The sequence below is a fragment of the Limnothrix sp. FACHB-881 genome, from assembly GCF_014698135.1.
In the GTDB taxonomy this organism is placed as follows: domain Bacteria; phylum Cyanobacteriota; class Cyanobacteriia; order CACIAM-69d; family CACIAM-69d; genus CACIAM-69d.
Window position 1 is genome coordinate 229,196 of sequence record NZ_JACJSN010000005.1, and the last position, 41,156, is coordinate 270,351.

Sequence of the window (41,156 nt, forward strand, 5' to 3'; positions counted from 1 at the left end):
ACTCCCGATAGCAACTGTCCCAGACTGGATAGTTTTTCCGCCCGTACCAAACTAAGGTGGGTGTCTTGCAAATCCGCCAAGGCTTTTTCCAGGGCCGCTGTGCGCTCAGCCACCCGAATTTCCAATTCTTGATTGCGATCGGCTAAGGCTTTGGTGAGGGATTGCAAACGCAAATGTAAGCGCACCCGCGCGAGGACTTCATCTTGTTGAAAGGGCTTGGTGATATAGTCCACAGCCCCTAAATTGAGACCACGCACCTTATCATCCACTTCCGAGAGGGCGGTCATGAAAATGATGGGAATGGCGGATGTTTGGCTATTGGCCTTCAAGCGGCGACAGGTTTCAAACCCGTCAATTCCTGGCATCATCACATCCAGCAAAATCAAATCTGGGGTTGCAAAATTGACCCGATCGAGCGCCACTTCTCCAGATTGGGCGATCCAAACTTCAAACCCCGCATCATCTAATAAATCAGACAGCAAACTAAGGTTAGCTGGCATATCGTCCACAATCAGAATCGTGGGACGATTTTCAGCGGCATCGAGGGACATGGCTCAAGGATGGAAGGTTTTGCAGTAAAAAGGGTGCTGGGAGAATTGAAGGATCGCCATTTAAGAATCGCCATTGAAGGATCACCAATCACTTGACCAATTGCTTGGCCAATGAAATGACTGGGCCCATGAAGCGCTGGATCGAAAGTGCTGAAAATCAGGTTAAGGCATCAACAATCATGAACTAATCATTAAGAACAAGCAAGACTTTTCCTGGGAAGATTCTGAATGGCTGGTCTTGCCGGTTTTTGTGATGAATTATGATCCAGGGGATCATAAATGCTTGATGATTTGAACGATTATTGCGCTCAACTTCATGATCCTCAGAAAGTTTCAGAAAGTTATTGAAGACCTTTGATGGTCTCTATTCTCTCGAAAAAAGCTATTTTCAGCAATTTTTCAGCCAATTAATTGACCGGAGATCCCGATCACCCGTTTCTGTTTGGTCTAACGCTTCCTTCCCCGTTAATTCGCGCTCGATCGCCCCGGCGCTTGACTTAAAAGTTCCAAAATCCCCTGATCGTTAAACGCCTGGGCCAGGCTCTTGAGCTGTTGGGCAAAGGGAGCAAGGGTTGGATCCTGTTCTGCCAGGGCCTTGGCTTGGCGCTTCAGGGCGTTGAAGTTGCCTTTGCGGGCCAGGGTTTCGAGCTGCTCCAACAACTCGGGGTCGATCGGGTAGTCAATCGGGTAAATGAGTGCATCCGGGGGCAGGTCGGGTTCCGCCGCCGACTGCGCCAAGGGTGACGGGGCGATTGCACTGGCTTCATAAACCCAAACCAATTGCAAGTGTTTTTGCAGCAGATGCAATAGCTCGTGGGTTTGCACCGGTTTGGGCAGAAAGTCGCTGCCACCCGCGTCCAGGCTTTGTTGTCGATCGCTCTCAAAAACGCTGGCAGAGGACACAATAATCGGCAATTGCTGCAACTCAGGATGGCGACGAATCAGATCAATCAGGGTGTAGCCATCCAAGTTGGGCATTAACAAATCCGTAATCACCACCTGTGGGCGATGGTGCTCCAAAAACTGCCAAGCCACAGCCCCATCTTCTGCTTCCTGAATCACAAACCCGATCGGCTCCAGCATCTCCCGCAGCACGGCCCGGTTTTCCCACTTGTCATCCACCACCAGCACTTGGGGCGCATCCCCTTGAATACCAACAATTTGCCCCTGCTGTGTCATGCGGGAATGGCGGCTCCACTCGGCCGCCACCGGCAAGGACACTTCAAACCGAAAGCTGCTGCCGACTTGGGGTTGGCTCTCGACGGTAATTTGGCCGCCCATCAGCTCCACAATTTGTTGGGAGATCGCCAGCCCCAGACCCGTGCCCTCCGTTTGGCGCTTGGTCTCGCCCACCTGCTCAAAGGGCAGAAAAATGCTGCTGAGTTGATCTGCTTCTAGGCCAACGCCCGTGTCTTGTACTTCAAATTGCACCCGATCGCCCCCCATGGCCAACACACGTAGGATGACCGTGCCGCTGTCCGTGAACTTGATCGCATTGCCCAGCAAGTTGAGCAACACTTGGCGGAGACGCTTTTCATCGGTGCGGATGCCTTCCGGTAAGTCATCGGCAATTTCTTCTGCGAATTGCAACCCCTTCAGTTCCGCTCGCAGACGGCACATTTCCGTTACGCCACGCAGAAAGGCCCGAAAGTGAAATTCCGTGGGGTGCAGTTCCATTTTGCGGGCTTCGATTTTGGCCAAATCCAGCACATCGTTGATCAGGGTCAGCAGATGAGTGCCACATTGGTGAATCACGCCAATTTTGGCCAGTTGCTCTTCGTGCAAATTGCTCGATCGCTGCAACACCTGGGCATAACCCAAAATGCCGTTCAAGGGGGTGCGCAACTCGTGGCTCATGTTGGCCAAAAATTCACTCTTGGCCAAATTGGCCACTTCCGCCGCTTCCTTGGCTTCCGCCAGGGCTAGTTCCGCCTGTTTGCGGGCGGTGATATCAAACAACACGCCGCTAAACACAACCGTGCCGTCATCGGTGCGCCGGGGGGTGGAAGCGCCTTGCCACCAACGGAGGGAACCATCGGGACGAATCAACCGAGCCTCATAGGCCCATTCCGTGGGGTTGTCCACCACGCGGCTCACAGATTCGATGTAGCCGTCCCGATCGTCCGGGTGGATGGCACTAATAAACCGGCCCAGGTCAGCCATGAATTCTTCGGCGCTGAATCCCGTTAGCTCGCTGACACGATCGCTCATGTAGTCGATCGTCCATTGGCCCTCGTGATTGCTGAACTGAAAAATGGCTCCCGGAATATTTTGGGCAATGCTGCGCAGACGGGCTTCGCTGGTTTGCAGGGAGGCTGTGCGCTCGGCCACCCGTTCTTCCAAAGCTTGGTTGCTGGCGGCCAATTCCTGAAAGGACTGTCGTAACTGCTGGGTCATGGTGTTGAAGGCCCGAGCCAGTTGATCCGTTTCGGCGGTTCCTTCCGTCATCACCACCTGATCGAGCTGATTGGCGGCCACGGCATCGGTGGCCGCACAGAGTTTCACCAAGGGCCGCGACACCTGCCGCCCAATCCACCAACCCAGCCCGATCGCCACAGCCAAGGCCAGCAACATGATGGTGAGGATGTCTCGACGCGCGGCCATCACCGGCCCCGCAAAGTCGGCTTCCGGAATCGCCGTCACCAACAACCAGTCCAAACCGTTGCGATCGCGCAGGGGCGACACTTGCACCAGCAACCGGGTTTGTTGGGTGGGGCCAATGAATTTGGTTGTGAGTTGGGTGGTTGGGGTGTTGGGCGGAATGGCGGCCCAAGTGCCAAAGCGCTGTTCAATGGTGGTAACGGCCGCTTGCAAAATTGAATTTTTGAGGTCTTTGGCCCGAATTCGTTTTCCTTCCGGGGAGATTGGGTCGTTGGTGGAGGTGGCAATCACCTGGCCCGATCGCTCCACAATGGCCGCCACCCCGCTGTGGCCAATATTTTGGGCCCGCAAAAAAGTGCTGATTCCTTCCAAGGCCAGGTCAGAGGCAAACACCCCCACCAGTTGTCCGGTGCGATCGTACAGGGGTTGCACCGCTGAAATGCCCAATTCCCCCGTTCCCGAAAAGGCAAACACCGAAGTCCATTGGGGTCTGCGGGCGGCAAGGGCCGTCTTGAACCAGGGGCGATTGCGCACATCATAGAGCTGGCTGTCTTTGAGGACGCGCCGCCCTTGGCGATCGACCTCGATGGTTCGCCGCAAGCCCGATCCCAATCGATCGCTCCGTTTAATTAGGGTGCTGCTGGGCAATTCCCGAACTTCCAAGGAGCCACCAACCGCTGTTCCAAATTCCGTGGTGGTGACCAGGGGAAACAGTTGCAACTTTCCGTGGAAATAGGTTTCCAGCGCTGAAAAATCCGTCAACTTCACCTGATCAGCCGCAAAAGCCTGCACATGGAGCTGATTGAGGCGCAACGGCTCGCTCAGGTATTGATGCACGTAGGTTTGAATTTGCCGATCGACCTCGGAGCCAAGGCGGTTCATCAGCGCATCCACGGCCCGTTGTCCTTGAACGAGCACCACTTGTCCCGTTAGCCCCACGGCCACCAACGCTTGCAAGGTCGTGACCAGGACAATTAATTTGCTCAGGGGCCAACGGGGCGATCGGGCAAATTCAGGTGCAGAACCAGATTCAGTCACAGTGAAGATACCGAGTCAGGGGGCAGCGGGCCAGCGGCGGGCCCATCCCCATCATCGCCGTCCCCTCCCCCCAACTGCCACCAACCGGCCCGATCGCCACAGCCCGATCGCCCAGTTCCTGATCAGGGCCCTACAGCGGAATCGTGACCGATCGAAACTGGTAACCCGCTGTTTTGAGTTTTTGATTGGAAACCCGCGCATTGTAAGGACGCTGGGCCGATTCCGCCGGATTCCAAGTCACCCCCGGCCACCCTCGGCGGCGAAAGGCCCGATCGAGCAATTCCGCTTGGGTCAAGGGTTCGTCATGCACCAGGTTATATAGCCCCGACAACCGCGCCGCTCGGGCAAAGGCGATCGCCCCCACAATGTCATCCAAATGGATCCAATTACTCCAATCTTGGCCACTGCCGGGCCGCCCTTGGCCACTGGCCGATCGAAAAATATCCGCCACCTCGCGCCCGGGCCCGCAAATGCCCCCCAGCCGAAACACACAAACAGCCAAACCGTCCCGCGCCGCACCCAACAACACCTGTTCGGTTTCCAGCAAGATTTGGCCATTGTCCGTGGTGGGCTGGGGCGGCGTGGTTTCATCCACCCAAGCCCCACCCCGATCGCCATAAACCCCATAGCTGCTGGTGTAGATCACCTGGCGCAGTTGGGGCAATTCAGGCAACAGTTGCACCAGGGTTTGGGCGCTGTGCAAATAGGTTTCCCGATAAATGCCCGATCGCCGGGGCCCTAAACAAACCAACAGCGTGGTTTGCCCAGCCAGGGCCGACCGCAACCCCGCTTCATCGTCCCCCCGCAAGCAGAGGGCCCGATCGCAACAATCCGCCAGCTCCGCCAAGCGATCGGGTGTGGTGGTCGTGCCGGTGACGGTCAATCCTTGCGATCGCCAATATTGCGCCATGGGCCGGCCCACATAGCCACAGCCCAAGATCATCACCGACTCCGACCCTGAGCGATTGATTGCAGCGTCCATCATGGAAAACACGGGAGATCAACAAAAAAATCCACAACAGGAAATCCACAACGGGAAATGAATCCCAAGCTCGAAACAGCAATCACCTAAAAAGTAACCACCCAAAAAGCCATTACTTACAAAGCAATTACCCAAAAAGTAATCACCCAAAAAGCAGTGAGCCTTTAACCGCGTCGTTCCTGAAGCTTGCGATAAACCGCTTTTAAATCCACCTGATGATGGGCGATCGCCACCAGGGTGTGATAAAACAAATCCGCCACTTCTGAGGCGATCGACTCCGGATCATCATCCTTACAAGCCATCACCACTTCGGCCGCTTCTTCGCCAATTTTTTTGAGGATTTTGTTATCCCCACCGGCCAACAATTTGCAGGTATAGGACTCAGGATTTGGGTTAGCCTTGCGCGATTCAATCACCTGAAAAACCTGCGACAACGTATCAGCAGGCGGCGGAACCACTTGCCCATCCACTTGGTGGAAACAACTGCGGGCCCCCGTGTGGCAAGCCACATCCCCAATCTGTTCAATAGTCATTAAAAGGGCATCGCTATCGCAGTCATAGCGAATGCTTTTGAGCTTTTGAATATGTCCGGAAGTTGCGCCCTTGTGCCACAGTTCTTGGCGCGATCGGCTCCAGTACCAAGCCTCGCCAGTTTCCAGGGTTTTTTGCAAGGATTCCGCATTCATCCAAGCCATCATCAACACTGTGCCATCCAGGTAGTCTTGGGCGATCGCCGCGACTAATCCTTGTTCGTTGTAGGCGATGCGATCGACTGGAACGGCACGGCGCAAAGCTTCAAGATCGGTGGCCATAGAATCGCTGCTGTGGGGGGGGTGAGGATTGGGCAAACCATTGGCCATCGGGCGCAATGTTGCAGCGCCAACCGGCCGCCAAATGGCAGGACAAATCATAGCAACTTTCCATCGCTTCCCCGCTGCGGGGCCGATCGAGTTCCGCCCGATCGCCCAACCAAAGGGCATATCAAGCGCCTCGATTAACCCAACCGATGATCTACCCACCCTTGCACCGTCCGTTAGGGCTGAATCGGTAGTCGATCGCCCGGTTGCGCCGGAGCCGGTGACTGGTTGGGTAACAAATACGGCTGATTCAAACCATTGCCGCCCAAACCGGGGTTATTCGGGCTGCTGGGATTGGAATTATTGGGATTGGAATTGCTGGGATTGGAATTATTAAAGCCAGGGCTATTGAAACCCGGATTCCCAAAATCGCCCCCCTGACTCGGATCGTTGGGCACGAGGGGCTGATTGCCGAATGGGTCGAAGTTGTCGGCCGGTCGCTGGGCTGGGTTTTGGCCGCTGGGCAAGGTGGCCAGAGCCACCCGATCACCCCCAACCGATCGCAGCAAGTCCAACACCGCCACCACATCGCTATAGAAAGCCGACTGGGAGGCATAGAGGACGATCGTCCCGTCGGGTTGGGCTTGCTTAAAGGCTTGCAGTTGGGTCAGCAGCGCCTCTTTGGTCACCGGGGCTTGCTGAAAATACAACTGACCGGCGGGGCTGAGGGCCACCATCGCCAACTTGCGCATCTGGGGCTGGCCTGTGCTGGCTTGGGGCAGGTCTACCCCAATGCCCTGTTGGCGCGTCAGCCCGATCGCCGCCAGGATAAAAAAGGTCAGAATGCAGAAAATCACATCGATCAGCGGCACGATCTCAATGCGAATTTCTTGATCGGACGAGTCGAGGTTGATTTTCATAAATTCATTCAGAAATTGATTCAGAAATTCATTCGATTATGCGAATTAATGGCACGATCGGCACTGCAAATCTGGGCATCGAAATTGATACGGCCTTGACCTAGCGCAATGGAATTGGGTCGCAGATGCCATGAAGTTATGGGTTGGTGGGCATTGCCCACCCTACAGGCTACTACTTCGCAACCATCTTTAAAACTGATAGCGATCCTGCTCAATCCAAAGGCTGTGGGCCACGGCCTGCCCATCAGCACCCACGCGAATTTCCACCACAAACGGCAAGGGGCGATTGGTGCGGGGACGTGCCCAATTCATGCGGTTCACGCCATTGATTTGGTCATTGATTTGATCCCGCTTGGATTCGTCCATGTAATAGGTTTCCAGGTTGTAGCGGGGCATGGCGGCCATGATTTCACCTCGCAGGGCCACTTGGTTGACGGGCAGTTGGCCCGGGCGATCGGGACGAATGGCGACCGGTTGCCAGGGCTTGGGTCGATCGGGCGGTTGATTGGGGTCTTCGGTGGCGGTGTTGGTCGGTTGTTGCAAAATCAGGTAAAACTCCCGCCGTTCATAGGGTAAGCGCGGTTTTTGTTTTTGATCTCGATCGGTGGCGATGGTTTCCCAGCCGGGCAGCTTTTCCAAAACGCTCACCTGGCTAATGTCGTAGCTGAGGGTTTGGGAATAGCCCCGCATCCAGTCGTAGGGATCCACCGGGCGGGTTTGCAACACCACAGCCCGCCCCCAGTAGTAGGTCATGGCCGATTGAGCTGGAACCCCGATCGCCAGGCCCAACTGCAACAACATCGGGATCCAAAATCGCCAGCCGGCCGCCTTCGGAGGGGGGCTATCTGGGGCAATTGGGGAAATCAGGTCTTGGGTCATGGTTCAGGTTTCCAAAATAAATGACAAGGAATTGATCAATGACAGGGAATTCACGGGAACGGGTTGTGATGAGCGCTGATTTGGCAGGGCGATCGGGGTGCATCACCAGCAATCGCAAGTCCCGATCGCTCACGATCGCGCCGTGGGGGAAGAATTCGACCCATTCAGCGTTTGCACCGATCGCTCAAACCACAAGCCCGCCGCAATTACCCCAACACCACAGAGCACAAACACCAGCGCCTTCAGCAGCAAATCTGTGTTGTACTCCAGCATCCGCGTCCAAATATCCAGCACCAACAGCAACAGACCGCTCCAAAAGGCCAAGCGCCGCCCGTCCGATAGCCCCTCGCGCACCAGACCCACCCCCAACAGGAACAGGCACACATTAGCCAGCAATGTTCCCAAATTGGGCAGAGCCGCCACGTTGTAGTGCCAACCCAAGGTCAACCCCAACAACAACACCAGGGCCCAAAGCACCGCGTCCGTGAGCCATTGATCGGCCCCCATGGCCACGCCGCGACCCCGCCGCGCCCACATCAGCACCGCCGCCACGGCCGCCACGGCCACATCCACCGCCAGCCAGGGGACGAATTGCGCTGGGTCATAGATATTGCCATCGGTGGAGGAACCGCTTTGGCGACCGGAACCTTCCCAGAAAAACCAGAAGCTGGTGAAGTAAAACGTGCCCATCAGCCACAGGATGGTCAAATTTTGGGTGATGTTTTGAAAATTCAGTGGCCTTGGGTCGATCGCCCCACCGGGCACGAGCCAATGGCGCAACGTCCGGGGCAACGGCAACCGCAGCCACCAACGTTGCACGGCCGGCCAAAGTCGATCGCGATATCCCCAACCCAAAGCGAAGGGCAGCGCCAAAGACAACACACTGGCAACCCAAGGGTGCATCAAGCTCCACCAAAAGTTGGTTTGCAAGGTTCCCAGCGTGAACAACCAAGCCAAGCCAAACAAAAAGCGCGATCGCGTCACATGGGCCAGGGGCAAAAAAGCCAGGGCACTCACCAAGGGCATATGCTCCGCCAACGCTCGCTGCCAACTGGGTTCCGGCTCCCACCAGTCATAGAGACCCGACCAGTAGCCCACGATCGTCAAAATCAACGCCAGCAACCCCAAAGGCATCAACCGCAGCCCGATCGCCATGGTCAACACACCGCCGCCCCAAATGAAGTAGAGGCTTGATAGGGGGCCGCCCTGGTGAAACATCTGAGCCGTCAAGGCCAAATTCGCCCCCAACAGCAGCCCACCCAACAACAGCAGGGCTTGGCCCAAGCGGCGTTGCCCAGCCAACCGAGGAGCGGGCGATCGCCACAAATAAAAACCCAAAGCTTGAACGCCCAACAGGGCACTCAACAACACCCCCACCCGAAACGCCCGGGGCCATTGCTGCCAGTTGGCGGCCACAAAGGTGATCACCCCCAACCCCAACAACACCCCTCCCAAACACAGCAGGATGGTCACGAAGCGGTTGCGGGCCCCCTGATCGAGGGTTCGGAACTGATAGCGATCGGCTAGGCGATCGAACTGTTCCGGTTGCAGCAAGCCATCGGTCACCCACTGGCGGGCCTCCTGGCGCAACTGATAACGAAAGCGCTCGGTAATCACGCGGTCAATCCTCCCCTAATTGCGGGCCAACGCGATCGACAGTCTCCCGGCCTGTCCGGGGGGCATGATTCAACAACCATGACCGAGGACAGTGGGACAATTCTTAGCAACAAACGGTTGATGAAACTTAGGGTTCAAGGGCTGGCAATCCCCGATGGGTCAATGTTCCCAGCCCGATCGCCCCGATGGCATCTAATCTGGCATTTCTCGGGTCGATCGATCCATCCCCTGTGCCACCTGCCCTACGGGCCGACTTCAGTTCTTGTCCCAAATCCGTGCCCAAACTCGTTGAGGGGCGATCGGGAAGCTACACCGATCAGGTTCGGTATACACGAAGGATTTTCAAAGTCAACTGATTGTAAATATTTTTTACGAAATGTTATTGTTATTAACAACAACGCAGCGCCCAACCGGCTCCCACCGCGCTGTTCTCCCCCATCTCTACCCCCCTCAAGGACTGTTATGAAGACCGATCTAGACTTCTCGAATCGTTACCTGTTGGATTCCGTCGTCTTCCGCCCCGACTTCAACTCAACGGGCGAAACCATCAACCTCAATCAAGCCTGGTCCCTGTTCTTCACAGCGGGGCGCGAAGATAAGGCCCTGGGTTTCAATGCCGAAACCGGACGCTTTTTCACCAACATTCTCTTCGCCTTGGCGGCCGCAGGGGCCCTGTGGGGTCTACTCTTCAGCAGCACCCTGTAAGTAATGGCTGTAGAGCTTTTCCCGCCTCGAATCCCCAGCAGCTAACCTGCAATGAGAATCGTTAAAACTGACAAGAGCCGGGCCACAGTGTGGCCCGGCTCTAAATCTATTGGGAGCGTCCTGTTGAGAGCGTCCTGTATCTCAGGAGTTCCCCCCTAGGGTTCCAGGGCGATCGCCGGAGCCACCAACGGTTTTGCGCCCGGCATCAGCCCGATCGACTGTGACTCCCGACTCACCAAGGTTGGCACCGCATCCCGCAGCCGTGCAGTTAGTTGCACCGTTGTTGAGTCATAAATCTGGGTCAGCAGCTTGGGATAGAAGCCAATGCCAATGATCGGAATCAGCAGACAAGCGATGATGAACACCTCGCGTGGTTCCGCATCGATCAGCACCTCGTGGGACACCAATTCCTGATTTTCCGGGCCGTAGAAGATTTCCCGCAGCATCGACAGCAGATAAACCGGCGTGAGAATCACCCCCACCGCTGCCAGGAAAACCACAATCACCTTAAAGGGCAACGAATAGGCATCACTGTTGGCAAAACCCAGAAACACCGTTAGTTCTGCCACAAAGCCGCTCATCCCCGGCAAGGCCAGCGATGCCAGCGAGCAAGCCGTGAACATCGAGAAAATCTTGGGCATCTTTTGGCCCACGCCGCCCATTTCATCCAGCATCAGGGTGTGGGTGCGATCGTACGTGGCCCCCACCAGGAAGAACAGGCTCGCCCCAATCAACCCGTGGGACACCATTTGCATCATCGCGCCGCTGATGCCCAAGTCCGTGAAGGAACCCAAGCCAATCAGCACAAAGCCCATGTGGGAAATCGAGGAATAGGCAATTTTGCGCTTCAGGTTCCGCTGGGCAAAGGAGGTGAGCGCCGCATAGACAATGTTCACCACCCCCAAAATCACCAACACGGGCGCAAAGGTGGCGTGCGCTTCCGGCAACATTCCGGCATTCATCCGCACCAGGGCATAGCCACCCATTTTCAGCAGGATGCCCGCCAGCAGCATGTGAACTGGAGCCGTGGCCTCCCCGTGGGCATCGGGCAACCAGGTATGCAGCGGGAAAATGGGTAGCTTGACGGCGTAGGCAATCAAAAATCCGCCGTAGAGCAACAGTTGCAGCGTGTGACCGTAGGGTTTGAGGGCCAGCTCCCGCATATCAAAGGTGACCGTATCGCCGTAGAAGGCCATGGCCAGGGCGGCAACCAAGATAAACAGCGAGCCACCAGCGGTGTAGAGGATGAATTTGGTGGCGGCGTAGAGGCGTTTTTTGCCACCCCAAATCGACAGCAGCAGGTACACCGGAATCAGTTCCAGTTCCCAGACCAGGAAGAACAAGAGCAAGTCCTGAACGGCAAAGACGGCGATTTGACCGCCATACATGGCCAGCAGCAGGAAGTAGAACAGTTTGGGCTTGAGAGTGACGGGCCAGGAGGCCAAGATGGCCAAGGTGGTGATGAAGCCCGTCAGCAGAATCAGGGGCATGGAGAGGCCGTCTGCGCCCACTGACCATTTCAGGCCGAGTTCGGGAACCCAGGTGTAGCTTTCCACCAGTTGCAGTTCGGGGTTGCCGAAGTCGTACTGGGTACAAAAGGCATACACCAACAGGATGAAGTCAATGAGTCCTACTCCCAACGAAAACCAGCGTACGGTTTTGCCGTCTTTGTCGGGCAACAGGGGCACGATCAGGGCGGCGACGATGGGGAGGAGAATGGAGGTCGTCAGCCAGGGAAAGTTCATAGGAAGTCTTGCGTCGCTAGGTGCGATCGCGACTTGGCAAAGCGTTAGTGGGTGCGTTACTCAAAGCGTTGAGTGGTGATGGTTTTAGCCTTCACTGCTGACAGTGTAAGCAATGGGATCGATCCCGTGGCGATCGCTTAATACTTTGGTTACAAAGCACTTTGAACTCTTTAAAGTTCCGTTGCAGTTTGTGGCTATTTCCTAATTTTTTGCTATGCAGCTTTTGGCAGGAATTCCCCTTGCGGGCGCGATCGCTTTTGGAATTTATTAATTCTTAAGAATTGATCAAGGTTAACGTTTGTTGATTAACGCTTGCTACTTAACCCTTGGATGTTAACCCTTGGATGCTTTCTTCCCCTGGGTTTTGAGTCTTCAGCTTGGAGTCTTGGACTTTGATTGTGGAGACTCTGGGAAAAATTGGGGGGATTTGGGATCTCGGGAAGCACTTAACGCTCAAGCTTCTGCGGTCGATCGCCCCAAGGCCCTAGCGATCGGGGCGGGCAGGGGGCCGGCAGTTGGGATTGGGCAGCAGAGCATCCCAAGTTTCGGCGGTCACTTCACCACTGGGATCCAGTTTTTGGGTTTCCTGAAAAAGACGAACAGCGTTGGCCAAGGCGGTGTCGTAGGTTCCGTCTGCGGGGCCTTGATAGAACCCCAGGAGCGCCAAAATGCCCTGAAGTCGGCGCACATCGCTGCCACTGTCACCGGGGCCCAAGTTGGGCAGGGGTTCCCGACGCGGCGGGCAGTTGGCCCAAGCGGGCCCCATGCCCAGGCTGAGACTGATGCCTAGGCCGATCGCCCCCAGGCTCAGGAGCATTCCCAGCCGGGTGAAGGCAATTACTTTTCGGGCCGATGCAGGATTTGGAGCCATGGCCAGCCTAGGACAATTGAAATGTTCGAGAATGGAAAGGAGGCGGTTCCAAGCCATAGGGCTAATTAACAGTTAGGCAATGGTTCAAGAACGAATTCTCAGCCGCACAGCGGAGCATCGGGAATCAAGGGTCAAGCTTGGACGGTTTTTTGCCATCCATCTTGAATTGGAGATCCCTTAGATTAGAGATTCGCTTGTCGCGCGATCGCGCTGGATTTGGCAAATCATGAGTTTTGGCGATTGGCCCGTCAGTTTACACGGTCGATTTGAAGGGGCCCTTGTGGGAGGTTTGGTGGCACTTCACCAGCTCGATCGAACCTGGGAGCGCGATCGACGCAATTTGGACGCGGCTTTGCAAGGGGCCCTCCAATTGTCAGAGATCGTTGGCGCACAGGCGGGCCCGGATCCGGGGCTGTTGGCCTTGGCCTCACTGGAGCCGCTGATGGCGGGGCCGGGCGATCAGTTGGGCTTGGCCCTGTTGCCTTTGCTGTTGCGCTGGTTCGATCGCCCTTTGGTGTTGCGCCAACTGTGGACTCAGGCGATGGATCAGCCTTTGCCCGAAGCGGTAATTTTGGGGGCGGAGGTGTTGGCTTGGGTGTTGGTGCATCCCAATGCTGCCACGCTGGAATTCTCCCAGGGCGATCGAGAGGAAACCGAGTTCGATCCTGCGGCCCATGCGACCCATTCCACTGCTCTCTCCAACACCCTCTCCAATACCCTGTGGCCGTCGGTGGTCAACATTCTCAGCGATTGGCAAACGTTGGATCGATTGGCCCTGGATTGGCCCCAACGGCTGCGGGCGGCCACGCCGGAAACCTTGCCTATTTTGGTGGCACTCCATAGCCTGCGATCGAGCGGTGGCCGCTGGGCCAGCAGTTTAGCCCGCTGCCAACAGCAGTCGGCCAGTGCGGTTTTGTGGTCGGGGGTGTTGGTGGGTGCGGTGGGGGGCTGCGCGGCCATTCCGGCCGATGTGGGGGCAATTGTGCCCGATCGGCTGCTGACCCGGGCCATTCAGGGATCGCAGATGTTGATCGATCGCTGGTCGGGTCGCTTGCCCCAATATCCCCTAACCGACTCGATCGCGGAGGGCGATCGCCTGATTACCCATTTCAGGGTGGGACGCTGAGTTGAACGCTGAGCGATTGCACCCCGCAAAATCCGCGACTGGGGACGATTCAGCCAAAATTACCGATAAAATGCCCTACGCTTCAATCAACTGAGATACTGCCAAGATGCCACCCCAATCCCGCCATGGGGCGATCGGGTGGTAGCTGGCCCCATCCTGCCATGGGGCCGGTGTTAACCCATTGCGCAATCTTTGCGAGAGCGCTACGACTGTTGAAATTGTCCAGCAACCGGTTGGCCAGAGTGATGAATGAATCCCATGGGATCATGGCCAATTCAGCCAACCGGTTGAAGTACCGACAGAGTCCCTGCAAGATGAACATGGAGACGAGACCCTTTTGGGATGACCTCCGATGGTTCTTCAGAATGGCATTTTTCAGCCCATTCTTTGGGTCAAATCAATTGGGTGGAACTGATTATGGTGACTTGGATTGCAATGGCTACTGGCGCAATCGGCGCAGGGTGTTAGGGGCAAAATGAGAGCCTCCCAGATGTTGACCCCCGCCAATTCGATGGGGCGTGATGGGCAACAGCCTGCCCCATCCCACACCGACTCCGAAGCCAGTGCGCAGGAACCGCCACCTCGCCAGGGTTCCCTAGAAGATGCGGAGGATCCGGTGGAGCCAGTGGGCGGCCGATCGCCCGAGCCATTTCGCGATCCATCCCCCGGACGATCGCCCTTGGGGCCCAATTCTTGCAGCGTTTCCCCGCCTGGTTCAGTACCGCCATTGCCGCCATTGCCCCCCAGCCCATCGACCCGGCACGGATTTGGGCAGCTTTGGCCCGAGCGACTTTGCTGGCTGAACCGTCGGCTGAGTTCACTGGTTCAACGAGTGACGATCAACGGAGGAGTTGGGGTGATTCGCGGCGCTTGCCATAGTCTCTGTTGCCAAACCATGGGCCAACCCTATGTGCGGCGGGCCCGATCAATCCGTCAGCGGGTGCAAACCATCCTGCTAGGGATTTTGGGAGCGGTTATTCTGACGGCCACCATGAGCCAGCCTTGGTTAAATCAACCGCGCTACGGCATTGGTTCGATCGCCCCCCAGGATATCGTTGCCCCCTACGATGCCCAAGTGGTGGATCAAGTCACCACGCGCAGCCGTCGAGAGGCAGCCCGCAACGGCATTGTGCCCGCCCTGAAAATGGACTCCGATGCCACCCAACAGTTGGCGGCCGAGTTGCAACGTCGGCTGGAACGGAGTGATGAACTGCGTCAGGTAGCTGGTCAGTTTCCCTATTGGCCGTCGGCAAACCTGTCCACTGACCTGCAACAAATTGCGCGATCGCTCAATGAAGCGGACTGGCAACAGGTGCTCCAGGCCCTGGGGCAAGCGTCCCCCCACCCCACTCCCCGACCCACGGGGCGATCGGATGGGTTTGACCCCTTCAAGCCCTCCCTGGCCTCCGGCAAAGTTCTGCCTATTTCAGCAGAACACCCCCTGGTGGTCGCCCTCAAAACCTACCGCATTCAGTCCGGTGAAACGGCGCTGCGGCAAGTGATCAGCGCCATTGAAAAGGCCCGCGAGCGCTATGCCATGGCCCAAGCCGTGATGCAAGACTTTGGGCAACAGGACTACACGGTGGATCTGTTCACCCTGACCGACACCCAATGGCAGTCCACCCGCGCTAAAACCTTGGTGGCCCTCGAAAACCTGTTGGTGCAGGGCCTCGCGCCCGGTTTACCGCCGGAACTCGTTGAACGGGCGGTGCAACTCCATGTGGCGTTGGTGGTTCCCCTGGAAGGTCGGGCCCTGGCTCAACAGCTTTTGCTGGGCACGATCGATCGCCCCACCCTCACGGAAGATCCAGACCGCACCCGCCGCTTGGCTGAACAGGCGGCGGAAGATGTGCCCCTTTCGATCGTGTCGCGGCGCACGGGCGAAACCATTGTTCGTCAGGGTGAACGCATTGATGCGGGCCAATTTGCCCTGCTCGATCGCTATGGTCTCAGTTCTCGGAATGTGAACTGGGGGGCAATTCTGCGGCTGTTCCTGTTGGTCTCGGGGGCGATCATGGCCTTTTGGCAAATTGAGCGCCGGGTTTATCACCGACTGCGCCAGCGAGACTGCTTCCTGTTGCTGCTGCTGGCCACCAGCACCCCCCTGTTGATCAGCATGGGAGCCACCTGGCCTTGGGCCAGCCCCACCATGCTGGCCAATTTGTCTGCCATTGGCCTGCTCAGTGGCAGTTTTTACGGCTCCCTGGTGGGCATGTCTTTGGTGGGGCTGTTGGCGCTGCTGTTGCCCCCCGGTTTGGAGGTGAGTTGGGTTGATGCCTTGATCGTGGCGGCGGGGGGCTTGGTGGCTGCGGCCTGGGCCGGCCGGGCCCGATCGCGCGAAGACTTGGCCCTGTTGGGCGGGGGCGTGGCGATCGCCCAAGGGGGGCTATACCTGGTCATGAACCTAATCAACAGCGCCGCGGCCGAATTTGTTTGGCTGACGGTTCTTGGTTCAGCGGCCCTATGCGGGTTTGCGGGGCTGATTTGGGTGATCATCGCCATTGGCCTCAGTCCCTACCTGGAACATCTGTTTGATTTGGTCACCCCGATTCGCCTGGCGGAGTTGGCGAATCCCAACCGCCCCTTGCTGAAGCAACTGGCGGCGGAAGCGCCGGGCACGTTTCAGCACACCCTGTTTGTGGCGAGTTTGGCGGAGGCGGCGGCTCGATCGCTCGGCTGCAATGTGGAACTGGTGCGGGCCGGCACGCTCTATCACGACATCGGCAAGCTCCATAACCCCCGCGCCTTCATCGAAAACCAAATGGGCGGCCCCAATCTGCACGATCAGCTGGCCGATCCTTGGCTGAGTACGGAAATTGTCCGCAAGCATGTGAGCGAAGGCTTGGTGATGGCGCGGCGGGCCCGGTTGCCCAAGGCCATCCAAGCTTTTATTCCGGAACACCAAGGCACGATGCTGATTGCCTATTTCTATTACCAAGCCAAGCAACAACAGGAACAGCGAGAGCAGCGGGCCAAGACAGCCCATTTCGGGTTAGAGCAAACTTCTGTGGAGCGATCGAGCCGATTCGATCGCGTAGATCGCTTAGACCAAGCCGATCGAGCAGGTCAAGCAAATCCAGCCCACCAGCCCGATCGCGCCACAACCACCCTCGAAACAACCCAACAGGACAAAGCCCCCCAAGGGCGATCGCCCTACCAAGCTTGCAATTTAGATCAGCGTCCGGTGCTGGAAAGCCATTTTCGGTATCCGGGCCCCATTCCCCAATCGCGGGAAACAGGAATTGTCATGTTGGCGGACTCCTGCGAAGCGGCCCTGCGATCGCTGGAAAATGCCACCTATGAGGAAGCCTTGGCACTGGTGAATCGAATGTTGCGGGCCCGCTGGCAAGACAATCAGCTCGTTTGCTCGGGTCTGAGTCGGGAAGACCTGCGGGTAATTGCGGAAGTGTTCGTTACGGTTTGGCAGCAGTTTAACCACAAACGAATTGCCTATCCCAAGGCCGCTTTAAACGTGCCCGATCGGCCAGCAGCAGAACCGACAGCCAACTCCTGCGCCAAATAGTGCAACTTCAAAATGCAGCAATGCAGAAATGCAGAATTGATTCAACCACCGAACGATCGGGGTTGGCTCGCCTGTTTGCAAAAATGTCAGTAACCCACAGCAAATTAATCACGGTTGATTAACCCCAAGGCGATCTCAACATTCGGACTTCGCGCGCGATCGGTTCCCCTGCGGTGGCTGCTGGTGATGCCCGTGGCGATCCAGTTGGTGGGGGCGATTGGGCTAACCAGTTGGCTCGCCTGGCGACATGCCAACCACCTGCTAACCGCCAACAGCACCCGCCTGCGCCAGGAAACCAGCCTGCGGATTGGGCAATTTTTGCAGGGCAGTTTGCAAGCCCCAGTCCAGGTGGTGCAACTGATGGCCCAGGATTCGGAAACGGGGCGGGTGAATTTTTTGGATCCGAGCGATCGGGAACAACGCCTGATTGAATATTTCCAAATCTTCAAGGGCACGGTGGACAACGTGGCCTATGGCGGCCAGGATGGGGAGTTTGCCGCCGTGCAGTTCACCGACGATCGCAGCGCTCGCCAATTGCAGGTGGCCGGGCGAGCCACGGACGGCAAAATGCTGGGGTTTGATTTAGACCAAAACCGCAAGCTGACCTCCGTGGCCCAAGTGTTTGACCCGCGCCGCCGGAGTTGGTACAGCAACACCTTCAAAGCCGAGCGTTTGGTTTGGAATTCGGTCTTTCAGCTCCACAGCAACCCGCAAATTTTGGCGCTGCCGGTGAGCCAGCCCGTGCGCGATCGCAATGGGCGAGTCATTGGGGTGGTCACGTCGCGGCTGTATCTGTCGGCGGTGAGCCGGTTTCTGAAAAACCTGCCGATCGGGCGATCGGGCTTGGCTTTTGTGATGGAAACCGATGGGCAGCTCATCGCCACCTCCACCGACACGCCGTTAGTTTGGCCCAACCAACCCCAACCCAGCCGCATTAAGGCCAATCAATCCCTGCATCCGGTGATTCGAGCCACGGCCCAACATCTAGCAGCCGATCGGATCATCACCGCCCCAACGAATTCCGCAGGCCCGCCCGCCGGAGTTCAACCCCCCGCCGCTGCCAATCCCCAATCCTTTACCCTGACCGTGAACCATCGCGCCTATTTGGGCCAGGCCACTCGGTTCCAAAACGCGATCGGCCTGCGATGGTGGGTGGTGATTGTGGTGCCGGAAAGTGATTTTTACGCCCCGATCGCCGCTCAGTTACAAACAACCGTGGTGGCTTGTTTGGTGATGTTGCTGGTGGTAGCGGCGGTGGGGGGATGGCTGACCCAATGGCTGACTCGGCCGCTTCAGCACCTGGTCTTGGCGGCGGAGGGTTTGGCCAAAGGGAACTGGCTCGATCGCGCACCCCGATCGCCCATTGCCGAAATCGATCGCCTGGCGAGCACCTTCAACGCCATGACGGAGCAGCTCGCCCAATCTTTTCAAACCCTGGCCCACCAAGCCGCCCACGATCCGCTTACGGATTTGCCCAATCGCCACACCCTGCTGCAAGCCATTGACCATCGCCTAGAGCAAATGGAGCAGCAAATAGAACAGCAAATGGCGCAAAACATGGCCCAAAACATGACTCACCCCATGGGCCCACCGGGGGAACCGCCCTTGGCAACCGGCCTCAACCCTCAGCCCTGGCCAGGGTTAATTGATGCCGGGCCCGGTCACTATAGCGCCATTCTGCATTTGGACTTGGATGATTTCAAGCTGGTGAACGATTCTTTGGGCCATTGGGTGGGCGATCAGTTGCTGACCCTATTGGCCCAGCGGCTGCAAGCCCATTTGCAACCTAATGAGGTGCTGGCTCGGTTTGGGGGCGATGAATTTACGCTGTTTTTGGAAGGATTAGCCAGCTATGACCAAGGAATCGATCGCGCCATTCAACTGCAAACCCTCATTGCCCAACCCTTTGACCTGGGGAGTTTGGAAATTTTTGCGCGCGTCAGCATCGGCATCACCTGGGTAAATCCTCAGTTGGATGCGGAAACCCTGCTGCGTCAGGCAGAAATTGCCCTTTATGCGGCTAAACAGCGGGGCAAAGGCACTTGCGTCGTCTTCCGGCGGGAAATGCATGCCCAGGTGCTCAGTCGGTTCCAGATGGCTTCGGATTTGCAGTGGGCGCTGCCTCGACGAGAACTGGTGCTGCACTATCAACCGGTGGTGGCGTTGGAGACCCAAGCGATCCAGGGATTTGAGGCCCTGATGCGCTGGCACCATCCCCAACGTGGGTCGATCGCCCCCACGGAGTTCATCCCGATCGCGGAAGAAACCGGCATCATTGTAGAGTTGGGGCTGTGGGCCCTGCGGGAAGCCTGCCAGCAACTACAGCATTGGCGATCGGCCTATCCCTGGTGTCAAGAGTTGCCCATTTCCGTCAACTGCTCCATTCGTCAACTGACGGGGGCGGACTTTGTGGGGCAAGTGGAGGCCATTTTGCAAGAAACGGGGCTGCCCCCCAATCTCCTGGCTTTGGAAATTACGGAAAGCCTGTTGATGCACCTCTCCCCGGAGTTGCGGGCCACGCTCGATCGTCTGGCGATCCTGGGGGTGCGCTGGGTGATTGATGACTTTGGCACGGGCTACTCGTCCCTCAGCTATTTGCACCAATTGCCACTGTCGGGGCTGAAAATTGATCAGTCATTTATCCACAACCTCGATCGCCAAGAACGACCTCGGGCGATCGTGGCTGCCATTTTGAACCTGGCCGAGCAGTTAGAGTTAACCGTTACCGCCGAAGGAGCCGAAACCATCTCCAGCATCAGCACCTTGCAGGGGTTGGGCTGTCGGCAAGTGCAAGGGTTCTTTTTCTGTCCAGCCAGCACCCCCCGCACCTTGGAAGCTTGGATGACGAATTGGCAAAGGCGTGTGCGACCGCCCCGGCCGCGGTTAACCATTGTTCGATCGCCCCAGGAGCGATCGGCTCCGGCCACCAACCGCGCCCTGATCGACACCATCGATCGCACCCTAAACTACGCCGCCGAACGCCTTGATCCCCAGGAATTGGATCCCCAAAACCCCTGAGCAAGGGCCAGAGCGATTCAAGCCTAGGTGGTCACCCTCCGGCATTCAGACCCACAATCCTGATCTGATCGGGACTGGCACCGCGCACTAGCCCCAGAGCCAGGCCAGTGCTGCTATCCGTAATCAGCGTGGCCGCGATCGCCTCCACCCGAAAATCCGCCGTCCGAATCATCGATCCTGGCGGAAACGGCCCCTCAGGCGCATGGTCGCGCGAATCGCCAATCACCAAGTAGCGCTGGCTGAGGCGCACATTAGCCGGCAACACACCATCCGCCAACTGGATGCGATCGCCCTCGGCTGCGTTGTAGTCCAGGATGATATCCACCACCAGCTCATCCACGTTGAAAATTGGGTCGGTGGTACGGGGTTGCTCACTCCCGATCGCGCTGTTGGCCGGGGCATCGCCCGGCCGGAGGATGAAGGTATCCGCGCCGCGACCTCCCCAGAGCCGATCCCGCCCCAAGTCTCCCGCGAGGGTATCGTTGCCGGCCTCACCGGTCAGGATGTCGGCCCCCTGACCACCCAGCAGCAGATCATCCCCTTCACCGCCATAGAGATAGTCGGCTTGTAAATTGCCAAATAGGGTGTCGTTGCCGGCCCCGCCGCTGAGGTAATCCATCCCTCGCCCACCGATCAGGCGATCGGCCCCGCCGTTGCCTTCCAGATAGTCGCCGCCCCCGTTGCCATAGATGATGTCCGCGGCCTCGCTGCCCTGCACCAAATCATCGCCATTCAGGGCCCGCACACCCCCTGGATAGGCCGTCAGCAGGGACGGAATCCGCACCCGATCGCCCTGTTGCCCATTGGCACTCAGATCAAAAAAACGCGGTCGGGTTCCATCATCGGGCGACAGCGGATCGCGAATCAAGCGAGTATCCGGTAATCCATCGGCAGCAAACAGGCTAAAGAAACTGCCGAATTCGTAATCATTGTCGGCCATGGTCAATGGGGACCAATTCAATGGGGACAAATTACAGGCGCAACAAATCCGCACCGCTACCGGGTCGAGGTTGCACCGGAGTGGGACGCGGGGTATTGGTGGGGCCGGGGGTAGCGGTGGGCAGCTCACCCCGATTGCCGTTGGGGTCAAACAAAATCACCAGGGTGTTCACCAACCGATCGCGCTGGGCCCGGTTCAAGCGTCGAACGGCCGCCTGGTCCCCATCCAAGGGATTTTCCGTGAGGCGTTCATTGCCGGGATAGCTGGTTTCGGGAATGTATTGATGCAGGCCCAAATAGTCCGCGAGGGTCAGTTTCCAATCCAATCGCGAAAAGGGCGATCGCCCCACTTGGTAAACGTGGTAGCGAATCATGCGGGCTAATAAACTGCTGCCGCGATCGACCTCTCGGGACTCGCGGTTGATGTAGTGATCTTCCCGGGGAATATCCGGCAGCACTTGATAAACCTGCCGCCAAACATCATTGGTGGAAGGAGGCAGTTGGGCGATCGCGGGGCCCCGAAGCATCAGGGCGATCGCCAAGCCCAAGGCCACCCAAACGCCCCACAGACCAGGCCAACGCCCCGATCGCCGCCCGTTTCCGCTCAACAGAGTCATAAACTGCCGTGCTCGCTTCATGGATTCTGAATCTTGGTTGATCCGGGCGGTCGAGATGACCGCGCTCCGGACGGGCGGGCCGAACCCCCAATTAACGCTCAAAAATAACGTTCAGAACAGAACCAACGTTCAGAAGCGTCATTAGGAGACTGACGAAACTGAGAAACAAACTAAGAAACAAAACAAACTAAGAAACAATGATGTCCGGCTGGGTCAGCTCATCGGACATTTCAATGATGGCGCGAATCACCGGCTTCATGGCAGATTCTTCGCCTGTGTCAAATTCTTCGTAGCGGCGACGCTTCGCCCGGTTGGCCACCTGCACCGTGATTTTGTAGCGATTGGACGATTCGGAAATCAGCGAGGCAGCACGATACATCAAATCCGACGTGTCAAAGGGCTTGTCGAGTTTAGACATGGTTGGCTAGTGAATGGGGCAAATTCAACGAGACGAGGTTGCTGTGAGTTGCGGAAGGAGCAGGGCCGTTGGCAACGGGCCCAACAGGAGCCGCTCAACCGTGGTTGCAGGCAAGCGCCGCAAAATCACGGAGCGGCCGATCGCCTGTACCCAGCCTGTTTAGATTACCAGTTCCCGGGAGGGCGATCGGGGATAGGCCCAGGTGGGCCGGCTCACTGGCCCACCTCCGATTCAGTCCCGTGCCAGTCCGGCTTTAGTCCGTTGCGTCATGGCTCCACCCGCACGGGCATCCCTTCTGTAACCCGATCGAATAAATCCACAATGTCCTCATTGCGCATCCGCACACAACCGTGGGAAACCGCTTGACCGATCAGCTCCGGATTAGGTGTGCCATGGAAGCCGATCGAGTTGTCACCATTGGTCCAAAACCCAATCCAACGAACCCCCAAGGGATTATCTTTTCCCGCCGGGATGATCGTGCCGTTGAAGGGATGCTGCCAAACGGGATCCACTGTTTTTTGAATGACCTGAAAATGGCCCGTGGGTGTTTCCCAACCATCCCGCCCGATCGCCACGGGATAGCTGCGCACCATCACCGTACCGCGATAGAGATAAACCCGCCGCTCCCCAAGCCGTAACACCAGGGCACTGGAAACGACTGGGACATGGGCTTGATATTGGCCCAAACCGGGCAACGGCGGTTGGGCCGTTTGTACGATCGGGGGCCACAGGCCTGGCCGCTCCAGGGGCGACTCATTGGCGGCTGGGTTAACGGCCTGGACGGGGCGGGGTTGCGGATTGGGAAGCGGTTGGGGCCCCTCTGCCCAGGCCGGGCCCCCGGACAGTAAGCCCAGACCCAGGATCGCCAGAAGGGTCAAGGGGCGAGAAGAGTCCCCAAAATGCGGCGGTTGCTGGAACTGCATAGGTTGGGTGTGGATTCAAGGCAGAGGGGCCTAGGGTTCAACCACAACGGTGGTTCCCATTTGCACTTTTTCAAATAGTTCTACAACATGCTCGTTGCGCATCCGCACACAGCCATTGGAGGCGGCCCGCCCGATCGAGTTAACCGTGGGCGTGCCATGAAACCCAATGATGCCGTTGGAGCGCTCCATAAACCCAATCCAGCGTAACCCCAGGGCGCTGTTGGGGCCGGGGTTGGTGACCTGGCCTGTCCAGGGATTGCGCCAGATGGGATTTTTCACCATTTGGAACACGCGATAAGTGCCGGTGGGGGTGGGGGTGGAAGGTTTCCCGATCGCCACCGGGTAGCTGACTTCTACCCGATCGCCCCGATAGACATAAACCCGCCGTTCCCGCAGTCGCAACACCAGTTTCACGGGCAGTTCCGCTGGCGCTGCTGTGGGGCTGGGGGACAAATTGGGGGCTTGGGCTGGGGGTTGAGCCGGAGTTGAGCCGGGAGTTGCGTTCGGGTTGGCTGAGTCGGTGGGGATGTTGGCGGGAACCACCGTTGGAGCGGGTGAGGCGGCTTCCGGGGCCCGCCCGATCGAGTCGTTCAACCCATGGCCCTCAGCAGCGATGGTTGACGGAACAGGATTGGCCAAAACCGGCAGCGGCCCAGCGCTTGCCCAGGAGGCGGCCATCGCCAGGCCCAAGGCCAATCCTCGACGGGTGCGTCGTTGCACCAATTGCCAAGCCCAAGGCAGAGTAGATCGAGTGTGCATAATGCGTTCCTAACACCAAATTTGACCCAATCCGGAAGGGGGTAGGCAGGCTTGCGGTGGATGAACCGAGGCTTGCAAAATCGCTCGCCATTTTAGCGCGGCCTTGGGAGCGGCCTGATCCCGATCGAATCTTGTTGCACCTGCGCTCTCCAATCCTGAAGTGATCGGAAGCGATTTATGTCAATGCTGAATTTTTCCCCCTATGGTCATTAACCGAACAATTTGAGCCACATCGGGATGGCCAGCAAAACCAGCACGGTGGTGAGGGCGATGCTGGTGGCAATCATGGAGCGATCGAGGTCGTATTCTTCCGCCAAAATCAGGCAAGCAAAGGCCGTGGGCATTCCAGACATCAACACCAGCCCCAAGCGTAATTGCGGATCAATCCCAACCACGATCGCCCCCAGTCCCAACAGGGCCGGCACGGCGATGGTTTTGAGCAGGGCCGGCACGGCCGCCACCCGCAAACAGTCCCACCCTTTCAGTTGACTGAGCCGAATACCCATCAACACAAACGCCGTGGGAATCACCAGCCCCACGGAGCCATGGGACAGGGCTTCGATCCAGGAGGGCAGGGCGATCGGTTGGCTGGCCACCCCAAACCCAAATCCCCAAAGAGAGGGCACGGCGGCCATGGTTTTGACTTGGCCCCAAAGGCTGCGATCGGCCCCTGTGGAACCAAAGGTGCTGGCCACCCACACCCCGAGTCCATAGGTTCCCATCACGTTTTGGGACACTGCGTAAAACGCTGGAAATCCCGCTGAGCTGGCATCCAAAAACAAAGGGGCGATCGCCAAACCCACAAAACCCGTGTTCCCCAGCATGGCGGAGAGGATATAGCTCCCTCGGGCGGCGGGTTCTGTCCACCAAGGGGCTGTTTCCGGAGCCTTGGCCGGATCGATCGGATCGATCGCGAGGTCTACCCCACAATCTGCCCCGAAATTTGTCTCCAAATTCGTCACCATCGGGGCCAGGGCGGGCGAGGTGCTGAGGGCGATCGCCGTTGCGAATTTCCCAGAGCCATGCCGCCCCCAAAGGCCCCCCGTCGGGCGATCGGGCGGCATGTCAACGCGCAGATCGCGCCTCATCAGGTAATGCAGCGAAGCCAGGCTCAGCAAGGCTCCCAACACCACCGCGAGAGCCGCACCGGCCGGAGCCAGACCCATTTGGCCTGAAAAGTTGGTGTGGCGGGCGAGGGAAAAGACTTCGAGGGGCACGCCGACCCAATAGAGCGATCGCCCGACCAGTCGCGGCCAAGAACGGGGTAACCAGGGCCCCAACAAAAGTCCCAACCCTGTCCAAATCAACAGTGGTGTGTAGGCATGTAGCAGTACTTCGGCCATACGGGACTGCGCGATCGCCGTAGGCCAGCCCGGTGCAGGGACGGTGATTTGGGTTTAGGGCCCAAGGCCGATCGACCCGCTCAGCAAGCTGGCGTTTAACCATGGGTTAACCCAATCATCGGATCACTTTAACATCACGTAGATACCAGCGCCCGTCCTTGCGTTGGGCTTCGTAGCGCACTCGCAGCACTTCGTTGTAGGAACCGGCGCGATCGGGCTTGCCATTTTTGAACAGTTTGGCCACTTCCCGCACCTCAGCGGTAATTTGACCGCGATCGGGCTGGTCTGGCGTGGCTTTCACATCCTCCAGCTTCACCTGATGTTCGTATTCCCAGTGCAGTTTTTGGTTGAGGGCATCGCGCGATCGGGCCCGCCAGGTGCGCAACATTGGGTCTGCCAAAATTTCCGTGAGGCGTTCTCCCTGGTGCTCGCGGCCCATGGCGGCGGCCTTGGCGCTCAGCCAGGTTTGCACCAGTTGCTGGGCGGTTTCCGGGTTGAGGCCAGGGGCCGTGAGGGCGGTTTCCGGGTTGGGAACTGCGGGCGGCGGCGGAATTTCAATCACGGGCCGATCGAGCTGGACGATCGGTTGTTCTCCCTCCAGGTTGGGCCCCCCTTGGAAGGTTTCGCCCAAAGCTTGGAACACGCGCCAAATGAGGAACGAACCAAGACCAATCACCATAATCCCAACCCCGATCGCGATCGGGAGTCGATCGCCGCCTCCACCCCGAGTCCGGGCGGGGCGATCGGAACGCTGACGGCTGCGACTGGGGCGATCGGCCCCACCAGGGGGTAACGGAGGCGCGGCTCCCACGGTCGATCGCCCGCTGCTGCCCATGTTGCTGGTTCCTGTGCTGGCTCCCGTGGCCCGGCTGAGGGGAATCACGTTGTTGGGTGGCGGCACGGAACCCGGAGCCGCAAAGTCCGAAAAGGCCCGGGCAACCGCGCCGGAGTCCTGGGCCGTTGGATCATGCTGGGTGGCTTGGGTTCCCAACTGTTCCGGCAAGGGCAGCGGTCGAATGGTGCTGGCAGTGGGTTCGATCGGGTTGGCGGCCGATGGCACAGGGGTAGGGCGTTGCCAGGGAAACTGGGGCATGTCGATCGACCGGCGATCGCCCAATTCGGCCAGGGCCGCCAAGGTGCGGTTCGATCCCCGGTTTGCTGTCATCGGTGTGGCCGCTTTCACGGAAGCGCGATCGGGAACCACTGTCCATTCATTCTCCGGTGGCTCCCCTTCCGGCAAGGCTTCCAGATAGCTTTGCACCGAAGCATCCGCGAAATATTCCTTGAGGGAAACACCCCCTTGCACCAAATCCCGGAAATGGGGAAACACCTCATGGCGTAACCAATGTTCCGTATAGGCACAGAGGCCCGGCAACAAATCCGGCGCACCGGCCGACTGCTGACGAATCAGGGCGATCGCTTCCTGTTCTTGGCTTTGGCTCAAGTAGCGCGTGGCTTCTTCGGGTCGTCCCAACAGCAATGCACAAACCGCCTGCTCCAAGAACACGTCCTGACGATTGCCCAACCGACGCAACAGCAAGCTCGCTTGCCGCACAAAGGCCGGCTGTCGTTGCCCAAATCCCCGGGCGATCGCCGCATAGGCCGTCAGGAAGGTGGCCACCGCTGAGGGGCGCTTGGCCTCCGCTTCAAACAGGGCGAGCTGTTCTTCCGTGGTCAAATACACCCGCAGTTGTTGCACAAAACGCAGAAAGTCCTCAACGCCCAAGCCCGATCGGTCATCCCCTTGACCATCAATGCCTTCGCGTTCTTTCAACATGCTGCGCAACAACTGCAAGCCCTGGCGATGTTGCACGCTGTTCTCGTCCGGATGGGCCAACAGCTCCAAAATGCGATAGGGCCGCAGTTTGTACAAATCCGCCTGAATTTCGCCCCGCAAGCTGGCAAACAGCCCATGGTGCAACAGCAACTCTTGGGCAATCTTGAGGGAGGTGGCGGCCGGTTCCGCCTGGCCTTGGTGCCACTGTTCGCGGCCCAGTTCTAGGTAGGCCAGCACCACGGTCAGCAGAATGTCTGCTAAGGCCAATTGCGGTTCGCCAAATCGGCCCGCCTCGATCGTGCCCGGATTGCTCAGGTGGGGATAGCCCAGCTCCAGCACCAGTTCATATTCCCCCAGCTCCTGAAGCAGCAGCAGTGCCCCCACAAACTGGCGCTCATCAAGATCCAGCATGGGGGTTTCGGCGCGATCGGCCGGCGGCTTCGCCCGGCGACGGCCTTGAGCATCCAGCAGCGGCGGAGCCGAACCACCCCCACCGGCCAAAAAGGTTTCATCATAGGCCTGCCGACTGGCGGCCTGACTCAGTTGCCGATAGGCCTCATCGATCAACTGCTGCCGCAGGGTAATGGCGGCCTGGGAATATTCCGGGCGCGGCAGTTGGTCACTCCGCTGGCGATAGGCCTGTTGCAGTTGCGGGGTGGTGGCTTGGATCGGCAAGCCCAAGATTCGGTAATAGTCTAGGGGGATCAGCACAACTGCCACCCTCGCGGTCTAACAACAACAATCAATCGATACCACATTATTTTGCGAACTGACGGCTTTTTGGGGTCTAGATGGAACGGACAAAGGGAGGTTGAACGGTTCTGGTTTGATGGTTTCAGCACAATCGCCTTCAACGCCGGCCCAATCTCGATCGAGCCTCGCAAGATGATCACGATCATTCCCGAGGATTCAGAGCAGCTAGGCGCTATTTGGGCTATTCAAGTGGCTGGTCAATCGGCGATCGCTCAGACGATTCAGGCGAGCCATCGGTCATCAATCAGGCGATCGACCTTGGACAACAAAACCCTGCATTTCGCTTTTCAATAGTCTAGACAGCGTAAGTCTAGACAGCGTAGCCGTTGATGCCCGTTTCGGGGATATTCTGTTAATTCAAGGCTTCCGGATTCGCTATGGGCAAACGGCACTCGTATGCTAGCCTTTGCGACAAGTATGGGAGATGTAATGGGACCCGTGGACTCGCCACCGTTAAATCTTGCACCGGAGGCCCTCGATAGTTGGGTGATGCGGGTTTTGAACTGGCCAGGCCTGCAAGTGCAAGTGCGCCTAGCGGGAACCCATTTGCACGTGCTTTGCGAAGGGTTGACCTGTCCCGATGCGGCAGTTTTGGAAGCCCGGTTTCGCCAAGGCTTGACCCGATCGCCCCTGCATCAGTTGTCTTGGGAAACCTTGCCCCGGCTGGTGTTGCTCTATGGTCGGCAACTGGGCCAAACCAAGCCGGCCTGGACGCGCTACGTGGTGCTGGAGCCTTCCATGATGGCCACCGCTCCCACCGCAACCCCAATGCCGACGGTTGCCGATGTGATGCAGGCGGCGGATGCTTCGGAGGAATTTGCGGCCCTGCCGCTGCCAGCGACCTCAACACCCGACGCGCCGCCCATCCAGGCCGCTTGGGCCGGTTTGGCCCAGCGGGCCGCCCAGCAGGTGGGTGAAACCCTGAAGCGATCGGGCATTCAAGCCAAGGTGACGGTCAAAATCACCCCCAGCCCCCGGGTGATTCAGGGAGAGCCGAACGGGGCTACGGGCCATCGCCTTTGGGCCATTTGCCAAGTGGCGGAACCGGTGGATTGGGTTGCCCAGGGGCCGGCCATGGCCCTGGCCTTGCGGGAACTGAACCTAGACGGCTTCCGGGATGGCTATGTGTTGGGCCAGGCCGTTGCGGAACCGGAACCGAATTGGATTTTGCGGGTGAACCTGACGGCTCCTCGCCAAATGTTGTTTGATTGGGCCCGTTGGGGGGATGTGCAGGCCCTCTCGCACTTGCTCGATCGCACCTTGGGCAGTCGTTTGGCCCAATCTGTTTCGGCGGTGTTGGAAGAATCCACGCTCCATGTGTTCGCGAAACTTCAGGAATCGGCCCTGGCCACGCCCTTGGAGGTGATTAGCACCGTTTCCACCCTGGTGCGGGCGATCGCCCCGCAGGGCATCCATTCCTTGGTGCTCTATGGCTGTCCCGATCGCCCGGAGGCCACGCCCCATTGGGTGGAATGGATGGATTTGCCAGCGGCCAGCCGATCGGACTTGGCCGAGTCCACCCTCACCCTGGCCCAAAGTGATGATCATGCGGCCCAGGTGTTCTTGCTGGAGCGGTTGATTAATCCGCATTTGGATCAATGGATGGCTTCCGGAGGGCTGCGGGTGCAGCTCTGTCGGCGGGGCGATTTGCTGCATGTGATGTTGGATGGGCCCCGTTGCCCCGAGCAGGCCGCCGTAACGACCGCCGTGGCCAAGCTGATCCATGATCTGCAAGTGCCGGGCCTATCTGGGGTGCGGATCTATGGCCGGGCCGCCGGCAGCAAACAGCCCCAATGGCAATTTGCCGAAGATTTCACCGCCCGCTCTGGTCGTCTCAGCTCCCATGATGCGGTTCCGGATTTTGTGGGCGCGGAGGCAGCCGTGGCCCGGGCGGCCGAAGCCTCCGCCACCGAATCCCATTCCCCCCAAGGCTCCGATCGGGCCCGTTCCCCAGCGGATTCCCCAGCGTTCGATCCAGAGCTGGATCAGCCCATTGAGCGGGGATCGTTGCAACCCCTGTCGTTGCCCGGTGCGGGGCGATCGGGCTGGTCTTGGTCTCAGTTTCGGGAACGGGCTTGGTTGGAAGCGCGATCGACCCTCACGGCCACGGGCATTTGGACCACGGACGCGGAACCGGCCGAGTCAGCCACCGCCCATGCCAATACCCGCACTCGGGTTTGGTATTCCGATCGCCCGGAACCGGCCCCATGGCTCCCTCTCCTCAGCGCCGGGGCGATCGGGTGCAGCCTCGTTGTGGGATTGGATTGGATCGCAGCCCGGCCCGAATGGGCCCTGTCTTCGGCCGCCCAAGCCCGCCGTTCCGCCTCGGCCCTGCTGAATCTTTCCAGCGGCCCGGCCGAAGCGGCGGAGGTGCTCCCGGAACCGCCCCAGTTTCCCAGTTTCAATAGCCCCCAGTTTGATCGGCAACTTCTGCTCTATCAGCAGTTTGTGCTGCGGGAAGGTGTGCCCGATGTCTTGGTGGTGGGCAGTTCCCGGGCCCTGCGCGGCATCGATCCCGCCCGCCTGCGCGATCAGTTGGCTCGTCATGGCCATCCCAAGCTCAAAATCTTTAACTTTGGGATCAATGGGGCCACGGCCAAGGTGGTGCAGGCGATCGTGCAGGGAATTTTGCCGCCGGAGCAATTGCCCAAGCTCATTCTCTGGGCCGATGGCACTCGCGCCTTTAACAGTGGGCGGGCCGATGCCACCTACCAAGCCATGGCCGCCTCACCCGCTTACCGGGCCCTTCAGCAGGGAAAATTTCCGCGCCCTGTCAGCCCGCTGGTCAGTGCTCCGAGCGGGGCCACAGCGCCACCACCGGAACCGCCCGATCGCCCCGGTAGCCTCACCAGCACCCGCGAAGCTCCGGCCCTGCTGCGTCAATCTTGGTTAGGCTCCACCGTCGAAACCATCCCCACCCCCGAAGATGTGGAAGCTTGGTTGCAGGAGCGCACCACGGGACTATCCCAGGTGCATAGCCGCCGTGATAGTCTCAAGGCCACCCTGCGCGATCGGTGGCAAGGGTGGGATCTATTTGCGTTATTGGGTGCTCGCGAGACCCTCCGTCGGGGTCTCAGTCCTGCCCTGCCCGATTTGGTGCAGGGGGCCCGGGCCCACTTGGGGAAAGTGGCAGCCACGGCCGGTGCAGGGCGTGATGGGGTAGTGGATTTACACGGCTTCTTACCCCTGTCTGTCAAGTTTGATCCTGCTACGTACTATCAAACCTACCCACGGGTTCCGGGGGATTTTGATAGCGATTACCGTAGTTTTTCCTTGGGGGGCGAGCAGTTTGATGCGCTAGCGGGAATTCTGCAATATGCCCAACAGCGAGGAGTAAAGGTAGCTTTTGTGAATGTGCCCTTGACGGATGATTATTTAGATCCACCCCGATCGGCCTATGAGCAAAAGTTTCACCAATTCATGAACTCACAGCCGTTGTTGTACCTCAATCTTTCGCGGCTTTGGGTGAATAAGTATGATCGATTTTCGGATCCAAGCCACCTCAATCGCTACGGGGCCCAGGCCCTAACAGATGCGATCGCCCAGCAGAAAACCATCCCTTGGCCAAGCCCCTAGAGGGTGAAACCTCAGGGACTAGAGAGAACTCTCCGGGGTACGATCGCAAATGTTTGTATAACCAATCAATCTCTCCCATGGGAAAAGACCGGTTGGGTGGATGCCCCCAAGCACGATCAAAGCTCCGTTACGGTTGCGCTAGGGTTGGATCCCTTGCGCTTGATTGGCTGAATTCACCGAATTAGCTAAATTAACTAAATTGCTTTGACTGAATTGCTTTGACTGACGGAAAACCGGCGGTGGGGCAATTTCAACCCATCGGTGGCGAATTATTCCTCCTCGGTCTAACAATAAAGTGGGTTGCAAAGGGGCGTTGGGTGGGGAGCTGGCCCTTTGCGGTTAGGCTGAATTCTTGATTTGATTGGTTCCGTTTTGTGTTTGCGCCTCTGCTCCTTTGGGTTGCGCCATCGTCATGACTTTTGCTGGCACTGGCAGTTTTTTGGCATCGTTAACGCGACCCGATCGGGTGGGCTTGCTCACCCAACGGGTTCAGGATCTTCCGGTTGCGGAATTTGTTTGCCTCCTGGACTTCATCACAGCGGAGTTTCAGCAGTTTTTGCGCGCCTTTGATTTGGTCAATAATGCGGCGCTCGAAAGCATCTTGGAGCAAATTCTCGATGCCTTGACCCTCAAAATTGGGCTGATTTTGCAGGCGGAACGTACCACCATTTTTTTGTTGGATCCCGATCGCGCGGAACTGTGGGCCCGGCCCAATGGCGATCAAGTGCCTGAGTCCGATGAAATTCGGATTCCGCTGAATGTGGGCATTACGGGCCGATCGGCTGCCACGGGTGAAGTGGTGAACATGGCCAACGTGCAGCAGGCGGCGGGGTTTGAGCTGGCCTTTGATGGCCTGGGCGATCGCCCCACAGAGGCCTTGCTTTGTATGCCCATCCGCAGCACCGATGGGGCCGTGGTGGCCGTGGTGCAACTGCTGAACAAAACCACCGCGCCGGCCTTTGACCGCGAAGATGAGGCCCGCTTTCGAGAATTTGCGGAATCGATCGGGATCATTCTGGAAAGTTGCCAATCTTTTTATCAGGCGGCCCGCAATCAACGTGGGGTGGCGGCGCTGCTGAAGGTCACTACCCTATTTGCCCAAACGGGCCTGGAACTGGATCGGGTTTTGCAGGCGGTGATGGCGGAAGCCCGCGACTTTATGCAGGCGGAATATGGCACGCTGTACCGGCTCGATCGGGACACGGGCCGGCTGCGCACCACCTTTGAAGACGGGCGATCGTTGGAGGTGTCGAGCGATCGGGGTTTGGTGGGCCATGTGGTTCGCAAGGGACAGCCCCTGAACCTGAGCTATGCCCCTTCCCACGAGGATTTTGATGCCCTGCTCGATCGCCCCCATGGCCTGAACACTCGCAATGCCCTCTGCTTGCCGATCTTTGACCCCTCGGGGCAACTAATTGGCGTGAGTCAACTGCTCAACCGCAAACAGGGCAACTTCACCGCTTCCGATGAAGCCTTCATGCGGGCCTTTAACACCCAGGCCGGTATTGCCCTGGAAAACGCCCGTCTCTTTGACAGCGTACTCACGGAACAGCAGTACCAAAAAGACATCCTGCGCAGCCTATCCAATGGCGTGATTTCCACCGACCTGCAAGGGCGAGTGGTGACGATCAACGAAGCCGCCTTGGAACTGCTGGGTTGTCCGGTGCGGCGGGATGGGATGGCGGGCCGCCGCAGCATCCAAACCATTTGGGAACAGCAACTCCTGAAACGGCCCGTGTGGGAAATTATCCCGATCGAGTCCTTGGAAACACGCTTGAAAGACAGCCTCAGCACTGGCGCACGCCATCGGGTTCCTGAGCAGGCCCTGCGGGTCGGGCGCTACTTCAGCCCCCAAGAGGGAACCGTTTGGGTTGTGCCCCAGGGCAACAATCAAGTGCGGCTGTGGAACGATCCGGCCCGCCCGCTGGAGTATCTGAATCCCGATGATATGCAACTGTTCGATCGCAACGTCAACCTAGCCGTGAATCCCCTGACGGATTTGGATGGCAAAGTGCGAGGCGGTTTGGTGGTGTTAGAAGACATCAGCCGCGAACAACGACTCAAAGCCACCATGTCTCGCTACATGACCCCTGAAGTGGCCGAACGGGCCGTGGAACTGGGGGCAGACATGCTGACCGGTGAGCGCAAGGATGTGACGATCCTGTTTTGCGATATTCGGGGCTACACCAGCTTGGCTGAGGCTCTGGATGCCACGGAGGTGGTGGCCCTGCTGAATCAATATTTTGAAACCATGGTGGAGGCCATTTTCGATCGCAAGGGAACGCTCGATAAGTTCATTGGCGATGCGCTGATGGCGGTCTTTGGTGCGCCGTTGCCCCTCGAAGAGGATCACGCCTGGCTAGCGGTACTGACAGCTTTGGATATGCGCGATCGCCTGAAAGTGTTTAACCGAGCCTTGGTGGCTACCGATCGACCGCCCCTTCGGGTTGGCATCGGCATCAGCTCCGGCGAAGTGATTGTGGGCAACATCGGTTCCCGACGGCGCATGGACTACACCGCGATCGGGGATGCCGTAAACGTCAGCTCCCGCCTGGAAGGGCTGACCAAAGAATATGGCTGTGACATCATCCTCAGCGAAGCCACCTACGAGCGCTGTGCCGATCGGCTCTGGGTGCGCGAACTCGATCGGGTACGGGTGAAAGGCCGCACCAAACCAATTCGCATCTTTGAACTGATTGGCGATCGCGCCCGTCCCCTATCCTTTGAAGATGAAACCTTCCTGGAGCAGTACGAACTGGGCAAAGAAGCCTTTAACCGCTTCCATTTCCACAAAGCCATGGTGCATTTTGCCGCTGCCCAACAACTGCGGCCCCATGATCATTCCGTGAAACTCCATATAGAACGGGCAACCCAGTATCTGGATTGCCCGCCCCCGGAATATTGGGATGGGGTGTTTAATACCCCCAACATGTAGTCCACAAGACCGCTACGGTGGCATCAGGGTTTTGGGCGATTGAACGACCAGCCCTCAACACCTCGCCCCCAACGATCTCGTTACACCGATAGCACCCTCGGGTTAACCCACCCCAAGAACCGGTCGTGAGTAACCCGAATAACCGTCGCGCGACCAGTGCTATTCGGCGTAGCGTTCCTACTAAATGCGGTTGTCCAACAGTTTCTTCGTGGCTTCCACAATTTGGGCCGGCTGCACGATCGTCAGATTCTCCAGCATCCCGTTATAGGGCGTGGGAATATCTTGCGAAGACAACCGTACCGGCGGCGCATCCAAATCATCAAAGCATTGTTCAATGATTTGGGCCGTCAATTCTGCTGCAATGCCGCCCGTCTTCATGCATTCCTCCACAATCAGCACCCGATGGGTCTTGCGCACCGAAGCGGAGATCGTGGCCATATCCAACGGCTTCAGGGAAATCAGGTCAATCACTTCCGGATCGATCCCTTCCTTCTCCAGGGTTTTCACCGCCTGCATCACGTGGTGGCGCATCCGGGAGTAGGTGACGATCGTGATGTCTTCGCCCGATCGCACCATTTCCGCCTTGTCCAGCGGCAACAGATATTCTTCGTCCGGCAGATCTTCCTTCAGGTTGTAGAGCAGCACATGCTCAAAGAACAGCACCGGGTTATTGTCACGAATTGCCGACTTCAACAGACCCTTAGCGTTGTAGGGCGTGGAGCAAGCCACAATCTTCAACCCCGGAACCGCCTGGAAATAGGCCTCTAGGCGCTGGGAATGTTCTGCCCCCAACTGGCGACCCACCCCGCCGGGGCCCCGGATCACCATCGGAATCGTGAAATTACCGCCAGAGGTGTAGCGCAGCATCCCAGCGTTGTTGGAAATTTGGTTAAAGGCCAGCAACAAGAAGCCCATGTTCATGCCTTCCACGATCGGGCGAAGACCCGTCATGGCCGCACCCACAGCCATTCCCGTAAAGCTGTTTTCCGCGATCGGGGTATCCAGCAACCGCAGATCGCCGTATTTCTTATACAAATCCTTGGTGACCTTGTAGGAGCCGCCATAGTGACCCACATCTTCTCCCATCACCAACACCCGAGGGTCACGGGCCATTTCTTCGTCGGTTGCTTCACGAAGGGCGTTGAAGAAAATCGTTTCTGCCATCGGTTTGTTGTGGAATTCGTTGTGGAAGTTGAATCAAGGTTGGCTCAGCGGGGTTTATTGTACCGCCAAGGTTGCGCCCGATCGCGCCTAACTCCGGCCGTGGGGCCCCAAATCCCGTCACGGTTTGTTCAAAAATCAACCTTAACGATCGCCCCCAACCCACAGAAACCAAGCCACAATACGAGGCAACGCGCACTGCAAGCCGCGCCACCGTAGATCGCGAAATCGCGCCACCGCAAACCGCACCCCAAACCCCGCGCTCGCTAGGGTTTTGATTTTTAGGGTTTTGACTTTTTAAGGACGGATTCACTATGGGCCTACTCGACAGCGTGTTTCGGAAAGCAACTCCCGACGGGACGATCACCCTGTCTTCGCCCGAGGCGTTTGCGGCGATTTTGGTGATTGCCATGGCCGCCGACGGTTACGCCACCGATGAAGAAGTGCGCACCCTCCGCGACAGCCTCTATCGAATGCAACTGTTCAAGCGCTTTGACGAAGAACACATGGCCAAAATGATCGACAAACTCTTGGGCATCATGCAATCCCAAGGGCCCGATGCGCTGTTTCAAGGGGCCCAAGTGGCCTTGCCCGAAGACCTGCGCGAAACCGCCTACGCCGTAGCCGCTGACATGACCCTCACCGACGGAACCTTGGACGCTTCCGAGCAAGAATTTCTCACGGAATTGGCCAGCGCCCTCGCCATTTCCCCCCAAACCGCTGAATTGTTGATCACCGCCATGACCATCAAAAATCGCGGCTAAGTAAAAATCGCGGCTAAGCAAACATCGCGGCCAAGGCTGAGGCCAACAGGTCAGCAGCCCAAGAATCGCGATCGGGGATAGGCCACCCTAGAAGCGCAGCCGTTTTTGAGGGCGAATCCGAGGGCTAATCAACGGAGCAATTGACCACCGCCCCAGAAAGATTCCCCCAAAAGCTCGTTTGGGGAGCACCGTTTGCTAGGCTGGCTTTGCACCGAAATGCAATCTCCAACGTTCCTCAATGGGCGCGACTTTAGAACAAATTGCCAGCTACCTCGATCACCGGGGTTGGACTTACGACATTGACCACGAGCGATCGTGGATTGTCACCGCCGTTCAGGCCGACAACCTCGATGACTTTCAATTGGTGGTGCAGCTCGAAGAAGAAGGGCGTTTTTTCAAGCTGTTTGCGCCCCAGGTCATCAGCGGCATTCAAAACCACCCCCACAAAGCCGCCATTTTGCAAACCATGCTGAGCATTTCCTGGGAAACCAAAATGCTCCAGTGGGAATATGACCCCTCCGATGGAGAAATTCGAGCCATCATTGAATTTCCCCTGGAAGATGCTCCCCTCACGGAAAAACAATTTAACCGCTGTTTGGTGGGGCTGATTCAAATTGTTGATGATTTCGCCATGCCGCGCCTGATGGCCGTTATGGAAACAGGGCTAGACCCAAACGATGAGGAGGCTGGGGAGCGGCTGTTGTTGGCCCTTCAGGAAGAGGCCCCCGGCCTGCTGGGCATGTTGGAACGGGCCATGGAGGCTCGCAAACGGCGCGGCTTGTTCCCTTGAAGAACCAACGGCGCGATCGGGCAATACTTTGAGTCGCCGCTGACTAGCAAGCTCAGTCAGGAACACAGGCTCTCAAGTCAGGATTCGGACTCCAGATCATCCGAATCTTGACTTATTGGCATGTTCTCATAATTTCCAAAGGCTAAATTGTTCAATATTCTTTGGTTATTTGAGTATTTTTAAATCAACAAACACCATGGTTTGTTTGGCCAAAGATCATTGCCATAAGCCCAAAGGTTCAAGAGCCGTCGGATAAACTACATCTTATTGAATTCAATGCCTAGACACACATCAAATGAGACCTTGAACGCAAAAAAATATTGTGCAAGCGATTAGACGAAATTCATTAATAATTAAACCAATAATTCAACTAAAAATTAATTCCTTCAAAAATATTAAGAATTGATTATATCTAATGTTTTGATAATCAAAAAAAATAGACAGGGTAATTTATTTTTTTAAAATACATAGTAACTTGTCATTGGATTAATAATTAAAAGTCAGCAACAGAAAACAAGTACATCAGATTTTCACTTGAAATAGCAGCATTAATATGGATCCTAAAACATCCAAAACAATCATGATTTGCCACCTATAGATTATTTGTGCTAGATCATTGGTCTGCTAAGGGGAATAGCACAATGATCGATCGCCTACGTCTGGGAACCATTATCACCTTCTTATTATGGACCACTGCGGCACTGGCACAGGAAATTGTGCCAGCTCAGGATGGAGTGCAAACTCAAATTCGCCAAGACGGCAATCAAATCATCATTGGCGGCGGCACTCGATCGGGCAACGGGGCGAACCTGTTCCACAGTTTTGAGCGTTTCAACGTCAATTCTGGGCAAATCGCCAACTTCCTATCGCAACCCGATATTCAAAATATTTTGGGGCGCGTCACCGGCGGCGATGCGTCAATCATTGATGGACTCATTCGGGTTAGCGGCGGTTCCTCAAATCTCTATCTAATGAATCCGGCGGGAATTGTGTTTGGGGCGAATGCGCGCCTCGATATTCCCGCGTCGTTTACGGCGACCACGGCGAACGCGATCGGGTTTGGGGGCGATCGCTGGTTTGAGTCGATCGGGTCGGGTAATTGGGCCAACCTAGTGGGCAGCCCGATCGAATTTCGTTTCGACTCCCTCACGCCCGGCAGCCTGATCAACGCCGGAAGCCTCAGCGTTGGGCCGGGGGCAGATCTATCGCTGATTGGCGGCAACGTCGTCACCGTGGGAACCCTGAACTCGCCGGGAGGGCGCGTGACCATTACCGCCGTGCCGGGTCAAAACCTAGTTCGCATTACCCCCGAAGGCAGCGTCCTCAGCTTGGAAATTCCTAGCCAGCAGTTGAATGCCTGGGCCCAATCGCCCCGATCGCTCCCGGAACTCCTGGCCGGTCAGGGAATCAGCGGTTTGCCTACCGAAGAACTACCGGCCGCGGGCACGGCGATCGCCTCGGGGCGGTTAAACGTCAGCGGCGAAACGGGCGGCCGGGTGGCAATTTTGGGCGATCGCGTAGCCCTCTGGAATGCGTCCATCGATGCCTCGGGGCAAAACGGCGGCGGCACAGTCCTAGTAGGCGGTGAGCAGTTGGGCCTGGGGCCAGAGCCAAATGCGTTGTTCACGCTGGTGAATGAAAATTCGTCGATCAATGTGTCCGCAACGGATGCGGGCAACGGCGGCCGGGCGATCGTTTGGTCAGATCAGGGAACCCGTTTTTGGGGCCAGGCGATCGCCCAGGGCGGCCCCAACGGCGGCAACGGCGGCCTGATCGAAACCTCAGGCAAGCTGTTTCTGGATGTGGCGGGTAGTCGCATCAGCGCCAGCGCCCCCTTTGGTCTTCCCGGCACCTGGCTTCTTGATCCCACCGACATCACCATTTCCAGCACCCCCACCACCGGTGGTAGCCTCGCCGGTTCCGCCTTCACCATTGACGCGCCAGCAGCCCCCGCTACTGCCAACATCAACAACGCTCAATTAGCCGCAACCCTCGATTCCGGCACGAGCGTCACCATTTCCACCGCCAGTACGGGCACGGGCAATGGCGATATTACCGTCACTGCCCCGGTCGAACTCACCACCCCCAGCGCCACCCCCGTCACCCTGACACTCCAGGCTGATCGCAACATTGTGGTGAATAGCAATATCACCTCAGCCGATCGGCCGTTGAACATCACATTAACAGGCGACCAAGACAACAACTTATCCGGTGCAGTTCATATTCAGAGTTCAGTCATTACAACGAGTGGCGGAAACTTTAATGCCACTGGTCATGGCTCAGAAACAATTACCAGAGGAGTCTGGATTCAGAAGGGCTTGATTACTCTCAGCGGTGGGAACCTGATGCTTAGAGGCATCGGCGGAGAACTCCTAGACGAGGATGCGAGCATCGGTGTCCAAATCGATAGTGGCTCCCAAATCCGCACAACCAACTTAGGCACTATTGAAATTTCAGGTATTGGTGGAGGAAGAACCCTCAATAGAAATGCGAATCATGGAATTACCATCATTGGTTTTTCTACAATCACTTCTGAAGCTGGAGACATTATCTTCAAGCCAGGAATTGGAGGTGGCAGTCCTGGTTCCAATTCAGCTTTTGGCATCGAACTTAGAAACTTAACCCTCCAGGCAACCAATGGTGGCAACATCGTCATGGAAGGCAGTTCTCTCAATCTAAGCTCCGGTGAATACAATTCTGGAATCTGGATTGCTGGATCGGAAATCAACACCTACGGAAACGGAGAGATTTCCTTAATAGGAACTGCTGGTGAACGCACTAATCATAACGATGGCGTTTTTATCGGAAGCTCTAAACTGACCTCCGAATCAGGTGGCATTACCATCAATGGAATTGGGGCAGGAAGTGGCTTTAGTAACTCGGGAGTAGAAATTGTTGATACAAGCAGCTTAACTAGTGGCGGAACCATTACACTCATTGGTATATCGAGTGACAACTCTGCTCTCGATCCCACCGATCCCAACCTCAAGAGTATCGGTGTTGATATACGAGAAAGTAGTACTGTCACCGGATCTGAGGTCGTCATTACAGGAACAGACCGCAGTAATGTAACAGCTAGAAACATCAATTCTGGAGTCAACTTAGCTTCCAGTGCATCAGTTACAGCCACTGGCTTTAACGGTATCCAGATCACAGGAATTGCTGAAAATCCCTATTCTGTTGGTGTCACGATCAATGGATCGTTAGGGCTATTAGGATCAACTACTTCTCCACTAGTAATTGAGGGGAGTGCAGAGGGATCTCTAGCAGTAGATATTAATCGGTCTATTAACCTTACCGGTCTTCATCCTGTGACCATTACTGCCGATCAGGATATTGAAACACGATCAATTACGACTGGATCAATCGATATTACAAGCACTCAAGGACTAGCCAATCTAGGCGGAACTCTGGCAGCCACTAATAATATTGCTGTTAGAGGGCGAAGCGGGATGAGTGCTAGTTCAGCTACGGCTAGCAATGGAGCGATCTCCCTGGAGAGTGCTGCGGGTACTGTACAAGTTTCTGGAGCAATCACCAGTGGCAATAGCACAACAGTTCGAGGGCAAACCGGCATCATAGTTGGGTCGGTTGCTGCCAACAATAGCCCCATCGAACTGACAAGTAGAGCTGGAAATATTCGAGTTACAGGTACGAATTCTACTGGCGCTTGTGCTGGCAGTAGCCTGTGTACGAATGATGGCGCAGCAATTGACATCACCCACGGTGGCTTGAATGATTTCATTGTGGGAAATTCCACCACCAACGGTACGGCCGGCTCAATTTTTAATGGCATAACCACCCTCAGCGGTTTAACGATCCTCAACCGACCAGGAACCTATCAAAACGGTCAGCTTTCGGTTACGCCGGGCTTTGTACCTGCTCCAACAACCACGCCCACGCCGAGTCCCGACCCACTGGCTTCAACTTAAGGAGAATCAGCCCAAATCTCCTTAAGTTGAGCTTCTCGCAACCGATGTCGCTGACGGATGTTTTTAACCAACCCTAGCAACTGATGATGTTCTAGG

At 57.3% G+C, this 41,156-nt stretch carries 26 protein-coding genes (1 of these 26 cut by a window edge); 9 read left to right on the forward strand and 17 right to left on the reverse strand.

Going from position 1 to position 41,156, the window contains the following annotated elements; all coding sequences use genetic code 11:
• From H6G52_RS07305 to H6G52_RS07335, 7 genes are all read right to left on the reverse strand, one after another.
• Nucleotides 1-551: the 5' portion of a response regulator gene (locus H6G52_RS07305; protein ID WP_190527396.1), read on the reverse strand. It extends 766 nt beyond the left edge of the window; only the first 551 of its 1,317 coding nucleotides appear in the window; the start codon lies at nt 549-551; the stop codon falls past the left edge of the window.
• Nucleotides 552-1,016: 465 nt separating this feature from the next.
• The gene (locus H6G52_RS07310) at nt 1,017-4,190 is read right to left on the reverse strand and encodes an ATP-binding protein (RefSeq protein ID WP_190527398.1); all 3,174 of its coding nucleotides are present in this window, start codon (nt 4,188-4,190) and stop codon (nt 1,017-1,019) included.
• A 130-nt stretch (nt 4,191-4,320) separates the two neighbouring features.
• On the reverse strand, nt 4,321-5,172 hold the full coding sequence (locus tag H6G52_RS07315) for an SDR family oxidoreductase (RefSeq protein WP_190527400.1): 852 nt from the start codon (nt 5,170-5,172) through the stop codon (nt 4,321-4,323).
• A 164-nt stretch (nt 5,173-5,336) separates the two neighbouring features.
• A complete protein-coding gene (gene hisIE / locus H6G52_RS07320; RefSeq protein ID WP_099533290.1) occupies nt 5,337-5,984 on the reverse strand; it encodes a bifunctional phosphoribosyl-AMP cyclohydrolase/phosphoribosyl-ATP diphosphatase HisIE in 648 nt (215 codons plus the stop codon).
• A gap of 221 nt (nt 5,985-6,205) precedes the next feature.
• Complete coding sequence (locus H6G52_RS07325) at nt 6,206-6,889, reverse strand: biopolymer transporter ExbD (RefSeq protein WP_190527402.1); 684 nt, start codon at nt 6,887-6,889, stop codon at nt 6,206-6,208.
• 189 nt (nt 6,890-7,078) lie between these two features.
• A complete protein-coding gene (locus tag H6G52_RS07330) occupies nt 7,079-7,768 on the reverse strand; it encodes a GDYXXLXY domain-containing protein (RefSeq protein ID WP_190527404.1) in 690 nt (229 codons plus the stop codon).
• A gap of 129 nt (nt 7,769-7,897) precedes the next feature.
• Nucleotides 7,898-9,385, reverse strand: a complete 1,488-nt coding sequence (locus H6G52_RS07335; RefSeq protein ID WP_190527406.1) for a DUF2157 domain-containing protein — start codon at nt 9,383-9,385, stop codon at nt 7,898-7,900.
• Between the two features lie 462 nt (nt 9,386-9,847).
• Here H6G52_RS07335 and H6G52_RS07340 point away from each other — a divergent pair, with 462 nt between their 5' ends.
• Nucleotides 9,848-10,090: a hypothetical protein gene (locus H6G52_RS07340; RefSeq protein ID WP_190354973.1), complete on the forward strand. Its 243-nt coding sequence runs from the start codon at nt 9,848-9,850 to the stop codon at nt 10,088-10,090.
• A gap of 155 nt (nt 10,091-10,245) precedes the next feature.
• On the opposite strand, the gene H6G52_RS07345 is transcribed toward H6G52_RS07340, so the two are convergent.
• Entirely contained in the window at nt 10,246-11,835 is a 1,590-nt protein-coding gene (locus H6G52_RS07345) for an NAD(P)H-quinone oxidoreductase subunit 4 (RefSeq protein ID WP_099534417.1), read from the reverse strand.
• Nucleotides 11,836-12,319: 484 nt separating this feature from the next.
• Entirely contained in the window at nt 12,320-12,706 is a 387-nt protein-coding gene (locus H6G52_RS07350; RefSeq protein WP_190527408.1) for a peptidoglycan-binding protein, read from the reverse strand.
• Between the two features lie 226 nt (nt 12,707-12,932).
• Between H6G52_RS07350 and H6G52_RS07355 the strand changes: the two genes are divergently transcribed.
• From H6G52_RS07355 to H6G52_RS07365, 3 genes are all read left to right on the forward strand, one after another.
• Nucleotides 12,933-13,832: a hypothetical protein gene (locus tag H6G52_RS07355; RefSeq protein WP_099534415.1), complete on the forward strand. Its 900-nt coding sequence runs from the start codon at nt 12,933-12,935 to the stop codon at nt 13,830-13,832.
• 490 nt (nt 13,833-14,322) lie between these two features.
• Nucleotides 14,323-17,355 carry an HD family phosphohydrolase gene (locus H6G52_RS07360; RefSeq protein ID WP_190527410.1) on the forward strand — a complete coding sequence of 1,011 codons (3,033 nt, stop codon included), beginning with the start codon at nt 14,323-14,325 and terminating at the stop codon, nt 17,353-17,355.
• Between the two features lie 186 nt (nt 17,356-17,541).
• Entirely contained in the window at nt 17,542-20,373 is a 2,832-nt protein-coding gene (locus tag H6G52_RS07365) for an EAL domain-containing protein (RefSeq protein ID WP_190527412.1), read from the forward strand.
• 31 nt (nt 20,374-20,404) lie between these two features.
• On the opposite strand, the gene H6G52_RS07370 is transcribed toward H6G52_RS07365, so the two are convergent.
• From H6G52_RS07370 to H6G52_RS07400, 7 genes are all read right to left on the reverse strand, one after another.
• On the reverse strand, nt 20,405-21,313 hold the full coding sequence (locus H6G52_RS07370; RefSeq protein ID WP_190527414.1) for a calcium-binding protein: 909 nt from the start codon (nt 21,311-21,313) through the stop codon (nt 20,405-20,407).
• Nucleotides 21,314-21,344: 31 nt separating this feature from the next.
• On the reverse strand, nt 21,345-21,950 hold the full coding sequence (locus H6G52_RS07375; protein ID WP_143473119.1) for a hypothetical protein: 606 nt from the start codon (nt 21,948-21,950) through the stop codon (nt 21,345-21,347).
• Between the two features lie 166 nt (nt 21,951-22,116).
• Nucleotides 22,117-22,347: a DNA-directed RNA polymerase subunit omega gene (locus tag H6G52_RS07380; RefSeq protein ID WP_099534409.1), complete on the reverse strand. Its 231-nt coding sequence runs from the start codon at nt 22,345-22,347 to the stop codon at nt 22,117-22,119.
• Nucleotides 22,348-22,613: 266 nt separating this feature from the next.
• A complete protein-coding gene (locus tag H6G52_RS07385) occupies nt 22,614-23,270 on the reverse strand; it encodes a L,D-transpeptidase (protein ID WP_190527416.1) in 657 nt (218 codons plus the stop codon).
• Nucleotides 23,271-23,300: 30 nt separating this feature from the next.
• A complete protein-coding gene (locus H6G52_RS07390) occupies nt 23,301-24,029 on the reverse strand; it encodes a L,D-transpeptidase (RefSeq protein WP_242026245.1) in 729 nt (242 codons plus the stop codon).
• A gap of 209 nt (nt 24,030-24,238) precedes the next feature.
• The gene (locus tag H6G52_RS07395; protein ID WP_190527418.1) at nt 24,239-25,372 is read right to left on the reverse strand and encodes an AEC family transporter; all 1,134 of its coding nucleotides are present in this window, start codon (nt 25,370-25,372) and stop codon (nt 24,239-24,241) included.
• 115 nt (nt 25,373-25,487) lie between these two features.
• Nucleotides 25,488-27,860, reverse strand: coding sequence for an IMS domain-containing protein (locus H6G52_RS07400; protein WP_190527420.1), 2,373 nt, complete (start codon nt 27,858-27,860; stop codon nt 25,488-25,490).
• A gap of 480 nt (nt 27,861-28,340) precedes the next feature.
• Between H6G52_RS07400 and H6G52_RS07405 the strand changes: the two genes are divergently transcribed.
• Together H6G52_RS07405 and H6G52_RS07410 are read left to right on the forward strand one after the other, a co-directional pair.
• Entirely contained in the window at nt 28,341-31,478 is a 3,138-nt protein-coding gene (locus tag H6G52_RS07405) for a hypothetical protein (protein ID WP_190527422.1), read from the forward strand.
• A gap of 412 nt (nt 31,479-31,890) precedes the next feature.
• Nucleotides 31,891-34,413 (forward strand): GAF domain-containing protein, encoded by a 2,523-nt coding sequence (locus H6G52_RS07410; protein WP_190527424.1) that lies wholly within the window; start codon nt 31,891-31,893, stop codon nt 34,411-34,413.
• Between the two features lie 180 nt (nt 34,414-34,593).
• Here H6G52_RS07410 and H6G52_RS07415 read toward each other — a convergent pair whose 3' ends face one another.
• Nucleotides 34,594-35,577, reverse strand: coding sequence for an alpha-ketoacid dehydrogenase subunit beta (locus H6G52_RS07415; RefSeq protein ID WP_190527426.1), 984 nt, complete (start codon nt 35,575-35,577; stop codon nt 34,594-34,596).
• A gap of 311 nt (nt 35,578-35,888) precedes the next feature.
• Between H6G52_RS07415 and H6G52_RS07420 the strand changes: the two genes are divergently transcribed.
• From H6G52_RS07420 to H6G52_RS07430, 3 genes are all read left to right on the forward strand, one after another.
• Nucleotides 35,889-36,338: a tellurite resistance TerB family protein gene (locus tag H6G52_RS07420; RefSeq protein ID WP_099531452.1), complete on the forward strand. Its 450-nt coding sequence runs from the start codon at nt 35,889-35,891 to the stop codon at nt 36,336-36,338.
• A 238-nt stretch (nt 36,339-36,576) separates the two neighbouring features.
• Nucleotides 36,577-37,128, forward strand: coding sequence for a hypothetical protein (locus H6G52_RS07425; protein ID WP_099531453.1), 552 nt, complete (start codon nt 36,577-36,579; stop codon nt 37,126-37,128).
• A 641-nt stretch (nt 37,129-37,769) separates the two neighbouring features.
• Nucleotides 37,770-41,060, forward strand: coding sequence for a filamentous hemagglutinin N-terminal domain-containing protein (locus H6G52_RS07430; RefSeq protein ID WP_190527428.1), 3,291 nt, complete (start codon nt 37,770-37,772; stop codon nt 41,058-41,060).
• The last annotated feature ends 96 nt before the right edge of the window (nt 41,061-41,156 follow it).

Excerpts from the sequence above, each read along its gene's own strand:
- H6G52_RS07420 (WP_099531452.1), top strand. The coding sequence starts at position 35,889 with ATGGGCCTACTCGACAGCGTGTTTCGGAAAGCAACTCCCGACGGGACG.
- H6G52_RS07345 (WP_099534417.1), bottom strand. The coding sequence starts at position 11,835 with ATGAACTTTCCCTGGCTGACGACCTCCATTCTCCTCCCCATCGTCGCC.
- H6G52_RS07350 (WP_190527408.1), bottom strand. The coding sequence starts at position 12,706 with ATGGCTCCAAATCCTGCATCGGCCCGAAAAGTAATTGCCTTCACCCGG.
- H6G52_RS07360 (WP_190527410.1), top strand. The coding sequence starts at position 14,323 with ATGTTGACCCCCGCCAATTCGATGGGGCGTGATGGGCAACAGCCTGCC.
- H6G52_RS07375 (WP_143473119.1), bottom strand. The coding sequence starts at position 21,950 with ATGAAGCGAGCACGGCAGTTTATGACTCTGTTGAGCGGAAACGGGCGG.
- H6G52_RS07425 (WP_099531453.1), top strand. The coding sequence starts at position 36,577 with ATGGGCGCGACTTTAGAACAAATTGCCAGCTACCTCGATCACCGGGGT.
- H6G52_RS07415 (WP_190527426.1), bottom strand. The coding sequence starts at position 35,577 with ATGGCAGAAACGATTTTCTTCAACGCCCTTCGTGAAGCAACCGACGAA.
- H6G52_RS07380 (WP_099534409.1), bottom strand. The coding sequence starts at position 22,347 with ATGTCTAAACTCGACAAGCCCTTTGACACGTCGGATTTGATGTATCGT.
- H6G52_RS07355 (WP_099534415.1), top strand. The coding sequence starts at position 12,933 with ATGAGTTTTGGCGATTGGCCCGTCAGTTTACACGGTCGATTTGAAGGG.
- H6G52_RS07370 (WP_190527414.1), bottom strand. The coding sequence starts at position 21,313 with ATGGCCGACAATGATTACGAATTCGGCAGTTTCTTTAGCCTGTTTGCT.
- H6G52_RS07330 (WP_190527404.1), bottom strand. The coding sequence starts at position 7,768 with ATGACCCAAGACCTGATTTCCCCAATTGCCCCAGATAGCCCCCCTCCG.
- H6G52_RS07430 (WP_190527428.1), top strand. The coding sequence starts at position 37,770 with ATGATCGATCGCCTACGTCTGGGAACCATTATCACCTTCTTATTATGG.
- H6G52_RS07340 (WP_190354973.1), top strand. The coding sequence starts at position 9,848 with ATGAAGACCGATCTAGACTTCTCGAATCGTTACCTGTTGGATTCCGTC.
- H6G52_RS07395 (WP_190527418.1), bottom strand. The coding sequence starts at position 25,372 with ATGGCCGAAGTACTGCTACATGCCTACACACCACTGTTGATTTGGACA.
- hisIE (WP_099533290.1), bottom strand. The coding sequence starts at position 5,984 with ATGGCCACCGATCTTGAAGCTTTGCGCCGTGCCGTTCCAGTCGATCGC.
- H6G52_RS07365 (WP_190527412.1), top strand. The coding sequence starts at position 17,542 with ATGCCCGTGGCGATCCAGTTGGTGGGGGCGATTGGGCTAACCAGTTGG.
- H6G52_RS07325 (WP_190527402.1), bottom strand. The coding sequence starts at position 6,889 with ATGAAAATCAACCTCGACTCGTCCGATCAAGAAATTCGCATTGAGATC.
- H6G52_RS07390 (WP_242026245.1), bottom strand. The coding sequence starts at position 24,029 with ATGCACACTCGATCTACTCTGCCTTGGGCTTGGCAATTGGTGCAACGA.
- H6G52_RS07315 (WP_190527400.1), bottom strand. The coding sequence starts at position 5,172 with ATGGACGCTGCAATCAATCGCTCAGGGTCGGAGTCGGTGATGATCTTG.
- H6G52_RS07385 (WP_190527416.1), bottom strand. The coding sequence starts at position 23,270 with ATGCAGTTCCAGCAACCGCCGCATTTTGGGGACTCTTCTCGCCCCTTG.
- H6G52_RS07410 (WP_190527424.1), top strand. The coding sequence starts at position 31,891 with ATGACTTTTGCTGGCACTGGCAGTTTTTTGGCATCGTTAACGCGACCC.